The organism is Methanosarcina flavescens (assembly GCF_001304615.2).
Lineage (GTDB): Archaea > Halobacteriota > Methanosarcinia > Methanosarcinales > Methanosarcinaceae > Methanosarcina > Methanosarcina flavescens.
Genome location: NZ_CP032683.1, coordinates 2,537,544 through 2,594,721 on the forward strand (window position 1 = coordinate 2,537,544; position 57,178 = coordinate 2,594,721).

At 43.7% G+C, this 57,178-nt stretch carries 58 protein-coding genes and 1 pseudogene (2 of these 59 only partly in view); 28 read left to right on the forward strand and 31 right to left on the reverse strand.

Annotated features, from left to right (window positions below; translation table 11 throughout):
- Both AOB57_RS11135 and AOB57_RS11140 read left to right on the forward strand, forming a co-directional pair.
- Positions 1 to 159: the final stretch of a hypothetical protein gene (locus AOB57_RS11135; RefSeq protein ID WP_054299340.1), read on the forward strand. The gene continues 807 nt to the left of window position 1, outside the view; 159 of the gene's 966 nt are visible here — the last part of the coding sequence; its start codon lies off the left edge, out of view; the stop codon is at positions 157 to 159.
- Positions 160 to 418: 259 nt separating this feature from the next.
- The gene (locus AOB57_RS11140; RefSeq protein WP_054299339.1) at positions 419 to 1,711 is read left to right on the forward strand and encodes a restriction endonuclease subunit S; all 1,293 of its coding nucleotides are present in this window, start codon (positions 419 to 421) and stop codon (positions 1,709 to 1,711) included.
- A gap of 245 nt (positions 1,712 to 1,956) precedes the next feature.
- Here the strand turns inward: AOB57_RS11140 and AOB57_RS11145 are convergent, their stop codons facing one another.
- Positions 1,957 to 2,256 carry an Hsp20/alpha crystallin family protein gene (locus AOB57_RS11145; protein ID WP_054299338.1) on the reverse strand — a complete coding sequence of 100 codons (300 nt, stop codon included), beginning with the start codon at positions 2,254 to 2,256 and terminating at the stop codon, positions 1,957 to 1,959.
- A gap of 327 nt (positions 2,257 to 2,583) precedes the next feature.
- On the opposite strand from AOB57_RS11145, the gene AOB57_RS11150 reads away from it, so the two are divergent.
- On the forward strand, positions 2,584 to 5,736 hold the full coding sequence (locus AOB57_RS11150) for a type I restriction endonuclease subunit R (protein ID WP_082384274.1): 3,153 nt from the start codon (positions 2,584 to 2,586) through the stop codon (positions 5,734 to 5,736).
- A 627-nt stretch (positions 5,737 to 6,363) separates the two neighbouring features.
- Complete coding sequence (locus AOB57_RS11155) at positions 6,364 to 6,822, forward strand: Hsp20/alpha crystallin family protein (RefSeq protein WP_054299336.1); 459 nt, start codon at positions 6,364 to 6,366, stop codon at positions 6,820 to 6,822.
- A gap of 347 nt (positions 6,823 to 7,169) precedes the next feature.
- Here the strand turns inward: AOB57_RS11155 and AOB57_RS11160 are convergent, their stop codons facing one another.
- Together AOB57_RS11160 and AOB57_RS11165 are read right to left on the reverse strand one after the other, a co-directional pair.
- Positions 7,170 to 7,778 carry a TIGR00296 family protein gene (locus AOB57_RS11160; protein ID WP_054299335.1) on the reverse strand — a complete coding sequence of 203 codons (609 nt, stop codon included), beginning with the start codon at positions 7,776 to 7,778 and terminating at the stop codon, positions 7,170 to 7,172.
- Positions 7,779 to 8,126: 348 nt separating this feature from the next.
- Complete coding sequence (locus AOB57_RS11165) at positions 8,127 to 9,365, reverse strand: phosphoglycerate kinase (protein ID WP_054299334.1); 1,239 nt, start codon at positions 9,363 to 9,365, stop codon at positions 8,127 to 8,129.
- A 302-nt stretch (positions 9,366 to 9,667) separates the two neighbouring features.
- Between AOB57_RS11165 and AOB57_RS11170 the strand changes: the two genes are divergently transcribed.
- The 3 genes from AOB57_RS11170 (at position 9,668) to AOB57_RS11180 (ending at position 11,237) form a co-directional block, all read left to right on the forward strand.
- Complete coding sequence (locus tag AOB57_RS11170; RefSeq protein ID WP_054299333.1) at positions 9,668 to 10,213, forward strand: uracil-DNA glycosylase; 546 nt, start codon at positions 9,668 to 9,670, stop codon at positions 10,211 to 10,213.
- A gap of 402 nt (positions 10,214 to 10,615) precedes the next feature.
- A complete protein-coding gene (locus AOB57_RS11175; protein ID WP_054299332.1) occupies positions 10,616 to 10,912 on the forward strand; it encodes an Hsp20/alpha crystallin family protein in 297 nt (98 codons plus the stop codon).
- 130 nt (positions 10,913 to 11,042) lie between these two features.
- On the forward strand, positions 11,043 to 11,237 hold the full coding sequence (locus AOB57_RS11180; protein ID WP_054299331.1) for a 4Fe-4S dicluster domain-containing protein: 195 nt from the start codon (positions 11,043 to 11,045) through the stop codon (positions 11,235 to 11,237).
- Between the two features lie 122 nt (positions 11,238 to 11,359).
- On the opposite strand, the gene AOB57_RS11185 is transcribed toward AOB57_RS11180, so the two are convergent.
- The 3 genes from AOB57_RS11185 to pta form a co-directional block, all read right to left on the reverse strand.
- The gene (locus tag AOB57_RS11185; RefSeq protein ID WP_054299330.1) at positions 11,360 to 12,127 is read right to left on the reverse strand and encodes an acetate--CoA ligase family protein; all 768 of its coding nucleotides are present in this window, start codon (positions 12,125 to 12,127) and stop codon (positions 11,360 to 11,362) included.
- Positions 12,128 to 12,423: 296 nt separating this feature from the next.
- The gene (locus tag AOB57_RS11190) at positions 12,424 to 13,650 is read right to left on the reverse strand and encodes an acetate kinase (protein ID WP_054299329.1); all 1,227 of its coding nucleotides are present in this window, start codon (positions 13,648 to 13,650) and stop codon (positions 12,424 to 12,426) included.
- Positions 13,651 to 13,770: 120 nt separating this feature from the next.
- The gene (pta, locus tag AOB57_RS11195) at positions 13,771 to 14,772 is read right to left on the reverse strand and encodes a phosphate acetyltransferase (protein WP_054299328.1); all 1,002 of its coding nucleotides are present in this window, start codon (positions 14,770 to 14,772) and stop codon (positions 13,771 to 13,773) included.
- Positions 14,773 to 15,027: 255 nt separating this feature from the next.
- Here pta and AOB57_RS11200 point away from each other — a divergent pair, with 255 nt between their 5' ends.
- The 6 genes from AOB57_RS11200 to AOB57_RS11215 all read left to right on the forward strand — a co-directional run bounded on the left by AOB57_RS11200 (position 15,028) and on the right by AOB57_RS11215 (position 20,836).
- Positions 15,028 to 15,594 (forward strand): flavodoxin family protein, encoded by a 567-nt coding sequence (locus AOB57_RS11200; RefSeq protein WP_054299327.1) that lies wholly within the window; start codon positions 15,028 to 15,030, stop codon positions 15,592 to 15,594.
- Positions 15,595 to 15,914: 320 nt separating this feature from the next.
- Positions 15,915 to 16,334: a RidA family protein gene (locus tag AOB57_RS11205; RefSeq protein ID WP_054299509.1), complete on the forward strand. Its 420-nt coding sequence runs from the start codon at positions 15,915 to 15,917 to the stop codon at positions 16,332 to 16,334.
- Positions 16,335 to 16,363: 29 nt separating this feature from the next.
- A complete protein-coding gene (locus AOB57_RS14595) occupies positions 16,364 to 16,561 on the forward strand; it encodes an alpha/beta fold hydrolase (protein ID WP_226999478.1) in 198 nt (65 codons plus the stop codon).
- The gene (locus AOB57_RS14600) at positions 16,558 to 16,806 is read left to right on the forward strand and encodes an alpha/beta fold hydrolase (protein WP_226999701.1); all 249 of its coding nucleotides are present in this window, start codon (positions 16,558 to 16,560) and stop codon (positions 16,804 to 16,806) included. Before AOB57_RS14595 ends, AOB57_RS14600 begins: the two co-directional genes overlap by 4 nt.
- A gap of 89 nt (positions 16,807 to 16,895) precedes the next feature.
- The gene (locus AOB57_RS14605) at positions 16,896 to 17,189 is read left to right on the forward strand and encodes an alpha/beta fold hydrolase (protein ID WP_226999479.1); all 294 of its coding nucleotides are present in this window, start codon (positions 16,896 to 16,898) and stop codon (positions 17,187 to 17,189) included.
- Positions 17,190 to 17,359: 170 nt separating this feature from the next.
- Entirely contained in the window at positions 17,360 to 20,836 is a 3,477-nt protein-coding gene (locus tag AOB57_RS11215) for a HEAT repeat domain-containing protein (RefSeq protein WP_082384272.1), read from the forward strand.
- A 109-nt stretch (positions 20,837 to 20,945) separates the two neighbouring features.
- Here the strand turns inward: AOB57_RS11215 and AOB57_RS11220 are convergent, their stop codons facing one another.
- The 3 genes from AOB57_RS11220 to AOB57_RS11230 form a co-directional block, all read right to left on the reverse strand.
- On the reverse strand, positions 20,946 to 21,518 hold the full coding sequence (locus AOB57_RS11220) for a hypothetical protein (RefSeq protein ID WP_054299326.1): 573 nt from the start codon (positions 21,516 to 21,518) through the stop codon (positions 20,946 to 20,948).
- Between the two features lie 17 nt (positions 21,519 to 21,535).
- The gene (locus AOB57_RS11225; protein WP_054299325.1) at positions 21,536 to 22,324 is read right to left on the reverse strand and encodes a metallophosphoesterase; all 789 of its coding nucleotides are present in this window, start codon (positions 22,322 to 22,324) and stop codon (positions 21,536 to 21,538) included.
- Positions 22,325 to 22,497: 173 nt separating this feature from the next.
- The gene (locus AOB57_RS11230) at positions 22,498 to 22,716 is read right to left on the reverse strand and encodes a hypothetical protein (protein ID WP_167829604.1); all 219 of its coding nucleotides are present in this window, start codon (positions 22,714 to 22,716) and stop codon (positions 22,498 to 22,500) included.
- Here AOB57_RS11230 and AOB57_RS11235 point away from each other — a divergent pair.
- Positions 22,710 to 24,824, forward strand: a complete 2,115-nt coding sequence (locus AOB57_RS11235) for a beta-glucosidase (RefSeq protein ID WP_193726264.1) — start codon at positions 22,710 to 22,712, stop codon at positions 24,822 to 24,824. The two genes, AOB57_RS11230 and AOB57_RS11235, sit on opposite strands and share 7 nt — an antisense overlap.
- An 84-nt stretch (positions 24,825 to 24,908) precedes the next feature.
- On the opposite strand, the gene AOB57_RS11240 is transcribed toward AOB57_RS11235, so the two are convergent.
- The 3 genes from AOB57_RS11240 to AOB57_RS11250 all read right to left on the reverse strand — a co-directional run bounded on the left by AOB57_RS11240 (position 24,909) and on the right by AOB57_RS11250 (position 27,379).
- Positions 24,909 to 25,253, reverse strand: a complete 345-nt coding sequence (locus AOB57_RS11240) for a TrmB family transcriptional regulator (protein ID WP_054299324.1) — start codon at positions 25,251 to 25,253, stop codon at positions 24,909 to 24,911.
- A gap of 26 nt (positions 25,254 to 25,279) precedes the next feature.
- Entirely contained in the window at positions 25,280 to 25,738 is a 459-nt protein-coding gene (locus AOB57_RS11245) for a MarR family winged helix-turn-helix transcriptional regulator (RefSeq protein WP_054299323.1), read from the reverse strand.
- A gap of 231 nt (positions 25,739 to 25,969) precedes the next feature.
- Positions 25,970 to 27,379 carry an MATE family efflux transporter gene (locus AOB57_RS11250; RefSeq protein ID WP_054299322.1) on the reverse strand — a complete coding sequence of 470 codons (1,410 nt, stop codon included), beginning with the start codon at positions 27,377 to 27,379 and terminating at the stop codon, positions 25,970 to 25,972.
- Here AOB57_RS11250 and AOB57_RS11255 point away from each other — a divergent pair.
- The 3 genes and pseudogenes from AOB57_RS11255 (at position 27,350) to AOB57_RS11260 (ending at position 29,141) form a co-directional block, all read left to right on the forward strand.
- A pseudogene (locus tag AOB57_RS11255) lies at positions 27,350 to 27,757 on the forward strand (KUP/HAK/KT family potassium transporter). The gene AOB57_RS11250 and the pseudogene AOB57_RS11255 sit on opposite strands and share 30 nt — an antisense overlap.
- A 41-nt stretch (positions 27,758 to 27,798) precedes the next feature.
- Complete coding sequence (locus AOB57_RS14610) at positions 27,799 to 27,954, forward strand: KUP/HAK/KT family potassium transporter (RefSeq protein ID WP_226999480.1); 156 nt, start codon at positions 27,799 to 27,801, stop codon at positions 27,952 to 27,954.
- A gap of 509 nt (positions 27,955 to 28,463) precedes the next feature.
- Positions 28,464 to 29,141 carry a rhodanese-like domain-containing protein gene (locus tag AOB57_RS11260; protein WP_082384271.1) on the forward strand — a complete coding sequence of 226 codons (678 nt, stop codon included), beginning with the start codon at positions 28,464 to 28,466 and terminating at the stop codon, positions 29,139 to 29,141.
- 68 nt (positions 29,142 to 29,209) lie between these two features.
- On the opposite strand, the gene AOB57_RS11265 is transcribed toward AOB57_RS11260, so the two are convergent.
- The 3 genes from AOB57_RS11265 to AOB57_RS11275 form a co-directional block, all read right to left on the reverse strand.
- Positions 29,210 to 30,385 carry a hypothetical protein gene (locus AOB57_RS11265; RefSeq protein WP_054299320.1) on the reverse strand — a complete coding sequence of 392 codons (1,176 nt, stop codon included), beginning with the start codon at positions 30,383 to 30,385 and terminating at the stop codon, positions 29,210 to 29,212.
- 138 nt (positions 30,386 to 30,523) lie between these two features.
- Complete coding sequence (locus tag AOB57_RS11270) at positions 30,524 to 31,384, reverse strand: PGF-CTERM sorting domain-containing protein (protein ID WP_167829605.1); 861 nt, start codon at positions 31,382 to 31,384, stop codon at positions 30,524 to 30,526.
- 271 nt (positions 31,385 to 31,655) lie between these two features.
- A complete protein-coding gene (locus AOB57_RS11275; RefSeq protein WP_226999481.1) occupies positions 31,656 to 31,796 on the reverse strand; it encodes a hypothetical protein in 141 nt (46 codons plus the stop codon).
- Here AOB57_RS11275 and AOB57_RS11280 point away from each other — a divergent pair.
- Positions 31,787 to 31,969, forward strand: coding sequence for a hypothetical protein (locus tag AOB57_RS11280; RefSeq protein WP_167829606.1), 183 nt, complete (start codon positions 31,787 to 31,789; stop codon positions 31,967 to 31,969). The two genes, AOB57_RS11275 and AOB57_RS11280, sit on opposite strands and share 10 nt — an antisense overlap.
- Before the next feature lie 31 nt (positions 31,970 to 32,000).
- Here AOB57_RS11280 and AOB57_RS11285 read toward each other — a convergent pair whose 3' ends face one another.
- Positions 32,001 to 32,201, reverse strand: a complete 201-nt coding sequence (locus tag AOB57_RS11285) for a hypothetical protein (RefSeq protein WP_167829607.1) — start codon at positions 32,199 to 32,201, stop codon at positions 32,001 to 32,003.
- A 163-nt stretch (positions 32,202 to 32,364) separates the two neighbouring features.
- On the opposite strand from AOB57_RS11285, the gene AOB57_RS11290 reads away from it, so the two are divergent.
- Positions 32,365 to 33,498: a Glu/Leu/Phe/Val family dehydrogenase gene (locus tag AOB57_RS11290; protein ID WP_226999482.1), complete on the forward strand. Its 1,134-nt coding sequence runs from the start codon at positions 32,365 to 32,367 to the stop codon at positions 33,496 to 33,498.
- 82 nt (positions 33,499 to 33,580) lie between these two features.
- Here AOB57_RS11290 and AOB57_RS11295 read toward each other — a convergent pair whose 3' ends face one another.
- Positions 33,581 to 34,948 (reverse strand): acetate--CoA ligase family protein, encoded by a 1,368-nt coding sequence (locus tag AOB57_RS11295; protein ID WP_054299317.1) that lies wholly within the window; start codon positions 34,946 to 34,948, stop codon positions 33,581 to 33,583.
- 316 nt (positions 34,949 to 35,264) lie between these two features.
- Positions 35,265 to 35,621 (reverse strand): winged helix-turn-helix transcriptional regulator, encoded by a 357-nt coding sequence (locus tag AOB57_RS11300; RefSeq protein WP_054299316.1) that lies wholly within the window; start codon positions 35,619 to 35,621, stop codon positions 35,265 to 35,267.
- 142 nt (positions 35,622 to 35,763) lie between these two features.
- On the opposite strand from AOB57_RS11300, the gene AOB57_RS11305 reads away from it, so the two are divergent.
- The 5 genes from AOB57_RS11305 (at position 35,764) to AOB57_RS11325 (ending at position 38,712) form a co-directional block, all read left to right on the forward strand.
- Complete coding sequence (locus AOB57_RS11305; RefSeq protein ID WP_054299315.1) at positions 35,764 to 36,423, forward strand: nitrite/sulfite reductase domain-containing protein; 660 nt, start codon at positions 35,764 to 35,766, stop codon at positions 36,421 to 36,423.
- A gap of 379 nt (positions 36,424 to 36,802) precedes the next feature.
- Entirely contained in the window at positions 36,803 to 37,141 is a 339-nt protein-coding gene (locus AOB57_RS11310) for a cupin domain-containing protein (protein WP_054299314.1), read from the forward strand.
- A 21-nt stretch (positions 37,142 to 37,162) separates the two neighbouring features.
- Positions 37,163 to 37,507, forward strand: a complete 345-nt coding sequence (locus tag AOB57_RS11315) for a CGGC domain-containing protein (RefSeq protein WP_054299313.1) — start codon at positions 37,163 to 37,165, stop codon at positions 37,505 to 37,507.
- 313 nt (positions 37,508 to 37,820) lie between these two features.
- Positions 37,821 to 38,276 (forward strand): class I SAM-dependent methyltransferase, encoded by a 456-nt coding sequence (locus tag AOB57_RS11320; RefSeq protein ID WP_054299312.1) that lies wholly within the window; start codon positions 37,821 to 37,823, stop codon positions 38,274 to 38,276.
- A gap of 67 nt (positions 38,277 to 38,343) precedes the next feature.
- A complete protein-coding gene (locus AOB57_RS11325; protein WP_054299311.1) occupies positions 38,344 to 38,712 on the forward strand; it encodes an ATP-binding protein in 369 nt (122 codons plus the stop codon).
- Between the two features lie 219 nt (positions 38,713 to 38,931).
- Here AOB57_RS11325 and AOB57_RS11330 read toward each other — a convergent pair whose 3' ends face one another.
- Both AOB57_RS11330 and AOB57_RS11335 read right to left on the reverse strand, forming a co-directional pair.
- On the reverse strand, positions 38,932 to 39,483 hold the full coding sequence (locus AOB57_RS11330; protein ID WP_054299310.1) for a hemerythrin domain-containing protein: 552 nt from the start codon (positions 39,481 to 39,483) through the stop codon (positions 38,932 to 38,934).
- Positions 39,484 to 39,614: 131 nt separating this feature from the next.
- Positions 39,615 to 40,031 (reverse strand): ester cyclase, encoded by a 417-nt coding sequence (locus tag AOB57_RS11335; RefSeq protein WP_054299309.1) that lies wholly within the window; start codon positions 40,029 to 40,031, stop codon positions 39,615 to 39,617.
- A gap of 317 nt (positions 40,032 to 40,348) precedes the next feature.
- On the opposite strand from AOB57_RS11335, the gene AOB57_RS14615 reads away from it, so the two are divergent.
- From AOB57_RS14615 to AOB57_RS11350, 4 genes are all read left to right on the forward strand, one after another.
- Positions 40,349 to 40,717: a helix-turn-helix domain-containing protein gene (locus AOB57_RS14615; protein WP_054299308.1), complete on the forward strand. Its 369-nt coding sequence runs from the start codon at positions 40,349 to 40,351 to the stop codon at positions 40,715 to 40,717.
- Complete coding sequence (locus AOB57_RS14620; RefSeq protein WP_054299307.1) at positions 40,689 to 41,078, forward strand: DUF7436 family protein; 390 nt, start codon at positions 40,689 to 40,691, stop codon at positions 41,076 to 41,078. The genes AOB57_RS14615 and AOB57_RS14620 overlap by 29 nt, the downstream gene beginning before the upstream one ends.
- An 83-nt stretch (positions 41,079 to 41,161) precedes the next feature.
- Positions 41,162 to 41,563, forward strand: coding sequence for a carboxymuconolactone decarboxylase family protein (locus tag AOB57_RS11345; protein ID WP_054299306.1), 402 nt, complete (start codon positions 41,162 to 41,164; stop codon positions 41,561 to 41,563).
- 244 nt (positions 41,564 to 41,807) lie between these two features.
- On the forward strand, positions 41,808 to 43,325 hold the full coding sequence (locus AOB57_RS11350) for a DUF4139 domain-containing protein (RefSeq protein ID WP_054299305.1): 1,518 nt from the start codon (positions 41,808 to 41,810) through the stop codon (positions 43,323 to 43,325).
- A 281-nt stretch (positions 43,326 to 43,606) separates the two neighbouring features.
- Here the strand turns inward: AOB57_RS11350 and rpsJ are convergent, their stop codons facing one another.
- The 11 genes from rpsJ to AOB57_RS11405 form a co-directional block, all read right to left on the reverse strand.
- Complete coding sequence (gene rpsJ / locus AOB57_RS11355; protein WP_011021276.1) at positions 43,607 to 43,915, reverse strand: 30S ribosomal protein S10; 309 nt, start codon at positions 43,913 to 43,915, stop codon at positions 43,607 to 43,609.
- Between the two features lie 36 nt (positions 43,916 to 43,951).
- Entirely contained in the window at positions 43,952 to 45,220 is a 1,269-nt protein-coding gene (gene tuf / locus AOB57_RS11360) for a translation elongation factor EF-1 subunit alpha (protein ID WP_054299304.1), read from the reverse strand.
- A gap of 357 nt (positions 45,221 to 45,577) precedes the next feature.
- A complete protein-coding gene (locus AOB57_RS11365; protein ID WP_054299303.1) occupies positions 45,578 to 47,770 on the reverse strand; it encodes an elongation factor EF-2 in 2,193 nt (730 codons plus the stop codon).
- 86 nt (positions 47,771 to 47,856) lie between these two features.
- Complete coding sequence (locus AOB57_RS11370; RefSeq protein ID WP_054299302.1) at positions 47,857 to 48,417, reverse strand: 30S ribosomal protein S7; 561 nt, start codon at positions 48,415 to 48,417, stop codon at positions 47,857 to 47,859.
- A 6-nt stretch (positions 48,418 to 48,423) separates the two neighbouring features.
- A complete protein-coding gene (locus AOB57_RS11375; protein WP_054299301.1) occupies positions 48,424 to 48,852 on the reverse strand; it encodes a 30S ribosomal protein S12 in 429 nt (142 codons plus the stop codon).
- Positions 48,853 to 48,958: 106 nt separating this feature from the next.
- Complete coding sequence (locus tag AOB57_RS11380) at positions 48,959 to 49,384, reverse strand: NusA-like transcription termination signal-binding factor (protein ID WP_054299506.1); 426 nt, start codon at positions 49,382 to 49,384, stop codon at positions 48,959 to 48,961.
- Positions 49,385 to 49,404: 20 nt separating this feature from the next.
- Positions 49,405 to 49,701, reverse strand: coding sequence for a 50S ribosomal protein L30e (locus tag AOB57_RS11385; RefSeq protein ID WP_082384270.1), 297 nt, complete (start codon positions 49,699 to 49,701; stop codon positions 49,405 to 49,407).
- 254 nt (positions 49,702 to 49,955) lie between these two features.
- Positions 49,956 to 51,140: a DNA-directed RNA polymerase subunit A'' gene (gene rpoA2 / locus AOB57_RS11390; RefSeq protein ID WP_054299300.1), complete on the reverse strand. Its 1,185-nt coding sequence runs from the start codon at positions 51,138 to 51,140 to the stop codon at positions 49,956 to 49,958.
- On the reverse strand, positions 51,140 to 53,782 hold the full coding sequence (locus AOB57_RS11395; protein WP_054299299.1) for a DNA-directed RNA polymerase subunit A': 2,643 nt from the start codon (positions 53,780 to 53,782) through the stop codon (positions 51,140 to 51,142). Before AOB57_RS11395 ends, rpoA2 begins: the two co-directional genes overlap by 1 nt.
- Positions 53,783 to 53,794: 12 nt before the next feature.
- A complete protein-coding gene (rpoB, locus tag AOB57_RS11400; RefSeq protein WP_054299298.1) occupies positions 53,795 to 55,609 on the reverse strand; it encodes a DNA-directed RNA polymerase subunit B in 1,815 nt (604 codons plus the stop codon).
- Between the two features lie 14 nt (positions 55,610 to 55,623).
- Positions 55,624 to 57,178, reverse strand: the 3' portion of a protein-coding gene (locus AOB57_RS11405; protein WP_054299297.1) for a DNA-directed RNA polymerase subunit B''. It continues 41 nt past the right edge of the window; 1,555 of the gene's 1,596 nt are visible here — the last part of the coding sequence; its start codon lies off the right edge, out of view — the gene reads right to left on this strand; the stop codon is at positions 55,624 to 55,626.

Here is a 57,178-nt window from a genome sequence, read left to right on the forward strand (position 1 = left end):
GTTTACATGGGAGGAGTCTATCTTGAAAAAGACCCTTCCCTTGCTAAGTCCTACTTCGAAAAAGCTCTGGAAACTCTGGACAGAACCGATGAACTTTCGGACTCTACCAGAGAAGTATTAAGAGCTCAGTTCCTCAATCTAATAAAAAAATTAAAATAATTTTTCAGCAGAAAACAGAGAAAAATAAGTGAAAGAGCCGGAAAAGAAGATCTGGCGAATCAAACACAGAGAAGCCGTAATCGCTGTCTTTAGTGTGTCCTGTCCGCTCGCTTGGCGAGCGGCCTTCCACGCGAAATTATAAAAGAAGAAAAATTGAATTAAACGCCAACCTGCAAAAATCAAGCAAAAAGATCCACTCTGGTTATACTGTTTAAGCAAGGGATTCGTAAAACAATAAAAATGAGATGAGGAAAAGCAATTGGCCTCTGAAACAAAATTCAAAAAAACCGAGATTGGAATGATTCCTGAAGATTGGAATATCTTAACCTTAGAAAACGCTATGGAATCTATCATTGATTATAGGGGGAAAACCCCAAAAAAGACAGATTCTGGAATTCCCCTAATTACAGCAAAAATTGTCAAGAATGGAAGAATTCTTGAACCTAATGAGTTTATTTCTCCACAAGATTATGAAAGCTGGATGCGAAGAGGGTTGCCGAAGCCTGGTGATGTTGTAATTACTACGGAAGCACCTATGGGAGAAGTTGCCCAATTAGATGAGAGAAAAGTTGCGTTGGCTCAAAGACTTATTACCCTGAGAGGAAAAAAGGGAATGCTGCATAATAATTTCCTAAGATTTGTTTTGCAGTCTCCAAATGTAGAAAATGAACTAAAAAAGAGAGAGTCAGGTACTACTGTTACGGGTATAAAACAGAAAGAACTTAGAAAAGCCTTACTTCCGATTCCACCATATGATGAACAAATAAAATTATCTGAAATCTTGATAAGTCTTGATAATAAAATCGACCTCAACCGCCAGATGAACTCCACCTTAGAACAAATCGCCCAAACCCTCTTCAAACGCTGGTTTATCGATTTCGAGTTCCCGGATGAAAATGGAAACCCTTACAAATCAAGCGGCGGCAGGGTGGTAAATTCGGAATTGGGGGAGATCCCTGAGGGGTGGAAAGTTAAGCAGATCGGTGACATTTGCGAGACCTTTGGAGGGGGAACTCCGAAAACCAGCGAACCTTCTTACTGGGAAGGAGGAGATGTTTTTTGGGCAACACCTACTGATATGACATCTCTTAATTCACCGGTTATTTTTGATACTTCAAGGAAAATCACAGAAAAAGGGCTTCTAAATAGTTCTGCTAAACTACTTCCACCAGGCTCTATTCTGATGACAAGCAGAGCAACTCTGGGTTATTTTGCCATCACAAAAGTTCCAATTTCCACTAATCAGGGATTTATTTCTATGGTCTGTGATGACAGAGTTTCCAATTATTATCTTTTAAACGCGGTTAAAAATAATATGGAAGAAATTGAGAATTTGGCTGGTGGCAGTACTTTTCTTGAAATTAATAAAACCTCTTTCAGATCCATAAAAATAATTTTGCCACCTAAAAATATAATGGATAAATTCGATGAAAATGCAGATTTTATTTATGAGAAAATATTTCATAATGAGTTAGAAATAAAAAGACTTGCTGAAATTCGCGATTCCCTCCTTCCAAAACTCATGTCAGGGAAAATTCGTGTTCAGGTTTGAAACAATGCTGGATTAAATTCTATCTCTTTATTTTTTATTCTTCAAGGAATAGCCGCTCTCCTGCGTCGAGCGTGACAAGAACGACATAGGACAGCGAATAAGGTTGCCCCTAAAAAGTTGTAAAAAGTGTGAAAACCGGGAATTATATAACTGAAAAAAGTGACGGTTTTTAAGTTTTGCCGGTTTTTAACTCCCGATTTTCCTTTACTGTCTTTCCTTTAGAAATTTGCTATGCGATAGCTGTTTTACTCGATTTTCACATCAACTAATTTCTCTAAAGGCTTTTGATAAGGTACAGTGACTTTAAGTATACCGTTTGAGTACTTAGCTGTCGCTTTTTCCGGTTCTACCGGGCAGTCGGTTGGATAGCTGTCCAGATACGTAACTCCTTCTTTTTTACCGCTCACATAAAAGCTGTCACTTGTAAGCTTGAAAGAAACGTCTTTCTTTTCTACTCCCGGAAGGATTACTTCGATCAGGAGGTTTTCGTATTTGTCATCAGGAAATACACTAATTACTGGTGATAGTCTTAATGTTTCCGCCATAATATTACCCCAAAGTAATGTCATATATTAAGATATTTATACATTTTCATTGACATGATGATTTCGTCAACCTTGTGGCAGGGTTGTTTATTAACAGGTTCCCAGGCAAGATATAATTCGTTAACAAAATAGCTACTCTTAAATAAATTTACTGAAATACACAATACTAATTTTTATTCCCTTGCTTTAATGAGTAAAGCTATTTTTTAAAAGAAACTCTGCCCCATAAAAGAAAATCCAGACAAGTCTGACAAAAAAGAAACAGAAAAAAAGAAAACAGACAAAAAAACAGAAAAAAAGAAAGGAGAAATACTTATTCCCGCCTTCATCCCCGAATCCGAAGTTGAAGAAGCAGCCCTTGAAATTCTTTCCGAGCTTGGCTATGATTACCTTTACGGTCCGGATATTGCGCCGGAAACGGAAGGTGCCGAGAGGAAGGATTTAGGAACCGTTATTCTGCCGCGCCGGCTTCGGGCTGCTGTTGACAGGCTGAATCCCGGAGTTCCGGCAGGAGCAAGGGAAGAAGCAGTAAAAAAGGTGCTTCGGGCTGAAAGCCAGGATCTCGTGCACAATAACCGGGCTTTTCACAGTATGCTGGTAAACGGGGTTGATGTGGAGTATCAGGGTCAGGACGGGGAAACGGTTTATGATAAGGTCTGGCTTTTTGACTTTGCGGAACCTGCGAAAAATGTATTTCTTGCGGTCAACCAGTTTACCGTTATAGAAGATGGAAACAAAAGGCGGCCGGACATTATACTTTTTGTTAACGGGCTTCCACTTGTTGTTATTGAGTTAAAACGACCGGACGAAGATACCAGGTTTGAAGATGACGAGATTATCTGGGATGCTTATAAGCAGCTCCAGACCTACAAGAGAGAAATTCCCGGACTTTTCCGGTATAATGCTTTCCTGCTGATAAGTGACGGGCAGGATGCAATGGCAGGGACAATTACCTCGAACAGGGAGTGGTTTGTACCCTGGAAAACAATTGACGGGAAGAAAATCGCAGATTTTAAGATTCCGCCTATGGAGGTGCTGCTCAGGGGGATGTGCAAGCCTGAAATCCTTCTCGACCTTATCAGGCACTTTATTGTTTTTGAAGATGACCATGGAAAGGTTATCAAGAAGCTTGCCAGGTATCACCAGTACCATGCAGTTAACAGGGCTGTAGAGAAAACAAAACTTGCCTGCATGCCAGAAGGGGATAGGAAGTGCGGGGTTGTCTGGCATACACAGGGCTCAGGAAAAAGTCTCTCAATGGTCTTTTATGCGGGGAAGCTTGCACTTGAGCTTGACAATCCTACAATTGTCGTGCTTACTGACAGAAACGACCTTGACGGGCAGCTTTTTGACAACTTTGCCCGATGCAGTGAAATTTTGCGCCAGCAGCCCGTGCAGGCAGAAACGAGGGCTCATCTGAGGGAGCTTCTCTCAGTTGCCTCGGGTGGGATAGTATTTACAACAATTCAGAAATTCTCGCCCGAAGATGAGGAAGATAAGTTCCCTATCCTATCCGAAAGGAGAAACATCATCGTAATTGCTGACGAAGCTCACCGCAGCCAGTACGGTTTTGATGCAAAATTCCGGGAAAGGGAGGTTGAAGGCGAAAAGGTTGCAGAGATCTCCTACGGCTTTGCAAAGCACATGCGGGATGCCCTACCAAATGCATCTTTTATCGGATTTACCGGCACGCCCATTGAACTCAATGACAGGAGCACGCCTGCGGTTTTTGGGGATTATATCGATATTTACGACATTGAACAGTCTGTAAACGATGGCGTCACAGTGCGGATCTTCTATGAGAGCCGCCTTTCGAAGCTCGATCTGGTTAAAGAAGCCAGGGAGACACTGGATGCTGATTTTTCACAGATAACCAGAGATTGGGATTTATATGAGGCAGAAAAACTTAAGTCTCGCTGGTCGCGGCTTGAAGCCGTGATAGGGAGTAAAGATAACCTGAAAAAACTTGCAGCTGACATTGTGTCCCATTTCGAAAAAAGACTTGAAGATGCTATGGACGGCAAAGGTATGATTATCTGCATGACCAGGCAGATGTGTGTCGATCTTTACAATGAGATCATAGCCCTTCGCCCGGAATGGCATGATGATGACGACCTGAGAGGCCAGATAAAAGTGATTATGACCGGCAGTGCAGCCGATGACGAACCTCTACAGCCTCATATTCGGAACAAAGGCCGCAGAATGAAGATCCGGGACAGAATGCAGGATCCGAACGATCCACTGAAACTCGTTATAGTCTGTGATATGTGGCTTACCGGCTTCGACGCTCCCTGCCTGCACACCATGTATTTCCTGAAATGGCTTCAGGGGCATAATCTCATGCAGGCGATAGCCCGTGTAAACCGTGTTTTCAGGGATAAGCCTGGAGGGCTTATTGTTGATTATGTGGGCCTTCTTTATGACCTGAAGTATGCTATGGCAAACTATACTCGCAACGGAGGCCGGGGCAATCCAGCGGATTATAAGGACCAGGCTGTTGCATTAATGCTCGAAAAATACGAGATTGTTCGGGATCTTTTCTATGGTTTTGACTACATGCGAATCTTTTCTGCTTCTCCAAAGGAAAAGCTGGGAATTGTTAGGGAAGGAGCGGATTTCATTCTTTCATTGGGGCGTACCGAAGATGAGAGAGCTCAGGAAAAAAAGCGTCTAATTCAGCATGTAACCGAGCTTTCCAAAGCTTTTGCACTTTCGGTGCCAGATCCTGAGGCCGAGAAGATCAGGGATGAGCTTGCATACTTCCAGGCCGTAAAGGCAATTCTTGTAAAGCTGGAAAGGAGACCCGCAAAATCAAAGTATGAGATGAATTCGGCAATAAAAGAACTTGTATCGAAATCGATTGCAACCGAGGAGATAATCGATGTTTTTGATGCGGTTGGAATAAATAAACCGGAGATTTCAATCCTTTCAGAAGAATTCCTTGCTGAAGTCCGTGATCTGCCGCAAAAGAATCTTGCTTATGAAGTCCTGAAAAAACTGCTTTACGACGAGATAAAGACCAGATCTCGCAGAAATTTGATTCAGGGTAAATCTTTTGCCGAAATGCTTGAGCAGGCAATAAATAAATATAAGAGCCGGGGAATTGACACCTTGCAGGTTATAGAAGAACTCCTTGCGCTTGCAAAGAAGATCAGTGACGCTGATAAAAGAGGCGAAGGACTTGGCCTGAGTGATGAAGAAATTGCTTTTTATGATGCTCTAGCTGACAATGAAAGTGCTCTGGAAATCCTCGGCAATGAGACATTAAGGCTCATGGCATCGGAGCTTGTCAGGATTATAAGGCAAAACGCAGGCGTTGATTGGACTCTTCGGAAGAATATCCAGGCAAAAATAAAGGTCAGTGTGAAACGACTTCTAAAGAAGTACGGATATCCTCCAGACAAACAGAAACTTGCTACTGAGAATATCCTAAAGCAGGCTGAACTTCTGTGCAGAGATGCCGGATTTTCCGCAGCATAATTTTTCAGTTTAACTTCAGGCTTGCCTCCCCGGTACTTCCATTTAGCTTAATTTTATCTCGGGCTGGACTATTTCAATAAATTTTATAATTACAAATCAATAAATAACTTTTTTTACCTGAAGATTTTGCAGTTTTCCCGAAAAAATACCTGCTTTCATAGTTGCTGAATTCAAAGCAAACCAAAAATTTAAATATTAGTATTACTAACTATAGGATAGTAACTGAGAAACAATAACCAGCGTACAGGATATTAAATATGGACTGTATTGCTGCCAATCAGTTACTTTACAAATAATCTGCGAACAGACCGAAGGCGGATCCTGTACCGCCTTTAAAAAACGGACTTATTTCCTCCTCCAGAAAGAGCATGAGAGCCTTGAGCTCTCATATCCAGTTACCCTGCCTTTCAGGCAGTGCCCTGCGGAGAAGGGAATAACTGTTCTGGACAAGTGCCAGATTTACAGATCATTAACTACCATAAAACCAGACAAAAGCCAGGAAAAACGTGAGAGACAAGCCTGAAATGAGAAGATCCTGAAATGAGAAGATCTTGAAATCAGGATCTCTTAAAATCATAAAGGCTTGAGATGAAAGAATCCTGGTATCGGATAAGGAGGACTCTGTATATGAGACTGCCAGTAAAAAGAACAGACCGTGATGTATATTACTGGGATCCATTTGACGAGATCAGAAAAATGCATGATTATTTGGAACAGATGTTCAGGAATTTCCCTATGCTGGAAAGCCGGTTTGGGACAGAGACTCTTTCCCCGCTGACTGATGTTGCCGAAGAAGACGATAAGGTAATTGTGACAACTGACCTGCCCGGAGTTGACAAGGAAAACATTGAACTCAATCTCAGGGATAATATTCTCGTAGTCAGTGCAGGAAAAGGGAAAGAAGAGGAGACTGAAAAAGAAGGTTACCTGAGAAAAGAAAGGTCTTTCATGCGTTATTATCGTGAAATTCCTCTTCCTGACAATGTAACCGATGAAGGGGCAGTTGCCCAGCTCAAAAACGGGGTCTTAACCATCACTCTGCCGAAAACAAAATCTGAAACCATAAAAAGGATTCAAATTGAGTAATTAGCTGTGAGATAGCCGTAAAAAGAATCCAGATTAGTAAAACGCCATCAAGATACGAAGTTCAAGAAGCCTGCAGGCAGATTCAGAAACCGGATTCTGGCTTAAAAACCAATTTCTGAAAGCTTGCAGGCCTCCTGAAATAAAACTCAATTTTCCTTCATTTTACCTTTTTTATAAATTAAGCTCATTTTGCTTATGCATTTTAAAAAGTGAATCATTTTTATTTACTTTTTCATTTGGAGTATATTGGGCTCTATAGGAAACCTCTCAAAATCAGCTCCAAAAGGCTAAAACTAAAGTCTCTAAGGTAAGTATTTTTACTTAGAATTTTTACTTACTTCAGTGCCTCATTCACCTGAATAACTTTCCTCAATAACCTCGCCCTGTGGCTCTTTTTCCTTGAAAATTTGTCCTTCGAAACAGGAAACCTCTGCTCCTTTAAGCCAGGCGTCAGGCGAAAGGCCGGCTTTCAGGCAAGTGTGACCAAGAAACTCGATAGAATCCATATTATGTTCAGGAGCGACCTGGGGAAGCAGCAATCCCTGACAATAACCCTGTTTTACAATTAGTCCATGCTTCCCTATTTCTACACGCTCAGGAAGCTCTTCTGGAGGAGCATTAATTTTTTCAGGCGGGGTAAGAATCGTTATCTCGACAACTATATTATCAATTTCATCTTCTCCAACAGGCGGAAAGCGTGGATCGCGAGTTGCCGCAGATATTGCAGAATCCATAATTGCGTCCTGAAGTGTGGAGTCCGGAAACGGGTGCCCTATACAACCTCTAAGGAGCCCGTTTTCCGTAAGCGTTACAAAAACTCCTCTTTTTTCCCCGAAAACCGGCGAAAGTTCAAAATCCAATTCCAGAGGTTTAGGGAGCCTTCCTTCCGATAGAAATAATTCAATCGTTTTCCTTGCAAGTTTAACTGCAGCCCTGCCTTCGATATCTGTTAGCATATTTGAACCAACACCTCAACTTTGCTCTCTTTATTCCGGCTTGTAAAACTTAACCAGCACCAGTCTCTAAGTATTATAAGTATTTCCAGTATTAGCTGCAAATGCCAGCCATGTATAAGCATCTATTCTATGATATATGTACGTGGAAGCTAGTATAACAGTATGTCTATCGGAGCTGGTTAAAGAATATATCCGGAACTTCAGGTTTCAGGAGTAAAAATGAGGAGTAAAAAAGTAAAAGGTAAGAATAATTTTTCTTAAAGGGATAATTAAGGATTCGACAGAAGTATTCTGCCGAATAGATAATACCTGTTGTTAATAATGCCGCAACCTGCAGGAATCCGGCAATTAAAGTGTCTTAGCTTCCTGATATCTTTTGGCTGCAGCCCTTAGAGACTCGACACCAGGAAGCTTTACTCCTGAGAGATAATCAATCAATGCCCCTCCGCCTGTGCTGATATGAGAGAAGCGGTGTGAGAGCCCGAGATGTTCAACTTCTGCCGAGATATGTCCGCCGCCGATAATCGAAAATTCTGATTTGACGGCAGCTTTTATAATCTCATGCGTTCCAAGAGCAAAATCATCAACTTCGGAAACTCCTGCAGGTCCATTTAAGACAACAGTCTTTGCATTCTCAATCTCACTGGTAAAATCCACAATGGTTTCAAGGCCGATATCGTTTATGGGGAGAGAATCTGAGTTAAGTTCCGAAACAGATACTTCAACTCGCTTTTTATCATCATTCAAAGCCACGTCCTTGGGGAGACCGACTTTATCTTTGAATTTTGTAAGTATACCTTTTGCTTTCTCAATCTGGTCTGCGTATCCCTGGGATTTGATAAAGTCCATATTGGCTTTCCCGATATCTACACCTGAAGCAGCAAGTGCTACATTTGCCACTATCCCTGTAAGGAGTACACGGTCAGCTCCTCCGTTTGAAAGCACATTTTCCGCCACCCGGAGCGAATCATCAACTTTTGCTCCTCCGAGTACGAATATTGTTGGTCTTTCCCCTCCTTTAATCCCTCGATCCAGAGATATGAGCTCTTTTTCCATAACTCTTCCAGCCCCGGTCGGGAGAACCTCAGTAAATCCGACTACGGAAAGATGAGACCTGTGGGACACAGCAAAAGCATCATTGAGGAAAATATCCACAAAGGGTGCCAGCTTTCTAACCGGAAACGTATTCGCCTGTTCTTCTGGGGTTCTTTCAAGGCTTTCTTCGGAATAGAACCTTACATTTTCAAGCAGAATAACTTCTCCATTCTCCATCGAGGCAATCCTGGTCTTCGCGTAAGTTCCAAAAATATCATCCACGTAAAGAACCTGCTTGCCCAGGTATTTAGACATCAACTGGGCGTGGGGCTTCATTGTAGTAAAGTCCTTTTTCCCGGGCCTGCTCTGGTGCGCAAGCAAAACAACCTTTGCGTCCTCAAGATCCTTCAAGGTAGCAATATGGCTTCGGATCCGCATATCATCCAGAATATTACCCTGTGGATCCATAGGAGAGTTCAGGTCAACCCTTACAAGAATTGTCTTTCCATATGTGTCAAAGTCATCGATTGTAAGAAAGTCTCTAGAAGTCATACCCTCAGCGCACCTTTGTGAATAAGATTTTATATATATTGAAGAATAAATTTAAAGATAAATTTTAAAGAATTTCTTTTCGTTAAATAGTGATTACCTTTGTCATGGGATTTTTTTCCATAAATAAGTTTGTTTGTAGCCAGGTCTCATGAGATTGATTATAAATATTATGTAAAGGCTAGTAGCAAAAAAGAGCTGTATAATTTAAGAACCCATCGCGTTACAGAGTAAATTATTAAAGGGGGTAGAACGGGACGACATATGAAAAAGATAACCGTGAAGATTTCGAAGAGAGAATAAGAATGATGGTGGAAGCCGGGTATGAGACTGTTGCAAGGGAGATAATCAAATGCACACGTTGCCCGCTCCATGAAAGTGCAATAAGACGGGTAATTGGAAAGGGATCGTGCCACCCGAAAGTTTTCTTCATAGGAGAGGCACCTGGTGACAATGAAAACAAAACTGGAATACCATTCTCTGGAAGGGCGGGAAAGCAACTCGACAAAATGATTGAATATATGGGACTTTCCAAAGAAGACTGGATGGTAACAAATACGGTCAAATGCCATCCCCCTGGGAATAGGAAGCCTAAAATTAATGAAATCGAATGCTGTAAACCATTCCTTCTTTCCCAGATAATCCTGCTTAACCCGAGAATTATAATTCTTCTTGGCAATACAGCCGAGAGATCTTTCTGCCCCGGAAGAAAACTCGAATGGGGAGTGCCTGTAGAACACGAAGGAAGAACTATCCTGAAACTCTATCATCCTGCAGCCCTGATTTACAATCGTTCAAAGATAGAAACCCAGAATGCTTTTATTGACAGAAATCGTGGGTTATGGAGCTGAATGTTCCGGATGGCACCACGCCCTTCCCAAAAAGCGCTAGAACTTACAAGACCAAGAATAACCCATCCGCAATCCCTTACTTAGAGAGTCTCGGAATCAAGTTTTGTTACCTTGGCTGCATTTCTCATCTTTACTCCCGGAGTTTGTGGATTATATATCGATTCAAAAATTATAAATATCGAGATCCTTACTCTAATATTGGGGTCTGTGTGGCTGTCAGGGGTAATGATTCACAAAAACGGTCAGCGCATCTAAAATTGGAGTATCCAGTATCGTCCGGGTATCATCCAGTACTGCAGTAAATTCTGAGATGTAGATGCCTTAACGCCTGATACCAGATTCCCCTAATATACCTAGAATTAATTATTATTTACTGGGAGAAGATTCTTTGGGAGAGGTAGTATGGCAATGGTAAAAATGACACCTGATGTACTTTCGTGTTCTGATGATAAGGGAAATATGGAGATTCAAATCAATCTGCCGGGAGTAAAGAAAGAGGATATCGAATTAAAAATGGTTGCGGAAGGCTTCTTCATAAGAGCAAAAAGAGAAGAAACGGGAGTTGAATATGCAGGAACTTATGCATTCTGCTGTCCGGTTGTCCCTCAAAAGGCAGTCGCAAGATACTGTGAGGGGAAACTCATCGTTATAGTGCCTTACTTGGAATCTTCTGAGGTTGTAAATGTTGAAATCCAGTAAGAGGCCGGAATAACAAATTAATATATAGAGTATTATTAGCGCTGCGGATTGGGCTTTTTAACCTGGAAAATGGATAATATGGATGAGAAATGGATAACATGGATGAGAAGTAGATAAGACGGAGGAAGAAATGCATCCAGTAATCGATTATAAAAAATGTACCGGAGCTCTTGCCTGCTATGAGGTTTGTCCTGCAGAAGTTTTTGATGTCGAGGAAATCGATCGAGTAAAAAGGGCAGTTGTAGCCCGCCCTGAAAACTGCATAGAGTGTGGATACTGCGTGGATGCCTGCCCGGAAGATGCTATTGAACTTATTGAAGATTAAATTAAGAATAAAGTTTAAGCTAAAATAAAACTTAACCAGAATTGACCGGTAGAATACCGGGATTTTAAGGCTTTCGGAGAACAAATCAGTTAACAGATAAGGATTTTCTGGAAAAGGGGATTTTAAGCCGCAGGTTCGATTCGCCATTTCAATACCAGCCTCATATCCACAGCAAGAGCACCTTTTCCTTCTTCAAAAACCATCATGGGGTTGATTTCGAATTCCTCAATTTCCGGAAAGTCGCAAACAAACTCTGAAACCCTTAGAATTATATCAACAAGCGCGTTGATATCCGAAGGTTTTGCCCCCCTGATTCCGGTAAGAAGCGGGTAGGTTTTAATTCCAGTAATAAGCTCTCGAGCTTCTCTTTCGTCAACCGGGGCGATTGCAAACCTGACGTCTTTGAGGATTTCTACGTATACTCCTCCGAGCCCGAACATCAGCATGGGCCCGAAAGTAGGATCGCGGACCATTCCGAGAATAACCTCTCTGCCGCCTGAGAGCATTGGCTGCAACTGGACGCCTTCAAGGAATGCGTCCGGCATTTTCTTTGAGATGTCTTCCATCATATCATGGTAGGCAGCCTTGACTTCGGCAGAGTTATGCAGGGAAAGTCTTATTCCTCCAATATCGGACTTATGGGAGATCTGCGGGGAAACGACCTTCATTACAAGGGGATAGCCTATCTCTTCTGCGGCATTTACGGCTTCCTCAACAGTTTTTGCAAATATGGTCTTTACTACAGGAATGCCGTAAGCTTTCAGAATGTCAAAAGCCTCAATGCCAAGCATATGCCGGTCTTCTGCCCGGGCAGCCTCAATAATCCTTGCTGCCGTGACCCTATCTGTCCCGGATATCCTGGGGACAATACCTGCCTGTTCCATAATCATATCATACCTTATGGACAGTTATTCTTTAAGGGTATTAATTTTTTGATAACATCATAACTCTGAAAGGCTGAAAAAGTGACTCTCGGAAATACAGAAAAAAGCCGAAAGATAAGGAAAGAAAAGGAGTAGAAAAGGAGTAGAAAAGATAGTAGAAACATAGCTTAATAACAAAGCCTACTTCAATAGAAAATACTATTTAAATATCTCAACAAGGATATTATTTTAAGTTAAAATTTCAACAAGGAATGTTGCTTTAATTTAAAATAGAAAAAGGTAAAGGAGAAACTCCTTTACTATCAGACAGGTATAGAGCTGCGCAGTTTAGCTTCGGTCTCAACAATTTCCTTTGTGTCCCTTGCAATGGTAAGCTCTTCATTGGTCGGGATAACAAAGACTCGAATTTTTGAATCTGGAGCGGCGATGTCGATTTCCTGTCCCCTTATTTTATTCTTTTCCTCGTCGATCTTTACTCCAAAGTTCTCAAGACCGGAAAGGATTCTCTTTCTGATGCTTGCACTGTTTTCTCCAATGCCTGCGGTAAAAACTATTGCATCGGGGCCATCGAGAACAGCTGAATATTCACCAATAACTTTCTTAATCTTGTAGGCGAAGATCTCGAGGGCAAGATCTGCTCTCTCATTCCCTTTGGAGGCTGCTTCGTCAAGGTCTCTAAAGTCGTTGCTGACTCCTGAGACTCCTAGCACACCGGACTTTTTGTTCATAAGGGTGTCGATTTCTCTGGTAGAGAGGTTTTCTTTCTCCATTATGAAGGGGACGACTGCAGGGTCAATTGAACCACATCTGGTACCCATGCAAACTCCCTCGAGCGGGGTAAAGCCCATCGTTGTCTCAACAGATTTTCCACCCTTGACAGCTGTAATGCTTGAACCGTTCCCGAGGTGACAGGTGATAATTTTAGTTTCCTCTGCGGGTTTTCCAAGCATATCAATAGCCCTTCTGGAAACGTACATATGGGAAGTTCCATGGAAACCATATTTCCTGATACCATATTTTTCGTACACCTCGTATGGCAGAGCATACATGTAGGCATATTTTGGTATTGTCATGTGGAATGCAGTGTCAAACACGGCAACCATTGGTACGCCAGGCATGAGTTCCTGACAGGCTTTAATACCCATCATGTTTGGAGGGTTGTGGAGAGGAGCCAGATCAAAACATTCCTCTATAGACTTCTCTACATCTGCATCAATTAAAGCCGAAGAAGTAAATTTCTCGCCACCATGCACAACCCTGTGCCCTACAGCATTAATCTCACCCATATCCTTTATGACCCCGAATTCCGGATCGGTAAGGCTTTTGACAACCTCTTCCATAGCTACTTTGTGGTTGGGGAAGTCAGTAGTCTTTTCCAGTTTCTTACCATCAAATCTCTTCTGGGTAATAATTGAGTCTGTGATACCTATCCTCTCACAGAGACCTATTGCAAGAGGTGATTCGGTGGTCATATCAATTAATTGGTATTTGAGAGACGAACTGCCCGCATTTATAACTAGTACTTTCATTGTTCAAACCCCAGTTCATACATTGCTTCTATCTACATTAGGATTTTACGTTAAATATATTATATATGACAGTTAATAAAAAGCTTCCTAAATTGTTCGCAACTAGTTAAACATTCGCAGTTATTTATCCTGAGCTGCGGCCTGAACACAGGTAATTGCAACGGCACCAACAATGTCTTCGTCACTGCAGCCTCTGGATAGGTCATTAATAGGCTTGGCAAGTCCCTGGGTTATAGGGCCATAAGCTTCAGCCTTTGCAAGCCTCTGGGCAATCTTATATGCGATGTTTCCGGCGTTAAGGTCAGGGAATATAAAGACATTTGCCTTACCTGCAACAGGGCTTCCCGGTGCTTTTGAAGCTGCAACTTTGGGGACAATTGCTGCGTCTACCTGAAGTTCACCATCAATTGCTATATCAGGGGCAAGTTCCTGTGCACGCTTTGTTGCAGCGACTGTCGCCTCAGTCAGCTTGCTGTGAGCGCTTCCCTTGGTGGAGTAAGAAAGCATTGCGACATACGGGGTATCCTGAACCAGAAGTTCGAAGGTCTTTGCAGAGGTTACGGCAATGTTTGCAAGATCTTCTACGCTTGGCATTTCTACCATGCCCGAGTCAGCGAAGAGGAACGTTCCATCGGATCCATATTCACAGTCAGGTACGGCAATAATGAAAAAAGCAGATGCAAGAGCTGAATCTGGAGCGGTTTTAACGATCTGGACAGCAGGTCTAAGAGTGTCAGAAGAAGAGTGAACAGCGCCTGATACGACACCGTCAACTTCGCCGAGTTTGGCCATCATAACAGCGAAGTAAACGTAATCCTTCATAATTTCAGCTGCGCTTTCGAGGGTGACACCTTTGTGCTTTCTCAGCTCATAAAAAGCCTGAACATACTCATCTCTTCTCTCATAAGTTTCGGGATCTATAATCTTTGCTTTTGAGAGGTCAAGATCTCCTCCGAGTGCTTTGATGTCCTCCTCCTTACCGATAAGGACAACATTTGCAATACCTCTTTCGAGGATCTTGGCAGCTGCCTGGAGGACTCTTATATCTTCAGTTTCAGGTAAAGCGATTGTTTTGTTAAGTTTCTTTGCTCTTTCACTGATTTTTTCTAAAAATGTTACCAATCAACCAACCTCCTATATAATTAGAGTAGTTTAAGTTAGCTGGGTCTTGATATATAAATTTACGTAAAAGGTATAGTGATATATATAAAAATGAAAAATATATATCTCAGACTGCCAGCAAATTTTTTAAATACAACTCGTTTTCCTGAAATATATAACAATCTGGATTATTTTTATATCACATACGCAATACTTAAGATAATATTACTGAATATAAATGATAAATTGATATAAAAGAATACCGGAATGATCTCAATGAAGATACTGGGAATTTCAGGCAGCCCACGAAAGGGCCAGAATTGTGAGAAAATGATCGAGGCCGTCATTAAAGTTGCAAAAGAAAGGGGTTTTGAGACCGATACTGTTTTTATCTCCAATTTAGAAATCGGCCCCTGTAAAGCCTGTGGAGCCTGCAGGGAAAAAGATTCCTGTATAATTGATGACGATATGGAAGAGGTTTATGAGAAAATGAGAAGCTCTGACGGCATAGTCGTAGCAGCCCCAGTGTATATGGGAAATTACCCTGCCCAGCTAAAAGCCCTTTTTGACCGCTCTGTTCTCCTCCGCCGTAAAGATCTAGCGCTCAAGAATAAAGTCGGAGCAGCCCTTTCAGTAGGAGGCTCAAGGAATGGAGGGCAGGAAAAGACAATTCAATCAATTCATGACTGGATGCACATTCACGGGATGATAGTCATTGGTGATAATGCCCACTTTGGAGGAGTCACCTGGAACCCTGTAGAAGAGGACAACATTGGAATGCAAACTGTGCTTGAGACCGCAAAAAAATTATGTGATGTCCTTGAACTTATAGGAAAAAAATAAGAACTTATGTATAAATAAATTTAAAAATTAACATAGTTATCTAAATTTCAGCTCAAAAACCTGAAATTTACTTTTTTTCCATGAAAGGCGAGAATAAATCCTCGATGAACAACTCAATTTATAACGGAATTGGTCTCATCGAGGGATGGGCAATAAATTCTCAAGCTTCTTATAAACCTTTATTAATAGATGCCTGCAATCTCTTCCCTGGGAGTGGCTTTTTTGCAGGATGCTGTATTATAATAATGGGACAATGATTTATTATCGACTCACTCAGGGCAGAAGGTCAAAGGAATTAGATAATGGGGAGGGTTTTAAGGATGAATAATTCAACTCAGGAACAGGTCCAGTACATAAATCCAGATGGCTTGCCTAAAAACCCGACATTTACTAACGCGATTGTTGTAACCGGTGGGGTAAAAACGATTTACATCGGGGGGCAAGATGCGGTTGATGCCTCCGGGAGAATTGTTGGAAAAGGCGATATTAGACAACAGACTGAGCAGGTTTTAGCCAACCTGCAAACAGCACTGAAAGCTGCTGGCGCTGAACTGGAGCACATTATCAAGTGGAACGTGTATGTTGTCCAGGGACAACCCTTACAGCCGGGTTTTGAGGTATTCCAGCAGGTATGGGGTCACAGGCCTAATCCGCCTGCCATCACCTTTATGTTTGTGTCGGGACTGTCAAATCCCGATTTCCTTGTGGAAATGGACGCCATTGCTGTTGTGCCTCAGTAGTGATTAAAGGGGGATAAGGGGGAACCATCGTGACAAAGAGCAGGAAGATAACTTCCCACGAGAACGATTATGCATTGATAAACGGTTTAAACATGTATTACGAAATCCACGGCACTGGCAGACCGCTGGTTTTGCTCCACGGTGCTTTATCGGCGACCGATACTTCATTTGGGAATTTTCTCCCGTTCTTTGCAAAGACCAGGCAGGTAATCGGGATCGAACAATAGGCTCACGGACACACTGCAGACATGATCGCCCATTGACCTGCGAACAGATGGCGGAGGACACTATAACACTTCTCAGGCAACTGGGTATCGAAAAAGCCGATTTCTTCGGCTATAGCATGGGAAGCACCATTGCCCTGCAGATTGCTATTAAGCAGCCAGATCTGGTGCGCAAACTCGTAGTCGCCTCTCCCTCGTATAATAACGACGGTGTCTATCCCGAGGTGCTCGGGAGAGAAAAAACCTGAAGCCTGAGAATCTTTCCGGATCAGAATGGCGCAAAGTTTATTCGAAGATCGCACCGAACCCGGAGAACTGGTCCAGATTTATCGCCAGAATGCAGCAGCTTGATCAGAATTTTAAGGGCTGGTTACCTGAGGAAATTCAGTCGATCAAGGCACCAGCGCTGGTCATAATTGGAGATTCCGATATTGTTCGCCCCGAACATGCAGTTGAGATGTTTCGGCTTCTTGACGGTGGAGTGGCAGGTGATCTTGCAGGTTTATCTCGTTCCCGACTGGCTGTGATTCCAGGTATCACTCATGTCGCACTTATTGATCGTGTTGATTGGCTAGTTCCGATGGTTGAAGAGTTTCTCAATGCGCCCATGCCAGATGCTCAGTCTTTATAACATATCATGCGTATTCTATCTCAGGTGTATTAAGCAACCTGTAAACCGGCTACTGACAACCTCGAGAAGCTCCCGGATGCATACTGAATAGCAGTAAATATAAAAAGGGTCCCCTAATAAAAAGAATAGAACCAGGATAGGGAATGCCATTTATAAATTGTGGGGGCTTTATGTCTATATCTGTAACTGAAAGCGGCTTAAACGGGGACCTGGAAAAATACCTGAAAAACATAATACTGGAAGATAGGGATAAAATCTGCAATTATGTAGAATTATCTGCCAGAGAGATATTGCCAATAACCCGCAGGCTTTTTGAAGAAAAGGTTTCTCTTGCCTACGACTTTGAAATCTCACAAATTGTAGAAAAAGAGAGGCACCTGATAATTTATGGAGATGCAGGCTCGGGAAAGACGATAACCCTCAAATGGCTGAGTAATGTCTATGCCAGGCAGTACCTCCTGAAAAAGGAAGGATTTATCCCAATCTATGTCGCACTTGATTCCTACGTTAAAGGTTCTTTCTACAACTACTTAAAGACGAAAGTAAAGGAAAAAGGCATTTCTGAGGCAGATTTTAAGAAATTGCTCGAAGGAAAAGCCCTGCTGCTCTTGGATGGGCTTGACCTGCTCACACCTTCGGATGAGTTTTCCCCTTTTGATGAGGTTTCTGATTTTATTTCCGAATATGAAGACTGCAGATACGTTGTTGCCTCGAGACCCGAGCCTTTTGACAGTTTGAAAAGTACATTTGCACTGTCGGAACTCGAAAAATTAACCGATGAGAAAATCAGGTTGTTTATAGCAAAGAATGTTCCCAATAAAAGACAGGCAAAGCTTTTGACAGCCAGGAGTTTGAGTGAGATCCATTCGAAACCAGTCCTTAGAAACCCTCTGCTGCTTTATATCTGGATCAAGCTCTCAACAGTACATATGGAAACGAGGGAAAAGGCTGGAGGCATTCAATGCCTTCCCCTTGAAGGTTCTGTTCCCTCGAGCCATACGGAAATCTATCAGGCCTTCGTTTCTGAGCTTTTTGAAAATAGAAGGTTAAGAGAGGAGTTTTTCAAATCTCGAAACCTACCTCATTTAAAGATAAGTCCTGATAGAACGAATCATAAAAGAATTCCTCGTGGAAGAATAGATTCTCAGGAATTGAGTACTGGAAAAACGGACATCGAAAATATCCTGATGAATCTGTCGTTTGAACTCCAGTGCAGGAACAGGATTTCATGTAAGTATAACTACGCCCTTGAAATGGCAGAAGGGATTGAGTGCGGCAGATCTGGAAGAGCAAGAGCCAGAAAGTTCCTTCAATCCTGCCTGAGGATCGGGCTCCTTATAAGAAAGAGATCCGAAATAAGGTTCGGAATAAATCGGTCTTTTCAAGAATATTTTGCGGCGTTAAAGCTGAAAGCGTGCCTTGAAAGCGGAATGGACATCTCAAAGACATTCAGGAACCCGAAATGGGAAAACGTGATAGTGCTTACCTCGGAGTTAGTCGAGTCAGGAGAAGAACTTGTAAACTCAATAATCTCAAGCGGAAACTTAGATTTAGCCTCAAAATGTGCTTTGAGAGCCAATGCTAAGACAAAAGGGAAACTGTGCGAGTTGCTTTCCAGGAAATTTGACAGTAAATACACCGTAGAGAAAGTAAGGGCAGTTCAAAGCCTGGGGAGGCTGGGTACCTGTGGAATCATAGCCAATTTAGGAGCTCTTGAAGATAAGGACATCGGGGTAAAAAGAGAAACTGCAAAGGTGCTTGGGGAAACAAGGTCCGAAATAGCGCTCGCTCCGCTTGAGGCTGCAATAAGAGATAAGGATTACTCTGTGCGTATAGAGGCTGTAAAGTCTCTTGGGATAATAGGGTCCGAGAGAGCTATCGAACTGCTCAGGAGTACGTTTGAAGATAAGAACCGGGCTGTCCGTCTGCAGGCTGTGGAAGCTTTGATGCAGATAGGATCAGAGAAGGCCCTGGAAATCCTTGTTTCCGCACTTGGGGCTAATGATGATTTCGTCCGTATAGGGGCTATAGGTGCGCTTGGCAGGACAAATTCCAGAGAAGCGGCAGAAGCTCTTATAAAAGCGTTTAAGGAAGAAGACAGGCTTGTCCGGATGGGAGCTGCCGAGGCTCTTGGCCAGATGAAATCGGAAAAAGCTGTTGAATTGTTTATAAATGCCCTGGAAGATGACGATGAATTTGTACGCTGGATCGCCACAAAAGCACTTGGAGAAATAAGATCGGATAAAATATCAGGCACATTTGTCAATATGCTTGGGGATAAGAGCCGCTTTGTCCGTCGGGAAGCCGCGAAGGGACTTGGCATGGTAGGGTCGGAAAGAGCCCTCGATCCCCTTGTGTCTGCGCTCTGGGACGAGGATGAGTTTGTAAGGAAGACAGCCGCAGAATCCTTAGGGGAAATAGGATCTGAAATGGCTGCTAAAACTCTGATAAATAAACTCCATGATGAGAGCCATTTAGTCCGACTGGAAGCTGCAAGAGCCCTGGGCGCAATGAAGGTCCGCAAAGCTATTGTTCCACTTCTTTTTGCACTGGGAGATGAAAACCGTTTTGTCAGGAAGGAAGCGGCAAACGCACTCGGGCAGTTTGAATCACAGGAAGTCTTTGAACCGCTCATTCGGATTTTTAAGTCAGGGAATAATCTTACAAGGCAGGGGGCAGTAAGAGCTCTGGGCAAGATAAATCCTGATGGCATCCCTGACTGGATATCGGATAGAATCTTTGATTTCATTGATTATGCGATCAAAGACGAAGATAAGCTTGTGCGGAGGGAAGCCGCAAAAGCCCTGCGAAATCTGTCGGAAAGCAGGCTCAAAAGAGCTTTTGAGTCCCTGATCCGCGCCCTTGATAGTGAAGATGATGAAGTCAGGAGGCTTGCAGCCGAGTCACTGCCATTTTTTGATTGTGAGATGGCGGTTTCCCCGTTAATCAATGCACTCAAATCCAGAGATGCAACTGTACGCAGGTTTGCAGCCGTAACCCTGGGTCGGATAAGGTCAAAAGAAGCCCTGCAGCCCCTTATAGAAGTTCTGGTTTTTGATGACAACGGCTCCGTAAAAGAGGAAGCTGCAAAATCCCTTGGAAAAATAAAATCCAGAAAAGCTGTAGAACCCCTTATTGACGCACTGATGGATAGAAACAATGAAGGAAGATCGGGAGCAGCCGAAGCTCTTGGCAGGATTAAAGCCTCAAATTCGGTGGATCAGCTTATCTCTGCTCTTGCGGATCCGGACGATTTTACCCGGCTTGCTGCCGCAAAAGCTCTCGGCAGGATAAAACCGAAAAGAGCTATCGAACCTCTTATAAACACCCTTTACGACTGGAACCGCTTTGTAAAAGCTGAAGCAGCCGGAGCCCTACGAAGAATTTGTACTAAAGAGGACAAAGTACATTTGCAAGCTTTACTTGACTTAGAAAACGAGTTCATAGCAAACCTTGCTTTTGAGATCCTTGAGGGCATCGAGATGAATGAAATCTTAAAGACCCATTTGTGGGAGTGTCCACAAGATAATTTTTTTCGGCAGGAGCTGACAGTAAAAGCAGGAAAGTATAACAGGAAATGTAGCAGGAAATATAGCAGGAAATGTAGCAGGAAACCAAATAAAAAAGTCATTGAATTTGAAAGATGAAGTTTTACTTATTTTTACTGCTTTTCCATTCGACAAATATCTAATGCACCCAGATCTAATGCACCCAGAATATGCCTATAATTGAAAATAAGATAGTCTCGGTAGAGACTTATGAGTCTTCAGGTTTCCATTCTTCTGAGCCCTCGTTCTTACCGATGAATCTCATTAACTTAACATCGTCGTCAATTATTTCTATATAAAGGAATTTTCTATTTGCAGGATTGTCCTGGACGCCCCAGCAGCCGGTATTTGCAACTTTTTTTATCTTATCAACATATGCATCATGGGTATGACCATATATGAGGTACTGATCTTTTTTAATTCCAAACATATAGCTCCTGGCATCCGATTCAACCAGTTCTCTAATAGTAAAATAGTCAATATCCTTCGAGATTTTAAAATTGCGAATCCATTCATAATATTGCTTGAGCTTTTCATATAGTTCAGGGAATATCTTCTTGAGTATCTCGGAGCTTGAGTCCAGATGTTTTTTGATTAGATGGGATATATTTTCCCTCAGTTCAGATAATTCCGTCATACCTGTCCTCAAGTTTCTCACGTTTTCCTCTCTTGGTTTTATCCTCTTTTCCGGGGGATCAAGAAGACTAATATCACTTTCGGATAACTCTAGTTCTTTAATTAGTTCTTTTGACCTCTGAGCTTTTTCGGCAAAAGCCTTCACCTGTTTTTTTATCTCATCTATTTCCTTATTTCCTTTATTATTGCATATGATTCTTCAGGTGAGAGCCCACTTAGCTTCTGCTCTTTTTCTGTAGATTCAATCTGAGACAGAAGTTCTCTGGATTTACACGATATTTCCTCTGTCAGAGTCAGTGGTGTAATATGTGATGAAATTTCTCTGGATTCAAAATCTCTCTCAAGTTCTTTTAATTTATAAATTTCGAACTTATCTGTTCGAAATCCTTTTAAAGAGCCTGGGCTTTTTACTGCACGTGTTATCTTTTCGAGATAAAATTTCCACAGATTATCTGCAAACCGACTTCCTTCTTCACCAATCAGGCACATATCTTCACAAAAATTTTCATACAATGCAAGCGATTTATACAAACTCCAGCTTAACACTTCAAACTGATATCCATGAATAAAATAAAACACTTCATCTTTACTCCTGATTTTGACCGATTTTTTTATATCGATAGAATAATCAGCTCCGTTTTTGTTCAGCCAGAGTAGGTAATAATCGTGATTGCCGACAATATAATGAAAATTTGTGTTAGTATGTTTACATTTCAGTTCTTTAAACTTATCTAGATAATATTTTTCATCAACGATGACGCTTAAGTAGTCATGTCTCCAAAAATCCAGTATATCACCGAGAAGAATAAAGTCGCTTATCTTGCTAAAATCCAGGGTGTCTAAAAAGTCTCCGAACTGAGCTTCCCTATGTTTTTCTTCTTCTGGTCTATCTTTTCCAATAGTCAATCCAAGATGAACATCGGATACAGCAATTATTGATTTTCCTATCATAACTTAGCTCTCCCCTTAGCCAAGTCTCCTATATAGCCGATCCCAGAACCTGAATGGTCACAGAATTAGTTTTCGGAATCCTGTGTTACTGTTTATTATTGTGCTTTCAGGTGACTGCGTAGATTCTGTTAAGATTGATTAATGATTACAGGTTTATAACGGTACAACTATTTTTATTCCTGACTTATTCTTCTGCTACCCTCAACATCAATTATTTTCATATTTATATAATACTCCACGCCAAGTCTCATAGCTCCACCTTGCTGGACGCCCTGAGGGTTACAAATTTTGTTGGCATAACCAGAAACCAGCAAGCGTTCTATAACATACGTTCCAAAATCGAGAACAGGTACATTGTTAGCCAGCACCAAGAGGGAAATATGAAATGACATATGCGCAAGAAGCGCTCGAAACCGAGCAGAAGATGACTGACGACGAGCGGTTCTCAATGATCATCAGCATCCTTGGAGCTGCCTCTCTGTTTCAGCGAGACAAACGAATCCCTGAGGGTGTCCCCATGAGCGCTGGCTACACGCCCGGTGTGCCGAGGCTCGGCATCCCGGCGCTGCGAATGAGCGATGCGAGTCTCGGCGTCACCAATCCAGGCTACCGGCCCGAAGACAAGGGTGCCACAGCATTGCCGGCGTCCATTGTTGTCGGCTCGGGTTTTAATCCGCAGCTTGCGCGTGAGGGCGGCTCGGTACTTGGTCGTGAGGCGCGTATCCGGGGATTTAATGTGATGTTAGCCGGCGGGGTCAATCTCGCCCGAGACGTGCGCAACGGCCGAAATTTCGAGTACTACTCCGAGGATCCGTTGCTCAGCGCAGTCCTCGGCGCGGAGGCTGTCAATGGCATCCAGGGAGAGGGCGTCATCTCGACCCTCAAGCACTATTCGCTCAATTGCAACGAAACCAACCGCCACTGGCTGGATGCAATCATAGACCCGGCTGCGCATCGAGAGTCTGACTTGCTCGCCTTCCAGATCGCAATAGAACGCTCACAGCCTGGCTCGATCATGAGCGGCTACAACAAGATCAACGGCGAGTACGCCGGCGGCAACAACTATCTCCTGAATGACGTGCTCAAGGGTGCATGGGGCTATGAGGGCTGGGTGATGTCCGACTGGGGAGCGACTCCAAACTGGGACTTCGCCCTCAAGGGGCTCGACCAGGAATCCGGCGTGCAGTTGGATATGATGATGTGGCAGGTCGAGCCATTCACCGAGCCTCTCAGGAAAGCCTATGCTGAAGGCAAGCTTCCCAAGGAACGCCTCTTCGATATGGTGCGCCGCATTCTTCACTCGATTTACACGATTGGCATTGATAAATGGGGACCGGCACCCAAAGTAGACATGGCAAAGCACAACGAGGTGGCTCTCGAAACCGCGCGGCAGGGAATCGTGCTGCTGAAAAACCAGGGAGTGCTGCCACTTTCGACCGACAAGCCTCTGAAGATAGCAGTGATCGGCGGCTACGCACAGCTTGGTGTGCCAACTGGTACCGGTTCGAGTGCAGTCCTGCCAGTGGGTGGTTATGCAGCCGTCATCCCGATCGGCGGTCCAGGCATCGTGGGGAACTTGCGCAACCTTTACCTAATGCCCTCATCGCCGCTCGCGGAGCTGGAAAAGCTGCTGCCCAGGGCACAGATTGAGTTCGATCCTGGGCAAACTCCGGCAGAGGCAGCCCTGCTGGCACGTCGTTCGGATGTTGTTATCGTCTTCGGGATTCGCGTTGAGGGTGAGGGTTTCGATCTACCCGATTTGACGCTGCCATGGGGCCAGGATGCCATAATCGACACCGTGGCATCCCTCAATCCAAACACGATCGTTGTGCTGGAGACCGGAAACCCGGTTGCGATGCCGTGGCGCGACAAGGTGAAGGCGATTGTCCAGGCTTGGTATCCCGGGCAAGCGGGCGGCCAGGCGATCGCTGAGGTGCTCACAGGTAAGGTGAACCCGTCGGGTCGCCTGCCGATCACCTTCCCGAAAAGTCTCGCTCAGACGCCAAGACCTGAGCTGCCCGGGCTGGGCACTCCATGGGGTACGCCGACCACTATTCGCTACGACGAAGGTGCAGAAGTTGGTTATCGATGGTTTGCAAAGAAGGACGAAAAACCTCTCTTCGCTTTCGGCCACGGATTGAGCTATACAAGCTTCGCCTACAGCGACCTTAACGTCAGTGGCGGTGAGACCATCACTGCTAGCTTCACTATCACCAACACCGGTAAGTACGCGGGTGCGGACGTTCCCCAGCTATACCTTACCGATGCACCCGCTGAGAAGCGCATGCGGTTGCTTGGCTTCGAGCGTGTCCAACTCTCTCCCGGTGAATCAAAACGGGTAACAATTACAGCCGATCCGCGCCTGCTTGCGTGCTTTGACGTAGGGAAGCAGCAGTGGCGCATTAACGAAGGAAATTACGTTGTGTCTCTCTCGCGTTCAGCCGATGCTCCAATCGAGAAAATGGAAGCCCGCCTTTCGGGGCGTTTTTTTGGATGGTGATTCTACATACGGTTTGTTTTGTGAAACTACAGGTGATGTGGATTTTACAGAACCCCCAGCCTCTAGGATTTTCATCATTTCACTTCAAAGAACAGATTCTAACTTTATAGCATCTGTCTTCCGGTTTCCAGTGAAATTAAGTTCTTTTAAGGTCTCATTTAGGGAGAAGAGAAATTCAGCTTTGAGTTTTTCGGTCAATTGCTCAGGGTCTATGCTTTTGAAACAGGCAGGAGTTCCCTTTTTAACTTCCACATATCCCTTTTTTGCCATCCTTTCCAGCACAGAATAGATCTTTGGTCTGGGCACATGAGTAAATTCATGAATTTCCCTTGCTGTAGCTTCATTCAAGCTCAGGAGTCCGACATAAACTTTTGCTTCATTCTCCGTAAACCCCAGTTTCTTTAACTTGTTTATAAGTTCGATGTGCATTGAAGACCTCCGCAAGATTCTTTTATTCAGGCAGCCTCATCAAGCTTCTTGAGCGTTGCAAGCATTGTCTTCAGGCTTTCCTGGTATGCAAGGATATCCTCTTCACCCAGCCTTCTGAGGATCTCGGAGGCATTTTTCTCGAGTTCCTCCATAAACCATTCCCTGTAAGCTTTCCCCTCTTCAGTAAGGGAAATAAGCGTTTTCCTCCTGTCCCCGGGGTCTCCTTTCCTGTAGACAAGTCCCTCTTTTTCCAGGGCATCAATCATGCTTGTCAGGCTTCCTTTCTGAAGATCAAGGCACTTTCCCAGGGTTGTAGGCATAATATTATCTACTGCCCCGATAATCATGATAGCTCGGTTCTGGTTTTTATTCAGGTTATAAGGGCCGTCTCCAGTTTGGTGGAAGATCCTGGCAAAGTTTTTATGAAACAGATGAAACATCTCAAACTGAAGTTTTACTGCTTCTTTTATTCTTTCTTCTTTCATTGATATCCACAGCCAGAAATTTTTCCTAATTTGGATGTTAAATTGAAAGAATTTCTCAATAAACCTTTAAATCAGAACTTATAATGAAGAAATTAAGCCTGTTTTTCAGCTCATCTTTCAAATTGATCGTTCATATTCTTACTGTTCAATTATTCAATTGTTTGATTTCTTACTAACTCAATCTAATTTATATTTATACTTTGTGATTCAGGGTTCAATACTTCAATAATGTTAGCAATTCTTTAAACTCATATCCGTACGAATTAGACATTTCAGGTATGTATGTGCCCAGATGAAAGTAATCAGTGAACCAATTACTGTCCCCGCAACAAGCCCCCACCAGACGCCAGAAAGCCCCCAGTTGAGTCCGAAAGCAAAAATTAAGGCAAAGAGAGGGGTCATGATCAGGCTGCGCAAAAGCGTAGCTATAAGGGCACTAGTGCCTTTTCCTGCTCCCTGGAAGAAAGAAGCGGAAAGCATCCCAAAGGCGACTGCCGGATAGAACACTGTCATGATCTTAAGGAGCCTCGTAAGTTCAGGTGCGATTCGGGCAGCGTCTTCGGTCTGTGTAAAGACAGCAGCGATTTCTGGAGCGAAAATGAATACGAGAACCGCAATTGCGGCTTCGACCAGAAATCCGATTTTAACTGCGTAAAAAAGGGCATTCTGGGCTTTTTTAAAGTCCTTTTCCCCGAAAGCAGCTCCTCCTATTGAGACCATGGAGATCGAAATTCCTATCAGGGGCGTAACTGCTATGCCTGTCACTCTCCAGGCTGTGGCATAAACCGCAACCCCATCCGTACTGCTGACATCCGCGATTATAACATTCATTATAAGTGCGGTCAGCGCCAGGGCTAACTGCTCAACTGAGGAGGGTATTCCGACCCTGAAAATATCTTTTACTATCGCTCCGTCGAATTTGAAGGAACTGAACTTGAAAGCTACATAGGTATCTTTTTTGATGAAAAACCAGTAAAACATCAGCAGTCCGGAACTGGCATAAGCGACGACGGTTGCCAGGGCAGCTCCTGCAATCCCTAACCCCAGAGTATATATAAATATGGGGTCGAGTATTACGTTCAGGCCTGAGCCAAGAATCATTGACTGCATAGCCCTTTTTGAATCCCCTTCACTTCTCAGGATGGAGTTTGCAACATTAGTAAAGAAGAATATAAAACTGCCTCCGAAAAACACTCTGGCGTACCTGATTCCGAGCTCTATCGTTCTTCCGGCGGCTCCACTGTATACGAAAAGATCTTCCACAAAAGCTAATCCAAGCACGGTCAGTACAGCTGTCAGGGTGAGCATTATCACAAAGGTATGCAGGGCAACGTTATCTACACCTGTCTTATCTCTGGCTCCGATCCTCCTAGAAATTGCAGACCCTCCACCAACCCCCAACCCGCTTGTAAGTGCCATCTGGATAAGGAAAAAAGGAAATGCAAATCCTATAGCAGCCAGAGCATCAGCTCCCAGCCCCGCAACCCAGAAGGTGTCTGTAAGGCTGTATATTGTTTGCGCAGACATTGCAACTATTATAGGAATTGATAGCTTGACAACGGCTTTCTGGGGGTCCCCGAGAAGAGTATTTACTCCTTCTGTTGTCTCTTTATGCACAAGAAAACTTTTTTCTTCGACCAAAAAACTCCTCTCATTTTTTTACTGCTCTCCTTTTTTCCTCTGCTTCTTCTCTTTAATATCCTGACAGTTATCTTTCTTCTTACAAAACCGACTGAAACTCATGTAATAGGAGTTTTATCTTTAATTATCTGGACACTTATCATTATCGTGACTATGGAATACGCCTGGCTTGCCATGAGCCTTAGTAAAAAGGGTGAAGGAGGAACTATTGTCTTAAAAGAAATACTTATTCCCTTTTAAGGTCAGGCAGGAAGGTAGGTTTATTTAGTCACAATATTAGCCTATATCGTTATTTCTTTTCTTATTGGAGACGGCGTTATTACGCCTGCAATAAGCATACTCAATGCTGTTGAGGGTACGCATCGTTTCTGGTTTTGAGAATACAGGACAGAGTGTTCTGATCTTAATTGCTGGTATAATTGCTATTAATCTTTTTTTCAGTCCAGAGTAAGGGAATAGAAAAGATTACATGGGTATTTGGCCCGATAATGTTTTTATGGTTTGCATCCCTTGCATTTTTTGGAATCTCTTCAATGTTTTATATGCCAGGCATAATTAAAGCCATCAATCCTTAGAAATGTAAAATGGAAAAGTACAATGGGTCCTCAGCCCTAAATAGAGTTAAAAAAGATGATATAATGGAGTACTATCTAAAGATTACCCATCGATTAGATAAGATATCTGAACAAACTGTATAATCGGAATCAGTCAGGTAAAAATAAAGACACAACAGCCGATTTATATACTAAACTGTTATACGAAACAATCATTCATAATAATATATATTCTAAGTTAACACACCCTATTTTATTAAGATCCATATTTGGGTTCTTGCTTTTTTGTACCAATCAATTGTACAATAATGCTAGTTAATATGTATACATTCATGTAGTATCGGCAAATAAAGCAAATAATCGATACTTATGGATATTACTTTTGATTATGGATTTTAATAATATTTAGCCTGTCTGAATAATAGTTCGTTCTGGATAATTACTCCGGTTTGGGCGTCAGTGCGCTTTGAATAATTATCCAAAAATTCAAAATTCAGGTGTGTAGAACTGGATAAAATGGAGGGATCTGATTGGATAAGCAGTATTTACCATATCTTGCTGCAATTCTCTTTGCTTTTCTCATAATCGCATCAGGTGTTGCAGGAGCCGAGGGCTGCACATACACAAATGTAAGTGTTAATGATGCCAGGAATATGATTGAAGAAGGCAATGTCTTCATTCTCGATGTACGTACCCCTGATGAATTCAATGCAGTGCATATTAAAGGAGGGGTATTGATACCGGTCGCGAGCCTCAAGAATCCGCCTGGAGAGCCGATTTTGCCTTATGAAGATCTGCTGGCAAATCGAACGGATGAGTTGCCGGATGATTGTAATACAAAAATACTTATTTATTGTAAAACCGGGACACGAAGCACCAGTGCAAGCAAAGTCGTGGTTGATGCTGGTTACAGCAATGTTTATAACATGAATGAAGGGATCAAAGTCTGGATAGACGCAGGATACCCCGTTGTAAGCAGCTTTGTGGATGAGCTTGACTGTGCTGATGACTCAACTAAAACTGCCCTCAACGCAAAAGTCAACAACATACTCTGTCATCTTCAAAAAGGAAATGATGCTAAAGCTATAAAGAAAATTAGCACTTTTAGTGCTTTCGTTAATAAAACAAAAGCTGAATGCAGGTTGAATTCTACCGAAGCCGATTACCTGATCCACGAATCCACAGTTCATCTTAAGGATCTTATCTAATATTTATATGACCTTACCTGATTTATTCATCAGTTGCCTGCAGGACAGGCAACTTTGATTTTATTTTCTCACAATAACGAGCGTCTTTTTAAGAAAAATACAGCCACTAATATGCATACCAGGCTCGCCAGTTTGAATCCGGGCAGGCTTTCTTCCACAGCATACGGCTTTTCTTCCACATGTATAGGAAGGTCAAGCGTATAATCTTCCACGTTCTCAGTATCTTCGCCGAAGTAATATATTACTCTGCCTTTGACAGTAAAATCTCCAGGCTGGTTAGTCTCAATTCTTACTTCAATATCCCTGCCCTGTCCAGGCTCAAGTTCATATGTTGTCGTATACTGACCTGCACCCGACTGGACAAACTCCGAGGAAGAAACACTCATTCCTGATGGCGGAATAATAATAACCTGCACATGCATTGCAGGTTTTGTGATAAGATTGACAGCTGACAGTTTGAGCAGAATGTCTTCCCCAGCAATAACCCAGGTCTTCTCACCATGGAGACTGACACTTGCAGAGGGGGGTGCAGGTTTAGAGTTCCCGGTTGATTTTGTGTTTTCTGGAGCCGTTTTTCGTGCAGGCTCAGATTGTATGTAGTTGTTATTCTCAATTTTAGTATATTCTGAGCGTACTATATGATACGAGTTTCCTTTACTACGCGAAGATTCGCTCTCGGTATCCTCTGAAATTTCTGTCTCTTCTGAGGTTTGCGTTCCTGTATCATCAATTTCTATTTCCATGTCCTCCGAGGGCTGAGTTTCCGTATTCTCTGATGATACTGCTTCCTTAATTTCCTGGGAATTTGCTTCGGTTTCCTCAGCCGGTTCTAACTCCGGTTCTTCCTGGGGATTGGTTTTTGTTTCTTCAGTCGGCTCTGGTTCAGGATTTCCCTCGGAATTTGTTTTGGTTTTCTCAGCAGACCCTGATTGGGTATTCTCAAAGGATTGATTTTCTTCCTTCTCCAAAGGCTCTACGTCTTCATTTTGGGTCTCATCGTTTTTTGAGGATTGCGTGTCTGTATCTTCTGGGGGTTGTGGCTGCTCTTCGAAATTCTGTGCCTCCCTTGAAGGCTGCATTATTTCTTCTGAAGACTCCACTTTGTTCTCGTTAGAATCTGCTGAAGCCTCTGACGCATATACATACGAAACGTTGCTTACCAGGAAACAACCGACTAAAAGACAAACTATTAGAGTTTTTAAAATAGCCCTCTCAGACATTCCACCACCTTTTTGGGCTGCCATCTGTATACATCCGGTCAATTTTAGTTGAAAGGCTTTTTGAGATTATTGGCGCCTTTTCGTAGCTTATTGAAATATTAAAAATAGGAAAAATGTATGTATTTTTCCTGAAATCGTGCTTATATTCTTTTTTAACCTGACTTACTTCCTCTTGGCAGCATAAACTCCTAACAGTCCTATAGCCGCAATTAATATTCCGAATCCTGGAGCACTAATTGAGCCTTCTCCTTCGGCTTTTATTCCTCCGTTCTCTTCAGAGCTGGAAACTTCTTCGGGATTGCTCTCCTCAAAGCTGGGGGCTTCTCCGGGATTTTTGGAAGCCTGCTCAACTATAAAGGGGTGGCTGAGTGAAATCGGGTTGTAATCGTCTTTGTTATCTCCAGGCCAGTACAGGCCGCTGAAGTGCACAGTGGAAGTACCTACTTTCTCTCCTTTAATGTTGATGTAGATTGTTCGGGCGCTTCCAGGAGGCACGGAAAATATTCCATAGACTGTACCTGCAGCACCTGTCTGAGCAAAACCCTGCCCGTATACGTGAATTCCAGCAGGTACGCTGATTCTTGCGTCTACATTCAGAGTTACATCATTAAGGGAAGGGTTATCAATATAAAGTTCAACAATGCCATCTTCGTTTTCAGTTATAACATCATTAACCGGTCTCAGAGTGACTGTCGGGCCTACCCTGAATTTCTGTTCTGCCACAGGGACTGCTGCTTCAGTTTCGGTTACATTGGTAAGGCAGGTCTCATTCAGGGGCACGGATTGATTAACGGATTGATTGATGGATTTATTGGCGGATTGATTGATGGATTGATTAACAGATTTATTGACGGATTGATTAGCGGATTCATTTACGGGTTGATCAGCGGACTCATTCGTGTTTAAAATCTTTGATGCCGTGTCATTTACTAATGGGTTGTCGGCTGCACCTGCAACCGCACCTGTTAATACAGCCCCAAAAACAAAAATCGACATCATTAGTATGGGCAAATATTTTTTCAACTTATATACCTCCTTTTAGGGGTATTAAATTACCTGTACAATAGCTTTTTGAAAATGTTTTTTCAAAATTTTCAATATTGATCTATTACAAAATTTGCTTTGAATCAATATTTTTCAGCAGATATTGAGCATTTTAGTTTAATTTACTTTCGGCTTTTTTGTTAGGTTTTTGTTAATATCTTCAAAATTTTACTTACATGTTACAATAATTTTAGGTGAAGCGTATAATTTAATATATCAATATTATTTTTTTACCTGATATTCCCGTGTTTTAATTATATTTTTTGATTCTCATGTTAAGGGTATAGATGAATATGGGATCCTGGATGACATTCAGGATTCCGCCTGCAATCATAAGCCTGCATGGTTCGCTTCGAGTCGTCCTCACTTCGGAGAATAGAATTGGCGGCATTGGAAAAGAAAATAACGATACTTCCAAGGAAGATAACCCTGGCAATTTTTCCAATGCCCCGGGTATATGGAAAAATTTCTCATAAGAGACTGGTTTTAATGCACGAAAATAAAAATTCCCAGGATAAGGACAGGAAATTTACCCCTACAGTAAGTTTCCCTACAAGTGTTTAAGATTGACAGAGAACGAATCTCAGGCTCAATTTTAACTCACATACTTTTTACAATCCTCCCTGAGAATATTTGCAATTAGATCTGAACAGTAAAAGCCAGAAATGTCAAAAAAGATTATCTTGCCTCCTCCATTTAGATGACTACAGGCGTTATTGACAAAAGCATCAATTTGCTCAGGGGTCAAGTACTGGACAACTTGTGCTGCCGTAATCCGGTCAAACGAAGAATTCAACCTGTCCCAGACTTTTTTAGCTTTAATTATAGTATTGTCTTCCAGATACAGGCAATGAACGTAAGTAATTTCTTAACGAATAATATAGTAAAGTATTAAAAAAATAAGAAAATCATAAGTAAATGAAATTCAGGTACTTGAGAAAACAGGAGATAAAATTAAAATGGAAGATATGTTCAGATTTGCGGATGAACTTGGACCATTTAAAATCATCCATATCTACGAACCATCAGTTGACCTTAAAGCGATTCTTGTAGTGGATAACATCGCCCGGGGACCTGCTCTTGGAGGAGTCCGTATGGCTCCTGATGTGAGTGCTGAAGAATGTTTCAGGCTTGCAAGAGCCATGACCCTTAAGAATGCAGCTGCAGACGTTCCTTTCGGGGGCGGTAAACTTGTCATTTATGGTGACCCACGGATGCCGCAGGAAAAGAAAATCCAGAAACTTCGAGCGCTTGCCAGTGCCCTGCGATACACGAAGGAATACATTTTTGCCCCTGACATGGGAACTGACGAGTTCTGTATGGCATGCGTAAAAGATGAGATCGGAAGGGCAGTAGGCCTTCCCTGCGGAGCTGGAGGAATTCCTCTTGATGAAGTGGGGGCTACAGGCTGGGGGCTTGCAAAGTCTACCGAGGTAGCGCTTCAATACTGTGACTTTGAGCTGAATGGAGCTCGTTTAGTTGTTCAGGGTTTTGGGGCAGTTGGGATGCACGTTGCTCGTTTCCTTACCAATAGTGGAGCTGTTCTGGTAGGAGTTGCCGATTCCCGGGGCGCAGTTCACAACCCGGATGGGCTTGACGTGGATGCCCTTATAAGGCTTAAGAAAGAAGGAAAAAGTGTACTTGACTATCCAGAAGGGGAAAAGCTTGACAGTAATGCAGTTATCTCAATCCCTTGCGACATATGGATTCCGGCAGCCCGTCCAGATATAATCAACGAGAGCAATGTCCATCTTCTGAGCACTAAATTGATTATGGAGGGAGCAAACATTCCGATCACCGAAGGGGCTGAAAAAATCCTCTATGAGGCCGGTATTCTTTATGTCCCGGACTTTATCGCAAACGCAGGCGGCGTAATCTGTGCGGCGTCGGAGTATCAGGGAGCTACCCGGTCCGCAGCTTTTGAGGCAATTGAAGAGAAAGTGAGGAACAATACTGCTCTGGTGCTGGAAGCTGCAAAAACGAAAGGAATCCTGCCAAGGGAAGCTGCAGTCCAGCTTGCTGTAGAAAGAGTTAAGCAAGCCATGGAATACAGGCGGTGGTCAACCTTTTCTTCGGCTCCGGATTTTTCGTAACCGCCATGTAGTTCTATTCTCATCCTTTAACTTTTTAAGTTCCCGGTTATTCAGGATTTTTCGGCTCAAACCGGGCTTCAACTTACTTTTTTCCTCCGCACAACACCTTTGCTGCCCTGACTGCACTATCCGGGGTAAAAAAGACTGGCATTCTGGTAGCAGTAAAAGCTGAAGCTATTTCCCGGCTGAACTTTCCGCCTGGAAAACAGATAAGGATTGGTTTTCCGCAGCTATCCGCAAAATCCCGAATCTTTTCCGCAACCTCTGGGGTAAGAAGAGGCGGGCCCCAGAGCAGGCTAACAATTGCAAGGTCATAACCTTCCCTGAAAGCTTCATGAAGAGCATAAATGTAATGTTCATTCCTTACACTGCCTGTCAGGTCTATAGGGTTTTTTACGGAAGCAAAAACAGGAAGCTTCTCTTTTAATTTTTTTATAGCTTCGCCTGGGATTTCGGGAACCTTGAGCCCTGCTTCCTCACATGCATCGGCAATGGAAATTCCTATTCCTCCACCGTCAGTTATAATGAGGACTCTTTTTCCTTCAGCCAGAGAGTACCTGTTCAGTACTTTGCAGGCGTCTTTTAATTCCTCATAACTTTCAACTTCTATCACACCTGCTTTTCTGAAAGCGGCTTCATAGGCTTCATATCTCCCACTGACAGCGCCAGTATGGGAACTGGCTGCTCTTGCACCTGGTTCCTTCTTTCCTACTTTGAGAGCTACCACTGGCTTTTTTTGCACACATCTGGAAGCAGCAGCAAGGAACCTGCGCCCGTTTCCTACAGACTCGATGTAGAGTGCAATGGCTTTTGTTGCTTCGTCATCTGCCAGGAATTCGATGCAATCACTTTCATCCACATCAACTTTATTTCCATAGCTTACCACCCTTGCAACCCCTGCTCCTTCGTTTGCCAGCTCGTCCATAATCATAGCGGCAAAGGATCCACTCTGAGTGAGCACGGAAACCCCACCCCTGGCAGGCCTTTCGACCTTATCGCTTTTTATAAAAAACGTATCCACATTTGAAATTGTATCGTAGATCCCAAGGCAATTCGGTCCCATAGCCCGAATACCTTTCTTATCTAAAATTTCTTTCAGGCGAGTCTCCATTTCCTTTCCTTCGGGTCCAATTTCCCTAAACCCGGAACTGACAATTATGGCGCCTTTTATATTCTCAACAGGTCCGTCAAGAATTTCAAGAACAATAGGTGCCGGTACTGCAAAAATTGCTATGTCGATTCTGCCCTCTATCTCCCCAGGATTTGGATAACATTTAAGTCCCCTGATCTCCTGGTAGCCTGGATTTACGGGATATATCTTTCCCTGAAATCCCATATTCAGGAGACTTTCCAGGATTGTATAGGAAAGCTTTTCGGGATTTGGTGACGCTCCTATCAGGGCTATGCTCTCGGGCTTGAAGAAAAAACCAATATGTTCTTTAGTGGTCATTTATGCCCTTCCGAATAATGCAGATTATATGCAGATTATAGCTCTGAGCTTAAATACTTGCACCTATAAATTTTGGCTCCATAATTCTTGAAAACAGGGGAAGCATGGAAAGTGCCAGAAGGCGAGGAAAAACTCGTTACAGAACCTTAAAGGACTGAAGTCAGAAAAAACTTAAAGCATATAGTCCCTATTCCCCGTTTTTTCTGTTTCTTCTATCTTTCTGTTTCTTCTATCTTTCTGTTTCTTCTATCTTTCTGTTTCTTCTATCTTTATTGTCCTTCCTTTCCATCTTCATTTATTCTTCGGCAACTCTGGCTCAGTGGTCACAGTACATGCAAATGGCTCTCTCGCACTCTTCATTCTGGAACTTCCACTTAAGCCCCCAGCGTTTAATAGCCTGTATTATTTTCACGAAATCCGTCCCGCTTTCGGTCAGGTAATATTCGGATTTCGGAGGTTTTATTGAGTCGTCAACTTTCTTTGCAATCAGGCCCTCGATTTCCAGTTCGGTCAGCCTTTCTGAGAGGATTTTTGGGGTTATATAGCCGAGTTTCCTTTTGAGCTCGTTAAAGCGCTTTTCCTTTTTTTCTCCTTTGTGCAGTTCGAGAAGGATATGGATTGTCCATCTTTTCCCGATGATATTCATAGTCTTATAGACTGTGCAGTCTTTCATAGTATAAACATAGAAACTGTCTGATATATAAATTAGTATCTCTAATATACTGGTATCAAAAAGATACTATTATAAATGACATTTTATAAAATCTGTCTATATAATATATTGGAAAAATCCATAAGATTCGGAAGGATCAGCCATGAAAGACAACTTACCTCAAAAAGGTGCAATCGTTCAGAGAGACCGTGAGACCTATGCAATCGCTCCCCACCTCCCAGGAGGAATTGTGGATCCGAAAACCCTCATGAAAATCGCTAAAGTTGCGGAAAAATATGGGGCTGCTGCCCTCAAGATGACTTCTGCCCAGAGGATTGCAATCGTGGGCCTGAAAGAAGAAGACCTTGATAATGTGTGGGCTGAGCTTGATATGAAGCCTGGCGCAGCTATAGGACTTTGCGTAAGAAGCGTGAAGTTCTGTCCGGGAACGACTTTTTGCAAGCAGGGAAAACAGGACGCTGTAAGTCTGGGTCTTAAACTGGATGAGAAGTACCACGGAATGCCCATGCCTTCCAAAATGAAAATGGCTGTTTCCGGCTGTCCTAATTCCTGCGCCGAACCTGCCATCAAAGACATAGGGGTAATGGGCACTGCTAAAGGATATATCTTAATGGTCGGAGGCTCTGCAGCCGCGACTCCACGACTTGCTGAGGTTGTTGCAAAGGAACTGTCAGAAGAAGAGGTTCTTGAGACAATCGATAGAATTATTAACTTCTATAAGAGCTCCGGCACGAAAAAGAGGCTTGGGAGGTTCGTTGGAGATGTAGGCCTTGAGAATTTCAAAACCCAAGTAGGCCTGTAAACCCAGCATTCATTAACTTCTATAACGCTTAAATCGCTTCTTGCCGTCTTTAGAAGAACGGAATGCTCCAGTTAAAAAGGTTCCTCATGTAAGCACCCTTAACCCCAGATCTTATCCGGGGTTCCAGGGGCAAAAATTGTTACCAGTTCTCCAAAATTGGCTCCTGGAGTATATGAAGTTCTGAGGTAATATGAAAGTTTATATCCACAGGCATATATGGGCAGATATTAGAATTGGATATGCAGGGAAAAAGAGCAATCGATAAGTAATAAAAACAATAAAAGTAATAAGTAATCAAAAATTAGCCTGGAAATCTGGTGCAGGCTATCTTGATTTAATGCTGGGAAACATTAAAATTATGGTCAAAAGGGGAAAATAGATGAAAATTATTGAGATGAAATCCTCACCTGAAAAGCCGAACCCTCACAATGTGAGCGTCCGGATGCTTTATGATACCGAAAACGCACAGGCAGTACATATAGAACTCAAGCCTGGAGAAGCGTTAAAGAAACACATAACACCAGTAGATGTATTTTTTTACGTGCTTGAAGGAAAAGGAGTAGTTGAGATTGGGGATGAAACAGAGGAAGTCAGCAGGGATATGTTGATCGAAAGTCCTGCTAAAATTCCTCACCGCCTTATGAATCCTGGAGATGAGGTTTTCAGGGTGCTGGTTGTTAAAGCTCCAAGGCAAACTGAGGCTACGCGCCTGCTATAAGACAGACCGGACTGTGTAAGGATGACTAAAAAAACAAAACCGAAAAAGATAGCTGTTGTCCGCTGTGAACTGGTCTCGGAGACCTGCCCCGGAGTGGGTTGCTTCAAAGCCTTCAATGAAAGAAAATCCAGCTTTGAGGGTTATGATACGGATACGCAAATGATAGCATTTTTCACATGTGGGGGCTGCTCGGGCAGGAGAGTTTACCGGCTGGTGAACACCCTGAAAAAACATGGGCTGGATGCTGTGCATCTCAGCTCCTGCATGCTTATGGAAGATAGTTACCCTAAATGCCCAAACCTTGATAGTATCAGAAAAACGATCAAGGACGCAGGCATAGAAATTGTTGAAGGCACACATCACTGAAAATTGATTAACCTATTAATAATCTACATAATATGCCTCTAGCAACATGCATGCTTACCAGAAGACAATGCAGGGGAGTAAAGATAAAACTATTCTGGATAAAAACTATTCTGCACCCTGAATTCCTGTAAATTAAGTAATTTCGAGATTGAAGCATGAGGTTCACCTACAGCGAAGCCTTTTGCAGATATAGTTTTTAGAGGAACGCATTTGCGAATAAGACTTTTTAAAAATAAACTAACTTTTAATGAAATAAAACAAGTTTAAAAAATGAACTTGCAGATAGAATCCGAAATATGCCAAGGTCGATAAAATGAGCCATGATATCACTCGGGATCGGAGAATTGAAGATGATGAGAACTACGAAGGTGCAGACCTTGAACTTCGGGATATTCCCCTTCCAAATACGGGAAATATCCTGTATTCAATTCTAAATTCTTTAAACCATAATATTGCAAACTTTTACGCTTATACAAAATTCAGAGATTATCTTTCTCAGAATACTTTGGATCTGGAACTTCTCCAGAGAAGCATGAGTATTCACAGGGACTTCTCAGCCCTGCTGCTGCACACAAAAGAAGAACTGGTACTTATTTATCCGGAGCTTCTGGAAAAAGCTGAGAAGTTATTGTTCAAAGGGGGAACAGGTACGGATCTCATAAATTATACCCGTAAAATGTGCAAATTAGTTAACGATTATAAAGAAATGCTGCACAGGGAAGGCTATTTGCCGGATCTCAGAATGAAACTATCGCTGGACGACATTTGAGTCCTGTCTTCCAATGTATATGCCAAATGATTTTTTAACAGAAAAATCTTGAGAGGAGATCGGTTTAATGGTAAAACGAATGATAATAAAAATTGACGAAAAAAAATGTACAGGTTGCGGAAAATGTGTAGCACCCTGCGCCGAAGGTGCTATTAAAATCATTAATGGAAAAGCAAAAGTCATATCCGAAGAACTTTGCGACGGTATGGGCTTCTGCATCGGAGTCTGTCCAGAAGGCGCACTATCGGTCGAAGAAAGATACACTGTCGAGTTTAACCGGGAGAAAGCAGAGGCCCAGCCCAAACGAAAAGATATCTCAATCCAGTGTTTCTCCTGCGGTGCCGGTGAATATACCAGCTACCTCCTTCCTCTCAGGCACAACATGCAAAGCCTGTGGGTCTGCACTCGCTGCCTTCCTAAGCTGATCCACGGTTAATTCTTTCAATCTCTTGATCAAAACCGCTGTGCTGCAACCCTTTTACGAAAAGGCTTGACCGAAAATGCTGTTTTTGATCAAACTTTTTCTTAAAAAGTTTGCGTTTATCACCAAGCGTTGAGCCGCTTGACCACGCCGTCACGCCGGTTTTTGATCAAACTTTTTTTCAAAAAGTTTGCGCTCAAGCACTTTTTTTCAAAAGGCTTGCGACCCTACTGCTCACTCTGATTTTATGTAAATATCTCTCATAGTGTGTAGCCATCTGTGAAATTCTTCATGCTTTCCGGGGCCTATTATTTCAATTTCCACAGCTTCAAAACGTTCCAGCAAATCTTTCTGAACAGTCTCCGAAAGGTGCGTGTCAGCCATCGGGAAAAGCTTATTGTCTTCTTTTTCAATATGCGGATTTAGAAGTTGAATATAGGCCCTCGAATTCTCAACTATCGCTGGAAATTCTCTATTGCCCTTTCCTGAAGCTGTTTTTTCTATTCTGTTGACATACTGCCTTGCCTGTTCATGTTCTTTTTTAAGTGAGGCTATTAACTCTCCTGAGCCGGAAATTCCTGCTTTTTCCATTTCAGGGAAAAGATAAGCTTCCTCCTTTGTGTGATGGCATCTGTCAACAAATACTCTCATAAACTCTATCAGTCCGTCAAGATGCTCCTGCTTAACGCTTTTCCCGGATTCTATATTTGTGCACATTCCATCAAGGATTCTCAGCATCAGTTTAACAGCTTCGTGTTCCTCTTTTAAGTCAACTGTAGGTCTCATCTTACCCCTCTTATATTGGAAAAATACTTCGTCTCTGAGCTTATACATTTCCTTTCTTGTGTATCCCTCTATTTTTATCCCGTATCCTGCCCAAACTGTCTGGAACGTCTGATCAAATTAACCTCTGATGGTCAGGGTGAAGAGAAAATTCCTAGCTGTTGCATGAGCCCAAGGAGGTTAACCTCGCCCCATAACTCTGCAATCTTACCGCCTTTAATGCGGAAAATCTCTATACCAGTCATGGTTATAGGCTTGCCTGTAGCCGGTAAATTCATGAAATCGCCTTTATGTATGCCTTGAGCTGTAAAACGGGCGACCACTTTATCACCTTCAGCAACCATGTCCTCAATTGTAACATTGAGGTGCTCGAAGGCTAACCTGCATGTGGTAATTACTTCGTTTATTCCTTCAATTCCCGCCGGAGCAGGCAGAGGAACATGCATAGCGAAATCAGGTGATAACAGTTCATTAGCAGCATTTATATCCCCCTTACAAGGCCCTACTTCGAAGAATCGACGAACTATTGCTTTGTTTTCTTCTGTGTACATGTTTCCCTCTTTCCTTTTTCTGATAAAAGTTAATACTGGCTTAGTTCAAATCGGGTGTAAGAACAATATTATCATTAATATATGAGTTTGGGGAGGAAATGTACTTAAAAGTATTTGGAGACATTGAAAATAAAATGGAGATTTTTGATTGGAGTTTATTTTTCAGGAATATTTTTTAAGTTCCTAACTGTTAAATTCCCTATGCAAAAGAAAAGACTCCTTCAGGATATCGGGTTGACGGCTTATGAAGCAGCCGCATATCTTTCTCTCTTAAAATTTGGGGTTTCTGGAGCAAGCATATTTCCAGGGATGCCGACGTGCCCTATGGGAAGATATATACTGTTCTCGAATCTCTGGCAAGAAAAGGTTTTATAGAAGTTCAGGTCTCAAGACCTAAGAAATTGAGGGCAGTTGACCCTGAGATGTCTTTAAATTCCTTTTTTGAGAAACGAAAGACCGAATTTGAAAAAGAAATATTGGTTCTGGAGAACTCTGTTGAGGAGGCAAAACAGGCTCTTAAAAATGTGCAAACCCAAAAACAAAAAGTTGAAATTTTCTTGACGATTGCCGTAACTGAGTCCGAAATCAGGAAGTTTGCCATTTCTGTTTATAGCGAAGTAAAAAAAGTCATTATATTTAATTCCTCCTGCCTTTGGCATGCCAATAATCGCCAGCCTGCCGCCTGAAGTCCTGAAAGCTATTGACCGCGGGATCAAAATCAGGCTGCTTGTATCCCATCGATTTACATCGCTTCCTTCCCTTCTCTCAATTCGGGGAGAAGATGATTTCGCCAAATTTAAAAAAGGCATGGAAATAAGGCTTGCCCAGAATTTCAATTCCTGCTTCGGTATTGTTGATGAGAGTGTTGTAGTGCTATTTCAGCTTCATCCTCATGACAGTGACCGTATTCTTTCGGTTATAAAAATCTGGGATATGGGGCTTGCAAAGAGTTTGGGTAAGGAATTTGAGCTCCTGTGGAATGGGGGAGAAAAATTTGATCTTGAAAAATTATCTGGAGGAGAATTAAGGAGCTTCAGGAATAGTTAAATAATATACATACAGATACAATAATACTAAATTAATAACTGATATCTAATTATTCAGTTGAATTTCAGTGGGGATTGATAAATATGGAAGAATATGGGGAAGGATGTTGCGGCGGCGGTCGTCGGGAAGAACAAGAAGATCTTGAACATGAAGAGTTACTGGAAAGCATGAGCGAGAAGCTAGGTTTCACACCACACATTCTTGAGATCATTGGAGAGCTTGACAGTGAATCTCTTAAAAAGTATAATCGATGCAATAAAAAGTTACTGTCAGACGGTGCTCTACCTGCAAAAACAAAAATCCTTGTAGCACTTGCTGTTGTTGCGTCCAAGCAATGTGAAAGATGCACAGTTGTGCAGATGCAAAGTGCACTCAAGAACGGAGCCACCAAAGAAGAAATAATGGAGCTTATGGATGTTATATTCATAACTTCAGGGGCACCTGCTGTAGCAGCTTGCAGGGATGCGTTGAAGTTGCTAAAGTAAATCAATTATTCGTTTTACAGAGAGTTCCTGAGTGCCTTTATTCAATTAATTGCAGTTGAGGTATTATGTAGAGTGATATAAAACTCCTCTAATAATATCTTAATTTTTTTTATTCTCCCTCTTTTGATAAACTCATTCTATATATTTTTGAAGAATATCTATTCAGAATTTAATTTTTTATGTATAACTTCCCCTGAATTCTCAATAAAATCACATATATATAAAATTAAATTACATTAATAGTATGGGAGTGAAGAAACTTTTCTTCTGGCTTACATTGGGATTCTTTGGGGGAATACTGCTTTTTTCAAACCTGGTTCCCCAGAGTATGGGAGTTATGGCTCAGGAATACGAGCCTGTAAATAATACGACCGCAATTAACACAGGTGCTGGCATTGAATCCGTAATCAGGTCACCAAGGGTCGCAGGAAACCTGACTTCAGACACTTCGAGAAACTTAACCTCAGAAGCGGGTGGGGGGGTTGTGGAAAATTCTGAGATCACGATTTATGAACAGGGAATTGCCCTTGTGAAGGAAAGGCGAGAGATCGAGCTGCAGAATGGGGTCAATCAGGTTGAGTACACGGATATTCCTTCCGGAATAGACCCGACTTCTGTTATTATCGAGGACACGGAAAATGAGGATACTGCTATACTTGAGCAGAACTACGAGTACGATGTTTTGAGCAGTTCGAATCTGCTTGAAAAATACCTTTGCAGGGAAGTTAATGTAACCGACAGGAACGTCGAAGTGTATACCGGCACATTGTTAAGTCATTCAGGCAACAGCATAGTCCTTAAAACCGAAGCAGAACAAGTCGTGGTAATTAAGGATTTCTCAAAAGTCGAGCTTGCAGATTCGTCCGGGCTTTCTATAAGACCTGCCCTCATATGGCAGATTTATTCTCCTGTATCCGGAACACGGGAGCTTTTAATTTCCTACCTGACGAGCGGAATGAACTGGAAGGCAGCTTATGTCCTGATGAGCAATGCGGAGAATACCGAGGCAAATATCAGGGGCTGGGCTAACATTGACAACAGGGCAGGTATGACCTTTGAAAACGCAGTCTTGAAACTGGTTTCAGGCCAGATAAACCGTGTTTCTGAAGCAGTGACTCCGGTTATGGAAGAAAAAGCCGTCGCTGACGAAAGAGCAACGCAAACACTTTTTGTCCAGGAACCTCTTTTTGAGTATCACCTTTATACCCTTGAAAACCCGGTAACCCTGGAAAATAACCAGGCAAAGCAGATTTCTTTGCTGTCTGCTGATTCCGTGCCCATAGAAAAGAAGCTGATCTATGATAGTTCTGTGAGCGAGAAAGTCCTGGCTTATCTTACGCTTCAAAACACAAACGAAAGCGGACTCGGGATGCCTCTACCAAAAGGAGTCGTCAGGGTTTACAGTACTGATACTTCAGGAGGGCTTCAGTTCCTCGGGGAAGACAGGATAAAACACACTCCCGAAGGCGAGGAGTTAAGAGTGACTGTGGGCTCAGCTTTCGATCTGACAGCCAGGCGGAATGAAACCGATTACCAGCGCATAAGCGATAATGTAGAGCGAGTCATCTATCAGATCGAAATTAATAACAGTAAATCTGAGGATCAGTCCGTCGCGATTGTGGAACACCTCTACGGAGAATGGGAAATCCTGGAAAGTTCAGACAGTTATGAAGAAATCGATGCCTTTACGATAGAATTCAGAGTAATGGTGCCTGCCAGAGGGACGAAACTTGTCACTTACACGGTAGAACGCCGTTTCTGAGGATATAAAGTAAAAGGAGAACACAAGAACACAAGAAGAACGTAAGAACGTAAGAAGAAACACAAGAAGAACGTAAGAACGTAAGAAGATAATGAAAAGAGACTCATAGTTAGCAGAGAAGCTGGCGGGAAAAACGTCTGATTCGACGGCCGCCGGCAATTTCCTCAAAAGTTTATATTAAGAGGAATATGACATTCTGGAATAAAGAAGTGAAAAAGAAGTGAAAAAGAAGTTTGCAAGACCGGGTACAGAGAATTTCTGTAGCCTGTCTTTTTTCTCGATTACCCTTCGAGTACGATCTCGATATTGATATCTTTAGGGACCTGGATTCTCATAAGCTGACGGAGTGCCCTTTCATCGGCTGCGATATCGATGAGACGCTTGTGTACGCGCATCTCCCAGTGGTCCCAGGTTGCAGTTCCGTCACCGCTCGGGCTCTTTCTAGTAGGAACTACAAGTTTCTTTGTGGGAAGCGGAACAGGTCCCGAAATATTAACTCCTGTCCTTTCCGCAATAGATTTTACCTGATTGCAGACTCCGTCCAGATCTTTGGGACTGATGCCTGACAGTCTTATTCTAGCTTTTTGCATACCTTTTTTCTCCTCAAAAAATGAAAAAGGAGAGTGTTATTTCTGTTTAACACTCATGCACATGCCGGCAGCAATGGTCATACCCATATCACGGATAGCAAACCTGCCGAGCTGTGGAATTTCTTTTACGGGCTCGATAACCATCGGCTTTGTCGGTTTGATTGTAACGATTGCTGCATCTCCTGCTTTGAGGAAGGTTGGGTTTTCTTCCTTAACCTGCCCGGTCTTTGGGTCCAGCTTCTTGTTAAGTTGAATCAGCTGGCATGCGATCTGAGAGGTGTGGGCGTGGAATACAGGAGTGTATCCGGCAGTGATTGCGGAGGGGTGCTGCAGAACGACAATCTGTCCTACAAACTCATCGGCAACCTTTGGTGGGTTGTCAACATGACCACAAACGTCTCCTCTGCGGACATCGTTCTTGCCAATACCACGGACGTTCCAGCCGATGTTGTCTCCTGGGAGAGCCTGTGGAATTTCTTCGTGGTGCATCTCAATGGACTTAACCTCACCGGATGCTCCGCCTGGCATGAAGATGACCTTGTCACCCTTCTTCATGACACCGGTTTCAACTCTGCCTACTGGTACAGTTCCAATACCTGAAATGGTGTATGCATCTTCGACAGGGATCCTGAGTGGGAGGTTGGATGGTTTTTCTGGTTCTTTAAGGTTGTTAAGAGCTTCCATCATGGTTGGGCCCTTGTACCAGGGGGTCTTGTCGCTGTTCTTAAGAACGTTGTCACCGTAGAATGCAGTGATTGGAATGAAGGGGATTTCGCTTGGCTTGAACCCGATCATCTTAAGGATACCGGAAACCTGCTCGACGACTTCCTTGTATCTCTTCTCGTCGTAATTTACTGCATCCATTTTGTTGATTGCGATAATAAGCTGGTTGATACCGAGGGTTCTGGAAAGGAAAATGTGTTCCTTGGTCTGGGCCATTACACCATCAGGAGCTGCAACGACAAGAACAGCTGCGTCAGCCTGGGAGGCACCTGTGATCATGTTCTTAACGAAGTCACGGTGACCAGGGCAGTCTACGACTGTGAAGTAGTACTTGTCTGTGTCGAATCTCTTGTGAGCGATGTCAATTGTAATACCTCTTTCACGCTCTTCCTTAAGAGAGTCCATAACCCATGCGAAGGCGAAGGATTCCTTACCCTTCTGCTTTGCTTCTTCCTTATATTTCTCAATGATGTGTGTAGGTACAGCTCCTGCATCGTACATTAAGCGTCCTACGAATGTTGATTTTCCATGGTCAATGTGACCAATCACTGCTAAGTTCATGTGTGGTTTTTCTGCTGCCATATTAAAATTCTCCTGTAATTCTGGATGAGTTTCAATGGTATATCAAATATTTACTATATTAAGATTAGGGCGGGTCTCAATATTGATTCACACGTTTCTGTATTCTTACGTCTTATCAATATTTGATCAAATTTTTAGCATCCTTTTCCGGACTCCTTTGTGAACCGCTGCTCTATGAATTTCCAGTGGCCTGGACGTTTTCCCCAATATAGTCATACCTTGTCTTAAAGCTTTCCGATTGACCGTATCTCCGAACCGATAGGGATTCTCTTCCCTTCCAGATCAGTCGGGTACTTTTTCTATCCTGCTGAAGACAGGTATAACCTTAAAAATATTAAGGCGAAGCGGAAAATCCGCTCACATCGAAAGGAAGTCGGAAGCTTTAGGCAATTCCTTCTTTAGTCCTTTCCTTTCTCTGATCTGGCCAACAATCTCATTCTGGATGCTGGTAGGCACAACGTCAAAGCCTCCAAACTCTGTGCTCCACATTGCACGTCCCTCAGTTGCAGATCTGATCTCACCTGCAAATCCGAACATCTCAGCTACAGGCACTCTGGCCTCAATAATTGCCAGGTCTCCTTCCGTGGTCATATTAAGAATAACTCCACGGCGGCCCTGCAGTTCCTTTGTTGCACCACCCATTAAAAGCTGGGGCACCTGGACAAAGACTTTCTGGTAAGGCTCGAGCAGGGTGTCGTCAGCCATAAGCATACCTGCCTGGATTGCCTGCCTTGCAGCAGGAATAATCTGAGCCGGACCTCTGTGGATTGCATCTTCGTGAAGCTTGGCATCTACGAGCACGCATTTTACATTAGCTACTGGCTCCCTTGTGAGCGGGCCTGCACGCATAACTTCTTCAAATCCGTCAAGCACGAGTTCCATTGTCTCATTCAGGTACTGGATACCTTTGGTCATATCAATGAAGATATTGGAATTGAAGATCCCAACAATGCCTTTTGCCTCTTCTTTGTCCATTCCGAGGTCAATGAGCTTCTGCCTGCGTTCAAGTTCGGGCATACTCATGGTAACGTCGCCGGCTTTGATAGCATTGACAATCTCAAGGTCAAGAGGCTCAACATAGATATAGAACCTGTTGTGCCTGTTCGGAGATTTTCCTTCTACAGGTTCGATCTTCTTCTTAATGGTTTCCCTGTAAACGACAATTGGCTTGCTCGTGGTGATTTCCACGTTCTTATCCCTTTCGATCCTGTGGGCAATAACCTCAAGGTGAAGTTCTCCCATACCTGCCATAAGGTGTTCCCCGGTTTCCTCGTCAAGAGTGATCTGAAGGGTCGGATCTTCCTTTGCAACCTGTCTGAGTACCTCAATCAGTTTGGGCAGGTCCTTGGTGTGCTTGGCTTCCACAGCTACGGTCACCACAGGCTCGCTTACGTGTCTTATGCTCTCGAAAGGTGTCATGTCTTCAAGGGTTGTTACGGTGGAACCCACGATTGCTTCTTTAAGACCGGTAACTGCAGCAATATTTCCTGCAGGAATTTTGTCCACCTCAAGCCTTTCGGGACCCATGAAGATACCTACCTGCTGGACCCTGCTCTTCTTTGCACTGCCTGAGGTGTAGACTTCCATGCCGCGGCTAAGTGAGCCGCTGAATAACCTTCCAGTTGCAACCTCACCTGCATGAGGATCAACGGAAATGTCAGTCACCATGAACGCGAGATCTCCGTCTGCATTTGCGTGGATCATAGACTGTCCGATCTCAGATTTCGCATCCCCATGCCATATAATAGGTACCCTTCCCTTCTGGGCGTCAATTGGGTTTGGTAGGAAGTGAATGACCATATCAAGCACAGCTTCGTGCAGCGGGCACTTCTCGGCCAGGGACTTCATGTCTCCGGCTTTACAGTAGTCGAATACTTCCTTAAAGGAGATCCCTGTCTTCTTCATCATAGGCACACTGATTGCCCAGTTGTAAAGCGCGGACCCGAAAGCAACAGTTCCGACTGCAGCATCAACTTTCCAGCCTGCCTTGAACTTTTCAGGGTTCATGTTTTTAATGAGCTTGTTCACGTGATCAATGACCTTTCCAAGACGGACCTGCATTTCCTGAGCATCGACCTGCAGCTCATTGATTAGCCTGTCTACTTTATTAACGAAAAGTACGGGTTTGACGTGTTCCCTGAGAGCCTGTCTCAATACGGTCTCAGTCTGGGGCATTGTACCTTCGACTGCATCCACGACCACGACTGCGCCATCCACGGCTCTCATGGCACGGGTAACGTCCCCACCAAAGTCAACGTGTCCTGGGGTATCGATCAGGTTAATCAGGTAATCTTGATTATCAAAATTGTGAACCATTGAGACGTTAGAGGCGTCGATTGTGATACCTCTTGCCTGTTCTTCTTCATCGGAGTCCATGAACAACTGTCTGCCTGCAAGTTCCCTTGAAATCATGCCGGCGCCGGCTAACAGGTTGTCCGATAATGTAGTTTTTCCATGGTCAATGTGCGCAACGATCCCGATATTTCTAATTTTTGTCGGTTCATTCATGAGCGTCGTTACGCGCTCGACCATCTTCTTTCTTCGTCCCATGCTAATACCTTTCTAATCAAATATAATCTAATCAAATGTAATCTGTTATATAATCAATTTTTAAATCGGGCAACCCACATAAGCAATTAGCGTGCTGCCTTTGCAACTCTTTCCTTTGCATCTTTTCTGTTGATAGAGAAGGATTTCGTATCATGATTTGCAGCGCCTATCAATTCCGTTGCTAGACATTCTGCAACCGAACGCTTGGATTTAAAGGCTGCATTATTGGTTCCCATACTGATATAGCGCAGAGCTGTATCCACACGCCTTTGGGGCGCAGTGTCTACTGCTTTTGGCACGGAGATTCCACCATACTTCAGCCTCACTACCTCTTCCCTTGGGCCTGCGTTGGCGATGGCGTCCACAAGTACCTGGATAGGGTTCTGCTGAGTCTTCCTGTTCACGATATCAAAAGCTTCTTCAACTACGCGAAGAGTCCTCTGCTTCTTTCCAGTGTTTGCTTCGTTCCTCATCAGGTTGTTTGCTAGACGCTCCACAATGGAAATCTCGGATTTGTTAAACTGCTGCCTTGCATGCTTTCCGCTGCTGTGTGGAACAATAACAGGGGTAATATTGACATAACGCTTAATTCCGAGGTCTCTGACTTCAACTTCAGTCGGGTCCCATTTACCGAATATTTTGTACAAGAATAATCATCTCCTGGGTTTTTCCATTCTGCCGATGACCAGCTCGTTCAGGGACACGTTGTTTACGGCAATCACTTTGAAGCGTACACCTGGAATATCACCCATAGCACCACCCATGCGGCCTCCAATCCTTTCTACGGTCACTTCATCGTGTTCATCGATGAAATTCACTGCGCCGTCCCCTGGACAGAAAGCAGTTACCTGACGCCCATTTTTGATGAGCTGGATTCTTACGCATTTGCGGATAGCTGAGTTTGGCTGCTTGGCTTCAACTCCTACTTTCTCTAATACAATACCCCGACCCTGCGGTGCACCACCTAATGGATCGGCTTTTACGTTCAGCCCAAGCACACGCCTGCCGTAGTTTGTATCTTTCCAGCGGGCATCCTTCCTGGTCTGTTTGAGGATATTAGCTGCATATTTTCCTTTAGCCATTGTTAATTTCTCCAAGTTAAAAATTGATCTCAGTTTTCTAGAAGCATATTTGATGCCAGATAGTCTTTCAACGCCGGATTAATGGATCAACGTAAATTATGATAGATTACTGCAAGATCACATCTTCTATGTTATGATGGCGACGGGCAAGCATCTTAACTTTTTCAATGTTCTTCCCGTTGCGGCCTATGGCAAGACCCTTCTCTTTATTGGGTACCTCTACATAAGCTAAACGCTTGCCATTTTTGTTTGTAATGTTTACCGAACTCACGGACACTGGTCCGAAGGCGTTCTTCAAGAAGGTTACCGGGTCATCTGAATATTCCACAAGTTCTATGGGTTTATCCAAGGCTTTTTTAACGCGGTTTATATTCTCTCCATTTTTGCCTATAGCAAGCCCCATATCACCCTGTTTTACGACATAAACGAGCCTTTCCTCTTCAGGGATACAGTCGAGAATCTTGGCTCGTGTCATATTTTCAAATAACGCAATGTACTGGATGCTTTCTGCAGTAAGTCTTATTTCACCCAAAACGTTGCCAACTCCTTCTATCAAACTGTAGCTGCCAGGATATCGGATTCTCCTACGTCGAGAATTGCCATGGCTGCAATAGTAAAAGGCTTGCCACATACGGGGCCGAGTTCTACACTTGTGCCTTCATACTCCAGAACAGGGACATTTGTTGCCTGAACTTTCTGTTTAATGTCTTCCGGGCAGTTTGATGCCAGAATTACCATCTTTGCTGTGCCTTCTGCAGCTGCATCTATGGTTCGGTTGGCTCCAATAATTACTTTTCCTGTTTTCACTGCCTTGATAAGAGATTTATCAACATTGATCTTCATTTTCATCAACTCTGTCTCAAATGAGCTCGTCTACTCGACCTCTTTCTTAATAAAGATTTTCCAAGCTCGGTCAATATATGGTACTCTAAATACCTGATGCTTTATATTTATTTTCTGGTTAAGAGCCTCGCGGACCCAAGCTTTTGCAGCAGGATTCTTTGAGCCTTATAAAGGTAATGTATACCTGATCTGAACTGGTTTTCTATCAGGCTACACGTTTAAATAATTATAGGTTGAGTCTCAGGTTCTGGCCTGAAACTTCACCTTTCCTCAGCTTCAATTTCCTCTCTTCTTCGGCTTATCAGGTGTACGTCCCCGGTACCCATACGGATGGGTTGACCGACAATAATATTTTCCGTAACACCCTGAAGCTGGTCCACGTCCCCGCGCATCCCTGCATCCAGCAGGTGATTTACCGTAACTTCAAAAGCTGCACGGGCAAATACACTTGCCTTCTCACCTGAGATTCCGTGCCTTCCGATCTGCTTTACTTCTCCGTCGCAGGTCATGAGGTCAGCCACAAGCATAATGTGACGAATATCCACAGTAAGACCCTGTTCACGCAGGGTATCGGTTGCTTCCTTAATAATCGCATTTCTTGCAGCTTCTATTCCAAGCACTTCATAGATTTCATTAATATTATTCGTGCTCGTCCTTGTTTTATCTACACCTTCAAACTGAAGAACTTCACGCAGGGCCGAGCCTTCGGTATAGAGGGTATATTCTTCCCCTTCTTTACGGACCACTACCCGCTTGATTCCTTCAATGCCTTTCAGGGTGACGTTGTGGATGCTCTTTGCAAGCTGGAGAAGTTCCCTGTAAGAAGGCTCTCCCGGGGCAATGATAATCTGGTTGTCTATATCCGGGGAGATGGTAACCATCACGTTCAGTTCATCGTTGAACTTTTCCTTTACCTGGTCTATAGTAATGTTCCTGCTTTCCATTGCTTTTTCATGCAGGTCTATTATCAGCTGCATCTGGGAAAGGTCGGTTGTCACATCAGCAATGTGATCTATCTTGGTCGCTTCAATTTCCCAGGCAAGAGCTCTTGTTTTCTCCCTGTCGTAAGCATAGTCTTCTGGATGTTCTTTGGAAAGGGCAATTGTCATCATAGGAGTACTCGGGATTTTCCTTGCGTCCACGATTTCGATAAGACGGGGCAGACCGAGAGTAACGTTAATCTCGGCAACACCAGCATAGTGGAAGGTACGCATCGTCATCTGGGTGCCCGGCTCTCCTATAGACTGGGCTGCAACCACACCGGCAGCATCACAGGGCTCAATGCATGAGGCCTGATACTCTTCCATCAACTTTTCTATAATCTCTTCCATTTCCTTCCTGCTTACTCCGGCTTTAATGGCATCTTCCCTAAGCGTATTAAGGACATTTGAAGGAAGAGGCAGATCTTTTATCATGTTATCGATTGTAGCTTCACTGATACTCATCAGGCCACCTCCTTGTTTACTACCGAGTTGACAATCCTGTGGACTGTATCGGGTTTGCTGAAATCGCTTTTCGTGGGGTTAATCCCGTCTTCTCCGAATTTGAACTGTACGAGTACGCCTCTTGTATCCCTTACTGTAAGGTCATATTGAACTTCCAGATCCTGAAGAGCGTTGACAAGCCTTCTCTGCAGGTACCCTGACTGTGATGTTCTGACCGCAGTGTCTACAAGTCCTTCCCTACCACCAATTGCGTGGAAGAAGTATTCAGTAGGGTTGAGCCCGCTCTTGTAGCTTGCCTTCACGAACCCATGAGCGTCTGAACCAAGGTCTCCCTTTCCGAAATGGGGCAGTGTCCTGTCTGCATATCCTCTGCGGATACGTTCACCACGCACGGCCTGCTGCCCAACACAGGCTGCCATCTGGGTAAGGTTCAGGATGGAACCTCTGGCCCCTGAACGAGCCATAATAACAGCAGGGTTTTCAAGTCCCATGTGACTGTCTGCTATGTTACCGGTCTCGTCCCTGGCCTTTCCGAGCTTCTGCATGATGCTCATTTCAATCGTTTCATCAAGGGTTCTTCCTGGAAGGGGTTCAAGTTCCTTGTTCTGGTAAGATTTAATGAGATTCTGCACGGCATCCTCAGCTTTGTCGAGAACTTCATTGATCTGGATCCTCGCTTCTCTCGGAATGTCTTCATCAGCCACTCCGAAACTCAAGCCTGTCCGCATGAGAGCTCGAATTGCAAGCTTTGTCATGTCATCCACAAAGCGGGCTCCGGCTTCAGGGCCTATCTCCTTGATAATGCGGTCCAGGACCTTTCCTTTAAATGCTCCGATAGCTGCCTCATCTATTGTGCCAGTAACGAGTTTCCCGTCCCGGATTACCACATAGGCATCGTTCTGACATTCTTCCTTTTTACAGGTGTCACAGTGTAAGCAGACCTGAGCTGTAAACTTCAAATTCAGGTTTTCGGGCAGGATCTGGCTGAAGATCTGCTTTCCTGTCCAGTAGGGTTCTCCATCAGGATCATACCCTGCAGGCTCTGTCAGATTTCGGGCATTGCTCTTCCGGAGAAGATCGTAAGCGTCATGCTTGGAAATGTGGTTTTCAAAGCGTGTCAGCAGGAAAAGCCCTGAAATATGGTCGTGAATTCCGCCTATAATGGGACCTCCGAAACGCGGGGAGAGAATATTTTCCTGAACCTGCATGAGAATCTTTGCCTCAGCTCTGGACTCTTCAGTCTGTAAGGCGTGCATGTTCATTTCATCCCCATCAAAGTCAGCGTTATACGGAGGACATACTGCAGGGTTCAGCCTGAATGTTTTATCCGGGAGCACCTTTACAGAATGGGCCATAATGCTCATCTTGTGCAGAGAGGGCTGCCTGTTAAAGAGAACGGTATCTCCATCCTTCAACTGTCGTTCAACTACCCATCCAAACTCCAGTTTTTCGGCAAGGTCTTCTTTATTCATATTGGTGACTTTTATACGCCTGCCGTCAGAACGCAGCACATAATTTGCTCCGGGGTGTATATCCTCACCATTGCGCACGTAAATCTTGAGCTGCTCTATGTTCCTTGGTGTTACCATAACGGGCAGTGTCAGGGTACGCGCAATGGGCATAGGAACCCCTACCTCATTAATGCTCAGGTTGGGGCCAGGAGAGATTACGGTACGGGCGGAGAAATTAACACGTTTACCTGACAGACTTCCTCTGAAACGTCCTTCCTTACCCTTCAAACGTTGGGAGAGGGTTTTTAAAGGTCTGCCTGACCTGTGTCTTGCCGGAGGTATCCCTGAAACGGAATTGTCAAAGAAAGTTGTAACGTGATACTGAAGGAGTTCCCAGAGATCCTCAATAATGAGTTGAGGGGCGCCTGCTTCCCTGTTTTCCTGGAAACGCTGGTTTATCCTGATAATGTCTACCAGCTTGTGTGTCAGGTCGTCTTCACTGCGTTGCCCGGATTCAAGGGTAATTGAAGGGCGAACCGTAACAGGAGGTACGGGCAGAACTGTAAGAATCATCCACTCAGGTCTTGCATTCATCGGGTCCATTCCGATAACCCGGATATCCTCGTCAGGAATGTTCTCGAAGCGATCCCTTATTTCAGTAGGTGTCAGCTTCTCCCCGTTCTCAAGGTATTCACTGGGTTTTTCGAATTTAATTTCGAGCTGTTCCTCATTGCAGTAAGGACAGGTCTTTACTTTGCTGGCTTCCTTATATGCCTCATTGATCAGATCATCAGGCATATGCCCGATTTCCTCAATGCCTGTAAGGTGATCCAGAAAGTGCTGTTTCTGTGCATGTTCAAGGAGAAGCCTGCTGCATTTCCTGCAGGTTGCCCTGAGGAGTTTTCGGATTACTTTGTTGAAACCTACATGGACTACTGGGGCAACAAGTTCAATGTGCCCGAAGTGCCCTGGACATTCGCCAGCTCTCCCTGAGCAGGTTCTGCAGCGAAGCCCGGGATCAATAACCCCGAGTTTCGTGTCCATAAGCCCCATGTCAATCGGGAATCCGTCATCATCATACGTATCGGCCGTGATAATTGGCGTTGCACTCATCCTACGGATTTCCTTAGGGGACATTAAGCCAAATTTAATAGAAGCAATTCTTTTCGGAATAGGAGGTATGTTTGCCATATCTACCTCACCTCATACCGCATCTTCAAGATTAAGCCTGGGTGCGACTCCCAGTGATTTTATTTCGTCAAGCAGCAGTTTGAATGCGTAGCTCATTTCCACAGGATATATATCCGTGTCAGCCCCGCAGGCTGAACAGAATGAAACATTCCGCTGCTTGTCATACGTTGCAATCATTCCACAGTGAGAGCAGACAAGTTCCACAACTTTATCCGATTCGTCAAGCAGCCTCTCTTTCAACGACATGGCAGCTCCGTGCCCTACCAGCACATCACGCTCCATTTCTCCGAATCTGAGACCACCTTCTCTGGCCCGGCCTTCGGTTGGCTGGCGAGTAAGCACCTGTACAGGCCCGCGTGACCTTGCATGCATCTTGGAAGTAACCATATGGTGCAGTTTCTGATAGAGAATAACCCCCACAAAGACATCTGCCGGAATCATTTTACCTGTCGTTCCATCGTAGAAAACTTCTTTTCCAGTATGGGCAAACCCATGTCTTTTCAGGGCTTCTCTAAGGTCTTCTTCTTTTTCTCCGGAGAAAGCTGTCGCATTTACTCTCCGGCCTTCCATGGAACCTACTTTCCCGCCAATCATTTCCAGAACGTGACCCACAGTCATACGGGAGGGAATTGCATGCGGGTTAATCATCAGGTCAGGGGTTAGACCGGATTCCGTAAATGGCATATCTGCAATCGGGACTTTAAGACCTATAACACCTTTTTGCCCGTGTCTTGAGGCGAATTTATCTCCTATATCAGGAATCCTTTCGTCTCTTACCTTTACCTTTGCAAGTCTCGTTCCGTTAATGGACTCGGTTAAAATTACCGTATCAACAATTCCTTTTTCGTTGGACCGCATGGTGACAGAGCTTTCTCTCCTTTGCTCAACCGCAATCCCGAAATCTGACGGTTCTTCAAGGAATCTTGGAGGACTGGTCTTTCCGATCAGCACGTCGTTAGGTCCGACCGGGGTCTCTGGGTTTACAAGTCCATCGACATCGAGATTAGCATACGCTTCTGCGCTGCGAGCTCCACGGTATTCGGAATCGGGAATCTCGAACTTATCTTCCTGTCCGCCCGGATACCTTCTTTCTTCACCTTCAAAAGTCCTGAGGAAGTGACTTCTCCCGAGACCTCTTTCGACTGAACCTCTGTTAATAACCAGGGCGTCTTCAATATTATATCCTTCATAAGACAGGACTGCAACCACGAAGTTCTGCCCTGCGGGTCTGTCGTCAAAACCTATTGCTTCCGAGGTTCTGGTACTGGTAAGTGCCCTTTGAGGATAGTGAAGGACATGGGCACGAGTATCAGGTCTGAGTTTCTGGTTAGCAGTTGCAACCCCGATACACTGCTTGATCATGGCTGCACCCATAGTGTTACGCGGAGATGAATTGTGTTCCGGATAAGGCACCATTCCCGTAGAAATACCTAATATAAGTTCGGGATCGATCTCCATGTGCGTGTGCTTTGGGGTAATGTCGGCCTCGTAGAGCGCAATATAGGCATTTTCTTCTTCCTCGGCATCGAGATACTCTATACAGCCCTCTTTTACCAGGTCGTCAAAATTGATCTCCTTGTTTTTAATCTTCTCTATGTGATCAGGAGTTACTTTCAGAGCTCCGTTCTCCACAACTAAAAGGGGCCTTCTTGCTCTGCCCATATCAGAGTTTATAATTACTTCTCTTGTGTTATCGTTAAGAGCGACATTTACCTGTCTGGATATGAATCCCTGCCGCCTCATTTTTCTGAGCTCTTCTACAAGCTCTGCAGGGTTATCATGGGTCCCGACAAGCTCCCCGTTTATGAATACTTTTGCTTTAGTCATTTGACATCGACCCCTCAATCATCGTACATAGATCCGAGATCTTCCATATCTGAATAATCGTAGAATTCATCATCTTTATATTTGGTTTCGATTTCTGAAGGCTCTTCAAACTCTTCTACAATCTCTTCTCCGAACTCGTCAAGTAGGGTTTCCTTCAGCTTGGCAGGAAGTTCGGGTACTTTTACAACCACACGCTCGACATTCAGGTCGTAGAGTATTTTCTTCACGCTATCGGTATCTTCTATTCCTGTTGAAAGCTCAACCATTTCGGCAAAGTTTTTCACCAGTCCACAGTTCGGGCCTTCAGGAGTTTCCGAGGGACAGAGTCTTCCCCACTGGGTTGCGTGCAGGTCTCTTGCCTCGAAGTGAGGCTGGGCACGTGAAAGCGGAGATATTACACGGCGCAGGTGGGAGAGCGTTGAGATATAGTCGTTCCTATCAAGGAGCTGGGATACACCTGTTCTTCCTCCAACCCAGTTTCCGGTTGCGAGAGGGTGCTGCAGGCGGTCAGTGAGCACATCTGCCCTTACTATTGTGGCGACGTTCAGTTCCCTGTTCCTCATGTTTGCGCGCTCCAGCTGGAACTTTATGTCTCTTGCAAGTCTGTTGAAAGATACTCTAAAAAGGTCTTCCATCAGGTCACCTGCAAGTTTCAGTCTTTTGTTTGCATAATGGTCTTTGTCGTCTTCCGCACGCTTGCCAAGTGCCAGCTCAAAACAGGATTCAGCCATTCTTGCCAGGAAGTGAGCTTTGGAGACCCGGTCCCTCATATCGTTTCCAAGATGTGGGAACAGGTACCTGTCAATAACGTAATTTGCTCTTTTTATCTGGTATTCCTTGGCCTGGCCTGCAGCAACCCTTGCTCCTATTTTCTCGATTGCTTCTTCCTGGGTTTCGACTTCGGCTTCTTCCAGGTTCTCCAACATAAACTTGATAATTTCGGGATCACTTGAAACTGCATTTACGATATCTTCGTCAGTTACTACCCCAAGCGCTCTCATAAGGGTAATGAAAAATACCCGGCCTGAGATAGAAGGGAAAGAAACCTCAAGCAGGGATTTTCTTCCTCTTTCCACGATCACGAGCGCTCTGTATCCGCGTCTCTGGGAGAAAACCTTTGCAACCTCTATAGTATCGCCGTACCTCTCACCATATTCTACAAGAATCTTATTAGGAGCGAGGTCCTCAAGGGTCATAACCACCCTTTCGGTACCGCCGATAATGAAGTATCCCCCTGGGTCAAGTGGGTCTTCCCCATAGCGGATTTTTTCACTTTCGCTAAGCCCTGGAAGGTTACAGATCTTGGATTTGACCATGATCGGAAGCTGTCCTATTTTTGACTCCATTACCTCGGATTCAACCCCGTCTTTTACCACGCTCATCTCAAGATAAAGAGGGCCTGAGTACGAGAGGTTCCTGAGCCTTGCCTCGTTGGGATAAAGTTTTTCAATTGCCCCGTCAGCTTCCTTTACCACAGGATGCTCTACCCGTATCTTGCCGAGTTTCAGGTAGGTGTCCTCGATATCGGTTTCTATTATTCTTTGTTCATCTATGATCTTTTGCAGCCCG

Excerpts from the sequence above, each read along its gene's own strand:
- AOB57_RS14620 (WP_054299307.1), top strand. The coding sequence starts at position 40,689 with ATGCCAATAATCGCCAGCCTGCCGCCTGAAGTCCTGAAAGCTATTGAC.
- AOB57_RS11395 (WP_054299299.1), bottom strand. The coding sequence starts at position 53,782 with ATGGCAAACATACCTCCTATTCCGAAAAGAATTGCTTCTATTAAATTT.
- AOB57_RS11165 (WP_054299334.1), bottom strand. The coding sequence starts at position 9,365 with ATGACTTCTAGAGACTTTCTTACAATCGATGACTTTGACACATATGGA.
- rpsJ (WP_011021276.1), bottom strand. The coding sequence starts at position 43,915 with ATGCAAAAAGCTAGAATAAGACTGTCAGGCATCAGTCCCAAAGATCTG.
- AOB57_RS11310 (WP_054299314.1), top strand. The coding sequence starts at position 36,803 with ATGAAAATTATTGAGATGAAATCCTCACCTGAAAAGCCGAACCCTCAC.
- AOB57_RS11230 (WP_167829604.1), bottom strand. The coding sequence starts at position 22,716 with ATGTCATTTCATATTTCCCTCTTGGTGCTGGCTAACAATGTACCTGTT.
- AOB57_RS11200 (WP_054299327.1), top strand. The coding sequence starts at position 15,028 with ATGAAGATACTGGGAATTTCAGGCAGCCCACGAAAGGGCCAGAATTGT.
- AOB57_RS11180 (WP_054299331.1), top strand. The coding sequence starts at position 11,043 with ATGCATCCAGTAATCGATTATAAAAAATGTACCGGAGCTCTTGCCTGC.
- AOB57_RS11240 (WP_054299324.1), bottom strand. The coding sequence starts at position 25,253 with ATGCACATCGAACTTATAAACAAGTTAAAGAAACTGGGGTTTACGGAG.
- AOB57_RS11375 (WP_054299301.1), bottom strand. The coding sequence starts at position 48,852 with ATGGCTAAAGGAAAATATGCAGCTAATATCCTCAAACAGACCAGGAAG.
- AOB57_RS11325 (WP_054299311.1), top strand. The coding sequence starts at position 38,344 with ATGGTAAAACGAATGATAATAAAAATTGACGAAAAAAAATGTACAGGT.
- AOB57_RS11265 (WP_054299320.1), bottom strand. The coding sequence starts at position 30,385 with ATGGCAGCCCAAAAAGGTGGTGGAATGTCTGAGAGGGCTATTTTAAAA.
- rpoB (WP_054299298.1), bottom strand. The coding sequence starts at position 55,609 with ATGACTAAAGCAAAAGTATTCATAAACGGGGAGCTTGTCGGGACCCAT.
- tuf (WP_054299304.1), bottom strand. The coding sequence starts at position 45,220 with ATGGCAGCAGAAAAACCACACATGAACTTAGCAGTGATTGGTCACATT.
- AOB57_RS11295 (WP_054299317.1), bottom strand. The coding sequence starts at position 34,948 with ATGACCACTAAAGAACATATTGGTTTTTTCTTCAAGCCCGAGAGCATA.
- AOB57_RS11160 (WP_054299335.1), bottom strand. The coding sequence starts at position 7,778 with ATGCTAACAGATATCGAAGGCAGGGCTGCAGTTAAACTTGCAAGGAAA.
- AOB57_RS11315 (WP_054299313.1), top strand. The coding sequence starts at position 37,163 with ATGACTAAAAAAACAAAACCGAAAAAGATAGCTGTTGTCCGCTGTGAA.
- AOB57_RS11190 (WP_054299329.1), bottom strand. The coding sequence starts at position 13,650 with ATGAAAGTACTAGTTATAAATGCGGGCAGTTCGTCTCTCAAATACCAA.
- AOB57_RS11155 (WP_054299336.1), top strand. The coding sequence starts at position 6,364 with ATGAGACTGCCAGTAAAAAGAACAGACCGTGATGTATATTACTGGGAT.
- AOB57_RS11300 (WP_054299316.1), bottom strand. The coding sequence starts at position 35,621 with ATGAAAGACTGCACAGTCTATAAGACTATGAATATCATCGGGAAAAGA.
- AOB57_RS11215 (WP_082384272.1), top strand. The coding sequence starts at position 17,360 with ATGTCTATATCTGTAACTGAAAGCGGCTTAAACGGGGACCTGGAAAAA.
- AOB57_RS11235 (WP_193726264.1), top strand. The coding sequence starts at position 22,710 with ATGACATATGCGCAAGAAGCGCTCGAAACCGAGCAGAAGATGACTGAC.
- AOB57_RS11290 (WP_226999482.1), top strand. The coding sequence starts at position 32,365 with ATGGAAGATATGTTCAGATTTGCGGATGAACTTGGACCATTTAAAATC.
- AOB57_RS11345 (WP_054299306.1), top strand. The coding sequence starts at position 41,162 with ATGGAAGAATATGGGGAAGGATGTTGCGGCGGCGGTCGTCGGGAAGAA.
- AOB57_RS11175 (WP_054299332.1), top strand. The coding sequence starts at position 10,616 with ATGGCAATGGTAAAAATGACACCTGATGTACTTTCGTGTTCTGATGAT.
- AOB57_RS11365 (WP_054299303.1), bottom strand. The coding sequence starts at position 47,770 with ATGGGACGAAGAAAGAAGATGGTCGAGCGCGTAACGACGCTCATGAAT.
- AOB57_RS11145 (WP_054299338.1), bottom strand. The coding sequence starts at position 2,256 with ATGGCGGAAACATTAAGACTATCACCAGTAATTAGTGTATTTCCTGAT.
- AOB57_RS11330 (WP_054299310.1), bottom strand. The coding sequence starts at position 39,483 with ATGAGACCTACAGTTGACTTAAAAGAGGAACACGAAGCTGTTAAACTG.
- AOB57_RS11225 (WP_054299325.1), bottom strand. The coding sequence starts at position 22,324 with ATGATAGGAAAATCAATAATTGCTGTATCCGATGTTCATCTTGGATTG.
- AOB57_RS11335 (WP_054299309.1), bottom strand. The coding sequence starts at position 40,031 with ATGTACACAGAAGAAAACAAAGCAATAGTTCGTCGATTCTTCGAAGTA.
- AOB57_RS11320 (WP_054299312.1), top strand. The coding sequence starts at position 37,821 with ATGAGCCATGATATCACTCGGGATCGGAGAATTGAAGATGATGAGAAC.
- AOB57_RS11170 (WP_054299333.1), top strand. The coding sequence starts at position 9,668 with ATGATGGTGGAAGCCGGGTATGAGACTGTTGCAAGGGAGATAATCAAA.
- AOB57_RS11245 (WP_054299323.1), bottom strand. The coding sequence starts at position 25,738 with ATGAAAGAAGAAAGAATAAAAGAAGCAGTAAAACTTCAGTTTGAGATG.
- AOB57_RS11185 (WP_054299330.1), bottom strand. The coding sequence starts at position 12,127 with ATGATTATGGAACAGGCAGGTATTGTCCCCAGGATATCCGGGACAGAT.
- AOB57_RS11385 (WP_082384270.1), bottom strand. The coding sequence starts at position 49,701 with ATGAAAATGAAGATCAATGTTGATAAATCTCTTATCAAGGCAGTGAAA.
- AOB57_RS11205 (WP_054299509.1), top strand. The coding sequence starts at position 15,915 with ATGAATAATTCAACTCAGGAACAGGTCCAGTACATAAATCCAGATGGC.
- AOB57_RS11305 (WP_054299315.1), top strand. The coding sequence starts at position 35,764 with ATGAAAGACAACTTACCTCAAAAAGGTGCAATCGTTCAGAGAGACCGT.
- AOB57_RS11350 (WP_054299305.1), top strand. The coding sequence starts at position 41,808 with ATGGGAGTGAAGAAACTTTTCTTCTGGCTTACATTGGGATTCTTTGGG.
- rpoA2 (WP_054299300.1), bottom strand. The coding sequence starts at position 51,140 with ATGAGTATCAGTGAAGCTACAATCGATAACATGATAAAAGATCTGCCT.
- AOB57_RS11275 (WP_226999481.1), bottom strand. The coding sequence starts at position 31,796 with ATGCCGCCAATTCTATTCTCCGAAGTGAGGACGACTCGAAGCGAACCA.
- AOB57_RS14605 (WP_226999479.1), top strand. The coding sequence starts at position 16,896 with ATGCAGCAGCTTGATCAGAATTTTAAGGGCTGGTTACCTGAGGAAATT.